This is a genomic window from Leptothrix sp. (in: b-proteobacteria), assembly GCF_965250675.1.
GTDB lineage: Bacteria > Pseudomonadota > Gammaproteobacteria > Burkholderiales > Burkholderiaceae_C > Sphaerotilus.
Genome location: NZ_CBDFPH010000001.1, coordinates 613,538 through 668,271 on the forward strand (window position 1 = coordinate 613,538; position 54,734 = coordinate 668,271).

Here is a 54,734-nt window from a genome sequence, read left to right on the forward strand (position 1 = left end):
AAATTCGCCGGCTACGGTTTCAACAAGTCGCACGCCGCCGCTTATTCACTGCTGGCGTATCACACCGCCTGGATCAAGGTTCATTACGCCGCCGAGTTCTTCGCGGCCAACATGACCATTGAAATGGATGACACCGACAAGCTCAAGGTGTTGCGGGACGATGCGCTGAAGTTCGGCATCCAGTTCGACCCGCCGGACGTGAACGTCGGCATCTACCGCTTCGAGCCGGCCCCCGGCCCGGCCGGCCGCAAGCTGATCCGCTACGGCCTGAGCGCGATCAAGGGCACCGGGCGCGGCGCCATTGACGCCATCGTGGCGGCGCGCACCGAGGGCGGGCCGTTCAAGTCGCTGTTCGACTTTGCCGCGCGCATCGACCGCAAGAGCATCAACAAGCGGGCGGTCGACGCGCTGATCAAGGCCGGCGCCTTCGACAAGCTGCATCCGCTCGGCCTGGACGGCCGCGCCCAGCTGCTGGCGAGCATCACGCTGGCATTCGACTACGCCGACACCCAGGTCGCGCACGCCGACCAGGGCGGGCTGTTCGACTTCGGCGGCGCCGACGACCACGGCAGCTCGACCCGCGAGCCCGACTACCCGAACGTGCCGACCTGGGACGTCAAGCAGCGCCTGGTGCAGGAAAAGCTTGCGCTGGGCTACTACCTCAGCGGCCACCTGTTCGATCAGGTCGAGGCCGAGGTGCGCCAGTTCGCGCGCCGCCGCATCGAAGACCTGGGCGACAGCCGCGACCCGCAGATGCTGGCGGGCATCGTCACCGACCTGCGCATCGTCAACGGCCACCGCGGCAAGGTGGCGATCTTCAAGCTCGATGACAAGACGGCGGCGGTCGAGGCCGTGGTGGCCGAGGAACTGCTCAACGCCAACAGCCTGCTGCTCAAGGACGACGAGCTGCTGCTGATGCAGGGCAAGGCGCAGCCGGACCGCTTCAGCGGTGGCATTCGTTTCAACGTGCAACAGATCTGGGATCTGCCGACGGCGCGCTGCCGCCATGGCCGTTATCTGCGCCTGCCAGTGCCCGCACAGCTGGGCGTGATCGACCAGCTGCTGCGCGACCACCCGGCGCGGCGCCAGCAGACCGACGAAGGCGAGACCACGCTGGGCGTGTCGCTGCGGCTGACGGTGGAGCGCGAGGGCGCGGTGGCCGAGGTGGAGCTTGGCGACGCTGCGCGTTTCTACCCGAGCGATGAGGCGCTCAAGCTCTGGCAGCAGGCGACCGACGGTCAGGCGCGGCTGGTGTATGTGGAAGAAAGCGCCTGAAACAGCTCGATACCCCTGCGTGTCAGCGCATCGACAGACTCCCCCGTTGTTGGACAGCACGGGGCCGTTTGGAGTTCCAGGAGCAGTAGGTATGAATCGATTGATGAAGGCCGTTCTGGCTGTCACAGGTGGCTTGGTGATGGGCGCCGCCGTGGCGGGTGGGCCGGATGTGGGCGTGTCCATCGAGATCAGCCAGCCGGGCGTGTTTGGCCGCATCGATCTGGGTCGGTTTCCGCAGCCTCAGGTGATCGTGCAGCGCCCGATCGTGATCGCACCCGCGCCGCGCATGGCGCAGCCCGAGCCGGTCTACCTGTGGGTGCCGCCGGGCCATCAGCGCAACTGGCGCCGCTACTGTGACCGCTACAACGCCTGCGGCGTACCGGTTTATTTTGTGCGGGACGGCTGGTATCGCGAGCATGTCTCGCGCGACGAAGGCCGGTATCGAGATGACCGGAGAGATGACCGCCGTGATGATCGACGCGACTGGCGCGAAGACGGTCGCCGCGATCATGGACAAGGTCACGGCCATGGCCACGGCAGAGGGCGCGGTGAGGACTGAGTCCCCTCGACGCCACCGGGCGGCCGTGGCTAGACTGGCCCCATGGAGCCACGACCCCTCTTCGACACATCAAGCCCCCCTTTGACGGGCCTGCTGCTGACCGGTGGGGGTGCCCGCGCCGCCTATCAGGTGGGCGTGCTGCAGGAACTGGCCTTGATCGGGCGTGAAGCGGGCGCTGGCACGGCCTGTCCGTTCCAGGTGATCGCCGGCACGTCGGCAGGCGCCATCAACGCAGCGGCGCTGGCTTGCCAGGCCGACCGTTATGGCGCAGCGATCGATGAGATCGTGCACGTCTGGCGCCACTTTCGCGCCGAGCAGGTCTACCGGGCCGATTCGCTGGCCGTGATCCGGACCGGTGCGCCGTGGTTGACGATGATGTCGTTCGGTTGGGCGCTGGCCCGCCTGCGCAGCATCAAGCCGCGCTCCTTGCTCGATAACAGTCCACTGCAGGATCTGCTGCAACGCATGGTGCGTTTCGATCGCCTGCCCGGGTTGATGGCGCAAGGGCATCTGCAGGCCCTGGCGGTCACGGCATCGAGCTACAGCAGCGGCCACCACGTGACTTTTTACGAAAGCAGCCGCGACCTGGTGCCCTGGACCCGCTCGCAACGCATAGCCGTGCGGGCCAAGTTGGGTGTGCCGCATTTGCTGGCCTCGGCGGCGATTCCTTTCGTTTTCCCGTCCGTGCAGCTGCAGGTGGAGGGACGTGCCGAATGGTTTGGCGACGGCTCGATGCGGCAGGCGGCGCCGATCTCGCCCGCGGTGCACCTGGGGGCACAGAAGATCCTCATCATTGGTGCAGGCCGCATGCACGAGCCGCCGGACCGGCCGGTCCGGGCCGACGGCTACCCCAGCGTAGCGCAGATTGCCGGGCACGCCTTGTCGAACATCTTTCTGGACGCCCTGGCGGTGGACGTGGAGCGGATGCAGCGCATCAACGCCACGCTGGCGCTGATGCCGCCCGAGTCGCGCGCCCACACCAGCCTGCGCCCGATCGAGTCGCTGGTGATTGCGCCCAGCCAGCGTCTTGACGATCTGGCTGGGCGACACCTTGATGCCTTGCCCCGCACCATTCGCGCCTTGTTGCGCGGCGTGGGGGTGTCAGGCCAGGGCAGCAGCGCACGGGGTGCGGCGCTGGCCAGTTACCTGCTGTTCGAGTCGGCCTACACCTGCGACCTGATGGCACTGGGTCGTGCCGACACCCAGGCCCGGCGTGACGAGGTGCTGCGCTTCTTCGGCTGGGCACCGCGTTCTGGCTGAGCCGCGTCGGACTCACTTCTTCTTGTCGATGGGTTTGGCGGCGGCTGGCGCTGCACCTGCTGCAAAAGCGCTGCTGTTGACCGTCAGGCCGGCTTCGGAGAACTTGGCGGCGTTGGCTGGCCCGACGCCCTTGATGCGCTCGATCAGGTCGTTCCAGTCCTTGAAGTTGGCCTTCTTGCGTTCGTCAAGAATCTTGCCCGACATGGCCGGACCGATCCCCTTGACCGACTCCAACTCGGCCTGCGTGGCCTTGTTGACGTCGACGGCCGCCCACAGCAAGGGCGAGTACAACGCGCTCGAACACAGCACCAGCAAGCCCATGATCAGTTTTTTCAACATGATGGAGTCCTCAGAACTTTGGATTGAGCACGCGCTGCGGAGCGCGTGGACCTTGCACCGCTGCAGCGGTGTGAAGTGAAGATAAGCGCGAGCCGACGGCCTGGGTATCGCTCTGAAGGGGGATGGCAAAATCCCTGCGGATTGCAGTAATTTCGTGCTGCTGCAAATGCTCAATGAACGACGATGGCCCTGAACGACCTTGAATGGCCCTGACACGCGCGGACTGCTTTGGATATCTCTTCCCCACCTGATTCTTCCCTGCGCGTGACCGTGCTGATCGTCACGTTCAACAGCAGCCATTGCTTGCCGGCGCTGGGTCACAGCCTGGCGACGATGCCCAAGGTGATCGTGGTGGACAACGCCAGCGGGGACGACACCGTGGCGCAGGTTGCGCATCACCTGCCGCAGGCGCGCGTGCTGGCGCAGGCGGCCAATCTGGGCTTTGGCGCTGCCAACAACCTGGGCTGGCGCGCTGCGGACACCGAGTTCGTGCTGTTGCTCAATCCGGACTGCATCACCAGCGCCGATCAGATCGCCCGCCTGGTCGAGGCGGCGGACGCCTATCCGCAAGCCAGCGTCATGGCACCCCAGCTGCTGGGGCGGCGTGGAGAGCTCGACATCAGCTATCGCTGGCGCGCCGATGGCTGGGCCTCGCGCGGGCCGGGTGCGGACGGTCCCTGCTGCGTGGGCTTCGTGTCCGGCGCCGTCATGCTGATCCGGCGCAGCGCGTTGCAGCAGGTGGCCGGTTTCGACGAAGGCTTCTTCCTGTACTACGAAGACGAAGACCTTTGCCTGCGCCTGCAGGACGAGTGCGGCCCGATCGTGGTGGCGCCCGAGTCGCAGGTTCAGCACCTGTCGCGTGGCTCGGTGGGAGGGCGGCAGTTGCTGCGCTCCGAGTTCACGCGCGGGTTTCACCATATCCAGTCCAAGTTCCGTTTCTGGCGCAAGCACCTGCAGCGCACGGTGAGCCTGCCGCGTCGTCTGGGCTATGGCCTGACCGCGGTGCTGGAAGCCTTGCTGCGCCTGCTGGTGCTCGATACCCGCCGCGCTGCCCGTTGTATCGGGCGGGTGGCCGGGGTGCTGGCTTACCGTGCCTGATCCGCTCTGCTCGTCGCCGTACCCACCGGGTCGGGCCAACCAGAACTCATTGCATGACTGACATCGTCTGGCCTTCCGCCCTGACCCGCGCCGGTGCGCGCATCAAGCAAGTGCTGAGAGGCCTCAACCGGCGACGCCTGCGCCGCCGCCGCGAGGCCCGCCGTGCGGCGTACGCTGACTGGATTGCCCGCTACGACACCCTCGGCCCGGTGGAGCGCACGCAGCTGTCGGCCCGCATGGCGCACATCGAGCGGCCGCCCACGATCTCGATCCTGATGCCCACCTACAAGCCGGACCTGCGCTGGCTGGGCGCGGCCGTGGCCTCGGTGCAGCGCCAGATCTACCCGCATTGGGAGCTGTGCATTGCCGACGATGCCTCCGGCAGCCCGGCGCTGGATCAGTTCCTTGCAGATCTGGCGCGTCAGGATGCGCGCATCCGCATCGTGCGGCGCGAGCGCAACGGCCACATCTGCGAGGCCTCCAACTCTGCGCTGGCGCTGGCCGGTGGCGAATGGGTCGCGCTGCTCGACCACGACGACGAACTGGCCGACCACGCGCTGCTGCTGATGGCCGAGGCGGCCCGCGCCTTTCCCGCTGCCGGGCTGATCTATTCGGACGAAGACAAGCTCGGCCCCGAAGGCCAGCGCGAGAACCCCTATTTCAAGCCCGACTGGAACCACGACCTGTGCCTGTCACAGAACCTGGTGTGCCATTTCACGGCCATCCGCACCGACCTGATGCGGGAGCTGGGCGGCTTCCGCGCCGGTCTGGAGGGTGCGCAGGACCACGATCTGGTGCTGCGTTGCGCCGAGAAGCTGGCGCCCGCGCAGATCGTCCATGTGCCGCATGTGCTCTACCACTGGCGCATGCACGAGCAAAGCACCGCCGGTGGCGCCGAGGCCAAGCCCTACGCGCAGATCGCTGGCCGCCGCGCCATCACCGAGCACCTGCACCGGCTGGGCCATGCGGTCACGGTGGAGGACATCAGTGCCGGCCGTTTCCGGGTGCGCTGGCCGCTGCCGGAGCCCGCGCCGCTGGTCAGCCTGCTGATCCCGACGCGCAACCAGCTCGGCCTGCTCAAGCAGTGCATCGACACGCTGACCCGCATCACCGATTACCCGCGCTACGAGGTCATCGTCATCGACAACGGCTCTGACGAGCCCGAGGCCCTGCGCTACCTGGAATCGCTGCAAGCGCGGCCCGGCTTCAAGGTGCTGCGGGATGCGCGGCCGTTCAACTACTCCGCACTCAACAACCTGGCCGCGCGCGCAGCGCAGGGCGAGTACCTGGCGCTGCTCAACAACGACATCGAGATCATCCACGCCGACTGGCTGCGCGAAATGGTCAGCCACGCGGCCCGGCCCGAGGTGGGCGCGGTGGGCGCCAAGCTGCTCTACCCGGACGCCACCATCCAGCACGGCGGTGTGATTCTGGGCATCGACCGGGGCGACGGTTTTGGCGGCGTCGCCGGCCCGGCGCAAAAGGGTCTGGCGCGCAACGCCGGCGGCTACGCCGGTCGCGCCGGCCTGACCCAATCGTTCAGCGCCGTGACCGCCGCGTGCCTCGTGGTGCAGCGCAGCCGCTTCGAGCAGGTCGGCGGCCTCGACGAAGCGCATCTGGCCGTGGCCTACAACGATGTCGACCTCTGCCTGCGCCTGCGCGAGGCGGGCTACATCAACGTCTGGACGCCGTTTGCCGAACTGATTCATCACGAATCCGTCTCGCGTGGCCGGGATCTGGCGCCCAAGAGCCTGGAGCGCTTCAAGGGCGAGCGCGCCTACATGCTGCAACGCTGGGGCCGCACGCTGCAGCATGATCCCGCCAACAACCTCAACCTCAGCCAGGCCCATGGCGATTTCTCGCTGGCGACGCCACCGCGCCATGAGTGGGCGGTGCCCTGGTTTGTGGCGCTGCGGGCGGACGCTGCTGGCCCAGTCGAACCATGAAGATTCTTGCCGTCGCCAGCGACATCACACAGACGCTGGCCGAGATACGGCTGGGCATTCCGCTGCGTGCCCTGGCCCAAGAGCAAGGCTGGCCCTTGCGTCTGAAATCATCTTTCCAGTGCACCCGGGCTGACTGGCGCTGGGCGGATGTGGTCATCCTGCAGCGTCTGCTGGGGCCGGCTCAGCACCAGCGGCTCCTGTGGCTGAAGGCGCAGGGCGTGCCGGTCATCTATGAGATCGATGATTTACTGATCGAACCGGCTGGGCACCTGCTCGGCTCTGAGGAACTGCAACGCAGTGCCGACGATATTCGGGACATGTTGCGACATGCCACCTGCATCTCCACCACCACGTCGCGACTGGCGCAGCGGTTGTCCGTGTTCGGCCCGCCGGTGCATCTGGTGCCCAACTACAGCCCGGGTGCCGACTTGCCCCGCGCGTCGCATGACGACACGAGGCCCGTGACGATTCTTGTCGCGGCCTCAGACCTTCAGCAAGTGCGTTCCCTGGCCGTCGCGCTGAAGCAATTGACGGCGACCCCCACGTCACCGTTGACGGTCGTGGCCATCGGCCCGATTGCGGATTGCCTTCAGGAGCAGGGTGTCGCGCTGCAGCGGTTGCCGCTGCTGCAGCGCGATGAATTCCTGCACACGATTGCGGCGCTGCCCAACCCGATCGGCGCGCTGCCGCTGGACGATTCGGCCTTCAGCAGTTGCAAGACGGCGGTCAAGTACTTCGACTACGCCTGCGCTGGCATCCCGTGCGTTTGCGCCAACGTGGCGCCATACGCTGACGTCGTCACGCCAGGCCGGACCGGCTTGCTGTGCGATGACGAGCCCGCAGCCTGGTACGCAGCGCTGAGCGGTTTGATCGCTTCGGCCCATCAGCGCCAGATGCTGAGTGATGCGGCCCGTGCCTGCGTCGTGAGCGAGCACGCGCTGGCAAACACCGTGGCGGCTTACCGGACGATGCTGCTGGACATTTATCAGCTTCGGGTGCAGCCTTCGGTGCTGCGCGTGATGCTGGACTGGCTGATTGACCGTTTGGAGCAGTGGGCCATGCCTCTGCGGAAATTCAATCGCCGTCGCCTGAACCGTCGCCGTCGGTGTCCGTGACCTGCACGTCTTTGCTCAATCCGCCTTCTGCGCACTGACCATCGCCGCATACCGTCCGCCACGCGCCATCAGTTCAGCATGCGCACCCGACTCCGCCACGCGGCCGTCTTCCATCACGTAGATCGCATCCGCATCGCGGATCGTGCTGAGCCGGTGGGCGATGACGATCATGGTCTTCTGGCCATGCCACTGCTCCAGCGCCTGCTGGATGGCGCGTTCGGACTCGGTGTCGAGCGCGGAGGTGGCTTCGTCCAACACCCAGATCGGCGCGTCCTTGTACAGCGCGCGGGCAATCGCCAGGCGCTGGCGCTGGCCGCCGGAGAGTTTGCTGCCGTTGACGCCGATGGGCGTGTTCATGCCCTCGGGCAGGCTGGCGACGTGATTCCAGAGTGCGGCGGCGCGCAGGCAGCTTTCGACCCGGGCGAGGTCGGGCGGGGCGGCGTAGATGACGTTGTCGGCAATCGACGCGTCGAACAGCACGATGTCCTGCGACACCACGGCGAACTGGCGGCGCAGGTCGGTCTTGCGCAGGTCGGCGATCGGCACGTCGTCGAGCGTGAGGCGGCCGCTGTCGGGCGCGGTAAAGCCCAGCAGCGTGCTGACCACGGTGGTCTTGCCGGCACCTGAACTGCCGATCAGCGCGACCGTGCTGCCCGGCGCCACGCGCAGCGTCAGCTGGTCCAACGCGGGCCGGTCGGCGCCGGGGTAGGCGAGGGTGACGTTGTCGAAGACGATCTCGCCGCGGGCGCGCTCCAGCGTGCGCTGGCCGAGGTCCGGCTCGGCTCGGGCGTCCATCAGCTCGAAGCAGGCGCGTGCGGTGATCAGCGCGCCGATGATGGGCTGCGACACATCGGTCAGATGCCGGGTCTTGGACACCAGCAACAGCAGCGCGGTCACGTAGCCGGCGAATTCGCCCACGCTGTTGCCCTGGGTCTGCGCCTGGTAGAGCGCCAGCGTCACGATCGATGCCACGCCGAAGCTGGCGGCCAGCTGCGACATCGGCGTCATCAGCGCCGAGGCGGCCACGCTCTTCATGCCCATGCGCTGGACCTGCTGCGCCTCGCGGTCGAAGCGGCCACGCTCGAAGGCGCCGGCGTCGAAAGTGCGGATCACGCGCCAGGCGCGTGCCAGATCGTCGACCACCGACACCAGCCGCAATTGCGCCTGGTAGGCGGCGCTGCCGACCTTCTGCACGCGCCGGTGCACGAAGCGCACGCCCAGCGACAGCAGCGGCACCGTGACCAGCGACAGCAGGGTGAGCTGCCAGTTCTGATAGAACAGATAAGCCAGCAGCGCGATGGCGGTGGTGCCGTCGCGCAGCAGCGTGATCATGGCGCCGCCCATCATGCTGGCAATGTTCTGCGGGTCGTTGATGACCTTGCTCACCACCACGCCCGGTGTGATGTGGCCGAAGACGCTCGCATCGGCACGCAGCACCGCGCTGGCCAGATCCTGCCGCAGCCCCAGCACGGCCCGCGATGTGCTGCGGTTGAGCATGTAGGTGCCGACAAAGCCGAACAGCCCGCGCAGCGTGAACAGCCCGATCAGGCTGACCGGCACCATCCACAGCGGAAAGGCGGGCTTCTCCAGAAAACCCTTGTCGAGCGCGATCTGCAGCAGGCGCGGAATCAGCGGCTCGGTCGACGAGGCCAGCAGAAACGCCACGATCGACACGAACACGCCGTTGCGATGGGGCCAGAAGTAGCGGTTCAGGCGCTTGGCGACGTCCCGGTTGCTGGTCGGGGTGTCGCTCATGCCGAGTGGCGGCCGAGGTGCCGCTGTGGTTGTGCATTCATAAGGTGCGTGATGCTAGCGAAGTTCAGCGGCGACGATAATTCATGCCTTGAGTCTTGCCGCCGGTCGGTCCGCCCGTCCGAGATGCCCCATGAGTTCTTCCCTCCTGACCTCCCGCGCCGTGATCGATTTGCACGACAGCCTGCTGGCCCGCGCCGACTGGCCCGCCAGCGCGGCCGCCGTGCCCACCGAGCCGTTGTGGCACTGGGTGGCCACCAACCACCGCAACAACAGCCTGCTGTGGGCCGAGGAAGACCTGGCCCGCCGCACCCGCGTCAGCGACACCGACATCGCGCTCAACAAGCGCGCCATCGACCGCTACAACCAGGCCCGCAACGACGCCACCGAACGCGTCGATGAAATCCTGCTGATCGCTTTGGGCCTGGTCGACGCCGAATCGGCCCGCAGCGATGCGCCGCTCAGCACCGCACCCGCCAGCGCCCGGCTCAACAGCGAGACGGCCGGCGCGATGATCGACCGCCTGTCCATCATGGCGCTCAAGGCCAACGCCATGCGCCAGCAGACGCGGCGTCTGGACGCAGACGCCGAGCACATTGCCGCCAGCCACATCAAGCTCGACCGCCTGGAACAGCAGCGCGCCGATCTGGCTGGCTGCCTGGATGCGCTGCTGGCCGATTGCGCCGCCGGTCGCGCCTGCTTCAAGGTCTACCGCCAGTTCAAGATGTACAACGATGCCCGCTTCAACCCGGTGCTGGTGGCCGAGGCGCAGGCCGCACGTGGCTGAGGTGGGCCGCCCCTTGCAGCACCCGCAGCCCCTGCGGGTGCTGGTGGTCAAGACCACGTCGATGGGCGACGTGGTGCACGCGCTGCCGGCCATCACCGACATGGCGCGGGCGCATCCTGGCATCGTGATCGACTGGCTGGTCGAGGCGCCGTTTGCAGCCATTCCCGCGCTGCATCCCGCCGTGCGCCGGGTGTTGCCGATCGCCTGGCGCAAGTGGCGCAAGTCGCTGCGCGATCCGGCGACGCGGGCGGCGATCCGCAAGCTGCGCCATGAACTCCAGGCCGAGCGCTACGACCTGATCCTCGATTTCCAGGGCCTGCTCAAGAGTGTGATGTGGGCCGTGCAGGCGCATGGCCCGCGCGCAGGCTACGACCGCCACAGCATCCGTGAGCCGCTGGCCGCGTTGTTCTACCAGCGCCGCGCGGCGGTTTCGCGCGAATTGCATGCGGTCGAGCGTTGTCGGCGCCTGGCCGCCGCCCATCTGGGCTACGCCATGCCGGCCAGCGGGCCGGACTTTGGGCTGCGCGCGCCGGCGTCGGTCTGGCAGCCGCCCGCGCCCTACGCGGTGCTGATTCCCTGTGCCAGCCGGCCCGAGAAGCTCTGGCCCGAAGAGCGCTGGCGTGTGCTGCTGGGCCACATCGAGGCTCAGGGGTGGACGCCGGTGATCCTGTGGGGCAGCCCGCAGGAACAGGAGCGCGCGCAGCGCATCGCTGCTGGCACCACCGCCGTGGTGCCGCCCTTCCTGAGCGTGGGTGACACGGCTGCGGTGCTGGCCGGGGCGCGCCTGCTGGTGGGGTTGGACACCGGCTTCACGCACCTGGGCGCCGCGTTTGCACGGCCGGCGGTGAGCATCCATTGCGACCATGAACCGGGCCTGTCCGGCGTCACAGGCGCCAATTTCGTGCGCAGCCTGGGTGGCAAGGGGCAGGTGCCGGTGCTGGCGGATGTGGAAGCGGCCTTGCGCGAGGCGCTTCCGCACGTCGGGCGGCACGTCGGCGCCTGAGCGGGACTGTCTTACAGGTCTTCCTGCCGCCGAGGCGGATAGGTGTCCCAGCCGTGGCAGCCGGGGCATTGCCAGAAGTAGTTCTGGGCCTCGAAGCCGCAGGCCGCGCAGCGGTAGCGGCGCAGCGGGCGCAGCGTCTGGGTCAGCGTCTGCTGCAGCGCCTGGGCTTCTTCGGCGTCCACCGGCGGCGCTTCGGGCTCCTGCAGCAGCTTGAGCGCGGCGCTCAGGCTGTGCTGGTTCTTGAGTTGCTGCAGCAGCAGGCGACGGCGTTCCGGCGCGTCGCTGGGCAGCGGCAGCAGGCTCAGGGCGGCCGCCAGCAGGTCAGATGAGGGTGCGGTGGCATGCAGCGCTTTCAGGCGCGCCAACGCCTCGGCACCTTGGCCGCAGGCCTGGGCACTGACGGCGTAGTCATGCGCAATGACCGAGAACGCTTCCGGGTGCACCGCTGCCAGCGGCGTCCACAGCGCCAGCGCCTGGGCGTGCTGGCCGGCGCGGGCCAGTCGCTGGCCGGCCAGGATCAGCGGGCGGGGCGATTGCGGCGCCACTTCGCGGGCGCGCTGCAGCGCGGTGTCGGCAGCGGCGGGGTCGTTGTGGGCGTCGGCTTCCAGCGCCAGTTCGCACCAGTAGTGGGCAATGCGCTGGGCAAAGCTGCCGGCGGCGACCGATTCCAGGCCGCGGGCAACATCGATGGCCGCTTTCCAGTCGCGGGCGCGTTCGTGCAGCGTCAGCAGCGCCAGGCGCGCGTCAGTGGCAAAACGGGTGCCTTCGAGCGCGTGATAGGCGGCCTCGGCACGGTCGAACAGGCCGGCCTTGAGGAAGTCCTGCGCCAGCGCGTACTGGGCGCGGTCGCGCTCGTCGCTGCTCAAGTCGGCGCGGCCGAGCAGATGCTGGTGCACGCGCACGGCGCGCTCGTACTCGCCCCGACGGCGGAACAGGTTGCCGAGCGCGAAGTGCAGGTCCGAGCTGCCCGGATCGTGCTGCACCGCCTCGATGAAGGCGTCGATGGCCTTGTCCTGCTGTTCGTTGAGCAGCAGGTTCAGGCCCTTGAAATAGGCGCGCGGCGAGGCCTCGATGTCGCGCTTCCACTGGCGGCGGTCCAGACGCGAAGCCAGCCAGCCGATGGCAAACGCCGCCGGCAGAGCCAGCAGCAGCCACTGCAGATCAAAGTCCATCACGGGGAATCAGCTCGACGTCGGCAGGTGGAGGCGTCACGGCGGCCGCTGGTGCGGTGGTCGCTGGCGTGACAGCGCGCAGCGCTCGGGCCCGGCGGCGTTGGCGCCACCAGTTGGGCAGCATGGCCAGCACGCCCACGCCGCAGCCGGCGGCGAACGTCACCAGCACGACCATCACCATGGGCGCGCGCGATTCCAGGCCGAAAAACCATTTCAGGTGGACTTCATGCTGGTTGTTGATCGCGAAGGCGAACAGCACGAAAAAGAGGGCAGCTCGGAGGAGCCAGGTAAGAAGTCGCATGGCGCACGGATTCTAGTGCGCGGACTCCGGGGTGGAGTCGAAGCGGCCCGTCAAGGCGTGGCGTCGGGAGTGACGCTGGCGACCGATTCGCCTAAGGGCGCGTCCAGGTCGGCGCGCTGGTCCACGGCTTCGCGCAGGGCCTTGCCCGGCTTGAAGTGCGGTACGCGTTTTTCAGGAATGACCACCTGCGCGCCGGAACGGGGATTGCGCCCCATTCGCGGCGGCCGGCGGTTGATCGCGAAGCTGCCGAAGCCCCGGATCTCGATGCGATGACCTCGCCCCATCGCGTCGCTCATGGCGTCGAGCATCGTCTTGACGGCGAACTCGGCATCACGATGCGTCAGCTGGCTGAAGCGTTCAGCCAGCAGCGCGACGAGGTCGGAGCGGGTCATGCTCTCGCGGTCTTAGTTGCCTTGTTCCATCTTGGCCTTGAGCAGGGCGCCCAGGCTGGTGGTACCGGCGTTTTCACGGCTGTCGGCCGACAGGCGTTGCAGCGCTTCTTGCTGCTCGACGTTGTCCTTGGCCTTGATCGACAGCTGGATCGAGCGCAGCTTGCGGTCGACGTTGATCACCAGCGCGGTGACTTCATCGCCTTCCTTGAGCATGTTGCGGGCATCTTCGACGCGCTCGCGGGCGATCTCGGAAGCACGCAGGTAGCCGGTCACGTCAGCGTTGAGTTCGATCTCGGCGCCGCGGGCGTCCACCGTCTTGACCTTGCCGACCACCGTGGCGCCACGGTCATTGAGCGTGGTGTAGTTGGTGAACGGGTCGGTGTCGAGCTGCTTGATGCCCAGCGAGATGCGCTCGCGCTCGACGTCGATGGCCAGCACCAGGGCTTCGACTTCCTGGCCCTTCTTGAAGTTGCGCACGGCCGCTTCGCCGGTTTCGTTCCACGACAGGTCCGACAGGTGAACCAGGCCGTCGATGCCGGCAGCCAGACCCACGAACACGCCGAAGTCGGTGATCGACTTGACCGGGCCCTTGACCTTGTCGCCGCGCTTGAAGTTCTGCGCGAACTCGTCCCACGGGTTCTGCTTGCACTGCTTCATGCCCAGGCTGATGCGGCGCTTGTCTTCGTCGATCTCGAGGACCATGACTTCGACTTCGTCGCCCAGCGTGACGATCTTGGAAGGAGCCACGTTCTTGTTGGTCCAGTCCATTTCGGAGACGTGCACCAGGCCTTCGATGCCCGGTTCGATCTCGACGAATGCACCGTAGTCAGCAATGTTGGTGACCTTGCCGAACAGGCGCGTGCCCGACGGGTAGCGGCGCGAAACGCCGAACCACGGGTCGTCGCCCATCTGCTTGAGGCCCAGCGAGACGCGGTTCTTCTCGGCGTCGAACTTCAGGACCTTGGCGGTCAGTTCCTGGCCCACCGTCACGACTTCGGACGGGTGACGGACACGGCGCCATGCCATGTCGGTGATGTGCAGCAGGCCATCGATGCCGCCGAGGTCCACGAACGCACCGTATTCGGTGATGTTCTTGACCACGCCGTCGACGATCGCGCCTTCGCGCAGCGTCTCGAGCAGCTTGGCGCGCTCTTCGCCCATCGAAGCTTCCACCACAGCGCGACGTGACAGCACGACGTTGTTGCGCTTGCGGTCGAGCTTGATGACCTTGAACTCCATGGTCTTGCCTTCGAACGGCGACATGTCTTTGACAGGACGCGTATCGAGCAGCGAGCCCGGCAGGAAGGCGCGGATGCCGTTGACCAGAACGGTCAGGCCGCCCTTGACCTTGCCCGACACGGTACCGGTGACGAAGTCGCCCGATTCCAGTGCCGTTTCCAGCGACAGCCACGACGCCAGGCGCTTGGCCTTGTCGCGCGACAGGATGGTGTCGCCGTAGCCGTTTTCGATCGCGTCGATGGCGACGGACACGAAGTCACCGACTTGAACTTCCAGTTCGCCCTGGTCGTTCTTGAATTCTTCGAGAGGCACATAGGCCTCGGACTTCAGGCCGGCGTTGACGACCACGAAGTTGTGCTCGACGCGGACCACTTCGGCGGAGATGACCTCGCCGGCGCGCATGTCGGACTTCTGCAGCGACTCTTCGAACAGGGCGGCGAAGGAGTCCATGCCTTCGTAGGCAGGAGTAGCTTGGGACATTGTTGACTTTCTGCGCCGGGCAGCCGGCGACTGGGACCACTTCCGTGGCGGGTTAGGTTACTGAACCGGCAACTCGACGTGCAGGACGCACAAGGAGGGAAGTTGCCGGACCCAGGGCGCCGTCAGCGCTCAGGCGGAGTGCCCGGGCTCGAACGGCTGTCGCGCTTCCCACCAGGCGGTCACTTGTTGCACCGAAGCCTCGATGCCGAGCTGTGAGTTGTCCAGCAGTAGCGCGTCTTCGGCGGGCTTCAAAGGGGCGACGGAGCGGTTTTTGTCCCGTTCGTCGCGCGCTTCCAAGTCTGCGCGAAGGCCGTGTAATGTAGTGGAAAAGCCCTTGGCAATCAATTGCTGGTAGCGCCGCTCGGCTCGCGCCGCCGCCGTGGCCGTGAGAAAAACCTTCAGGCCGGCGGTGGGGAAAATCACTGTGCCCATGTCGCGTCCGTCGGCGACCAGGCCTGGCAGTTGACGGAAGTCACACTGCAGCGCGAACAGCGCCGCGCGCACTGCCGGCCAGACCGAAATCTGCGAGGCCATGGCGCCCACGGCCTCGTGGCGCAGCTGCTCGGTCACGTCGGTGCCCTCGAGCAGCACGTCGGTGCCCTCGAAGCGCAGGTGCAGGGCCCGGGCGATGCCGGCCAGGCCGGCTTCGTCATCCGCAGCCACGCCTGCACGCTGGGCGGCCAGGGCGGTGACGCGGTAGAGCGAGCCCGAATCCAGCGTGTGATAGCCCAGCCGCGCCGCCACGCCGGCCGCCAGCGTGCCCTTGCCGGAGGCGGTCGGGCCGTCAATGGTGATGACCGGAATGTGCTCGGCCTCGGCGTGCACCACGCTGAAGAGCGCCTCGAAATAGTCCGGGAAGGTCTTGGCCACGCACTTGGGGTCGAGGATGCGCAGCGGCACCGGCGCCGCACCCTTGAGCGGGTGGAAGGCCGCCAGCGACAGGCACATGGCCATGCGGTGGTCGTCGTAGGTGTGGATGGCCGCGCTCTGGAACTGCTCCAGCGGCCAGACGCGCAGGTAGTCGGCGCCTTCCTCGACCCGCGCGCCGAGCTTGTTCAGCTCGGCGGCCATGGCGGCGATGCGGTCGGTTTCCTTGACGCGCCAGCTGGCGATGTTGGTGAGCGTGCTCGGGCCGTCGGCGTAGAGCGCCATCACCGCCAGCGTCATGGCGGCGTCGGGAATGTGGTTGCAGTCCAGCGTGATGGCTTTGAGCGGCCAGGCGCCGCGCCGCACTTCCAGCGCGTTGGGCTCGGCCACCACCACGGCGCCCATGGCCTGCGCGGCCTCGACGAAGCGGATGTCGCCCTGGATGGAGGCACTGCCCACGCCTTCGATGCGCACTGGCGCGGCCACGCCGGCCAGCGCACCCAGCGCGATGAAGTACGACGCCGACGACGCATCGGCCTCCACGTGTACCTCGCCCGGCGTGACGTAGCGGCTGCCGGCCGGAATCGTGAAACGCTGCCAGCCTTCGCGTTGCACCGCGATACCGAAACGCTGCAGCAGGTTGAGCGTGATCTCGATGTAGGGCTTGGAGATCAGCTCGCCAACCACCTCAATGGTCACGTCACGGATCTGTGCCGCGAGGGGCAGAGCCAGCAGCAGCGCGGTCAGGAACTGGCTGGAGACATCGCCGCGCACGCGCACCGGCTCATCCAGATGCAGGCAGCCACCGGCCAGCGTCAGCGGCGGGTAGCCGGGGTTGGCCAGGCATTCGACCGTGACGCCCAGGCCGCGCAGCGCGTCGACCAGGTCGCCGATCGGGCGCTCGTGCATGCGCGGCACGCCGCTGAGTGTGTAGCGCCCGCCGTTCTGCGTCGCGATGACGGCCAGCGCGGCGGTCAGCGGCCGCATGGCGGTGCCGGCGTTGCCCAGGAACAGCGCGGCCTGCTGAACAGCGGGCCGGCCGGCAAAGCCGGTGATGCGGGTGTGGCGGCCGTCCTGCTCGATGGTGCAGCCCAGCGTGCGCAGCGCGTCGAGCATGACGCGGGTGTCGTCCGAGTCGAGCAGATCCACCAGCGTGGTCACGCCCTGGCTCAGGCCGGCCAGCAGCAGCAGGCGGTTGGAAATGCTCTTGGAGCCGGGCAGGCGAACCGTGCCGGCTGCGGCGCCCAGCGGCGGCAGGTCGAGGTGGGGAATGGCGTACATGGGCTTCGGGTTGGGAGCGCGGTTCAGCGCGCGGTGCCGGGTCGTGCGTTCATCTGCCAGCCGGCGCGGCCGTCGGAGGCGGTGCGGATCAGGTCTTCCAGCGCTTCCTGGTTGCCCGAGCGCATGACGTGCTCGAAGGCGTCCAGCGCGTGGCGGGTGCGTTGCAGCTGCTTGAGCACTTCCTCGCGGTTGCTCTGCAGGATGTCGCGCCAGACGGTCGAGTCGCTGGCGGCAATGCGGGTGAAGTCGCGGAAGCCGGGTCCGGCCAGCGACAGGAACTCGCGCCCGGCCGGCTGCGACATCACCGCGTTGAAATAGGCAAACGCCAGCAGGTGCGGCAGGTGGCTGACGGCCGCGAAGGCGGTGTCGTGGTTCTCGGGCGTCATGCGCAAGACCTGGCAGCCGATGGCGGCCCAGACGTCGGTGGCCTTCTGCACCAGCACCGGGTCGGTCTGCGGCAGCGGCGTCAGGATGACTTGCTTGCCCTGGTAGAGCGTGGCGTCGGCATGCTCGACACCGGCGACTTCCTTGCCCGCGATCGGGTGCGCTGGCACGAAGCTGGGCAGCCGGTCCTTGAGCACGCGGCGGGCGGCGTCGACCACGTCGCGCTTGGTGCTGCCCACGTCCATCACCAGCACGCCCGGCTCGACCAGGTTGCGGATGGCCTTGAAGGTGGCCTCGCTGGCCGCCACCGGCACCGAGATCAGCACGATGTCCGAGCCCGAGACCGCCAGCAGCGCCGACTCGGCCGCGATGTCGACCACGCCCAGGCGCATGGCGCGTTCGATGGTCGAGGGCGACTTGCTGTAGCCCACCACCCGCTGCACCAGCCCGGCACGCTTGAGCGCCAGCGCGAAACTGCCGCCCATCAGGCCGCAGCCGATCACTCCCAGTTGCTTGAACATGGGTCAGGCCTCCCGCCGGGCCGTCCCAAGGAAGGCCTGCGCCCCCCCGGGGGGCAGAGAACGAAGTGAACGTGGGGGCATCATGTTCATTTCATGTCGATCGGGTAGGTGCCCAGCACCTTGAAGTAGGCGCACACGCTGCGCAATTCCTGCAGCGCGGTGGCCACGGCGGGCGTGTTCGGGTGGCCCTGGATGTCGATGTAGAAGTAGTACTCCCACTGGTCGGAGCGCGCCGGGCGCGACTCGAAACGCGTCATTGACACGCCGTGCACCTTGAGTGGCACGAGGATGTCATGCACCGCGCCCGGCCGGTTCACCACCGACACCACCAGGCTGGTGCAGTCGTGGCCCGAGGCCTGCGGCGCGGGGTGGCGCTCCGGGTGCGTGACGATGGCGAAGCGGGTGCGGTTGTTGGCGTCGTCCTGGATCGCTGGCGACACCACGTGCAGGCCCCATTCGCTGGCGGCGCGTTCGCTGGCAATCGCGGCCAGCGTCGGGTCCAGGCCGGCCAGCCGTGCGCCTTCGGCGTTGCTGGAGACCGGGCGGCGTTCCACGTCCGGCAGGTGGTAGCTCAACCAGCCGTGGCACTGGGCCAGCGCCTGCGGGTGCGCGCAGACGGCCTTGATGTCGGCCAGCGTGTCGGTCTTGCGCAGCAGGTTGTGGCGCACGAACAGGCTGGTCTCGCCGATGATGAACAGCGGCGTGGTCAGGAACAGGTCGAGCGAGCGGGCCACCACGCCTTCGGTCGAGTTCTCGACCGGCACCACGCCGAAGTCGGCCGCGCCGCCGCTGGTGGCGCGGAACACCTCGTCGATGCTGCCGCAGGGCACGCGCACGATCGAGCTGCCGAAGAAACCGAGCGCCGCCTGTTCACTGAAGGTGCCGGCGGGGCCGAGGTAGGCGACGCGGGTAGGGGTTTCGAGCGAGCGGCAGGCGCTCATGATCTCGCGCCAGATCGGCGCGACGCTGTCGTTCTTCAGCGGGCCGGGGTTGGTCGCCTTCAGGCCGTCGATCACCTGCGCCTCGCGCTCGGGGCGGAACACCACCGAGCCTTCCTTCTTCTTGAGCTCGCCCACTTCCTGCGCCAGCGTGGCGCGGCGGTTGAGCATGGCGAGCAGTTCACGGTCGAGCGCGTCGATCTGCGTGCGCAGCACCAGCAGCGCCGGATCGATGGCGGGGGAGGGGTTTGAAGGTTCAGCCATGTTGGTCTGCAAACTCGTTCAGGTAAGCCACCAGGGCCTGGACGCCCGCCAGCGGCATGGCGTTGTAGATCGAGGCGCGCAGCCCGCCCACGCTCTTGTGGCCCTTCAACTGCAACAGGCCGCGCGCCTTGGCACCGGCCAGGAAGGCGTCGTAGAGCGACTCGTCGCGCAGGAAGAAGGGCACGTTCATGCGCGAGCGCACTTCATGCGCCACATGGGTGACGTAGAAATCGTTGCCGTCGAGCGCGCTGTACAGCAGCGCCGATTTCTCGATGGCCAGCCGCTCCATCGCCGCCACGCCGCCCTGGGCCTTGAGCCACTGGAACACCAGCCCGGCGATGTAGATGCCGTAGGTCGGCGGCGTGTTGTACATCGAGCCGTTGTCCGCCACCCGCTGGTAGTCGAACGCCGACGGGCAGATCGACAGCGCGTGGCCGAGCAAGTCGTCACGCACGATCACGATGGTCACGCCGGCCGGGCCGATGTTCTTCTGCGCGCCGGCAAACAGCAGGCCCACGCGTGACCAGTCGACCGCGCGCGACAGGATGTGCGATGACGCATCGACCACCAGTGGCGCCGTGCTGCCGAGCGCAGCCAGGTCCGGCAGCTGCTGAAACTCCACGCCGTGGATGGTCTCGTTGCTGCACAGGTGCACGTAGGCCGCGTCGGCGCTGAGCTGCCAGCCGGCGGCGTCCGGGATCTGCGTGAAGTGGCTGGCCTGGGCGGTGGCCGCGACGCGGGCGCTGCAGTAACGCGCCGCTTCCTTGGCCGATTTGTCGGACCAGCTGCCGGTGACGATGAAGTCCGCCGCGCCGCCGCGCGACAGGTTCATTGGCACGATGGCGTTCTCGGCCAGCCCGCCGCCCTGCATGAACAGGATGCGGAAGTTCGCCGGCACCGCCAGCAGTTCGCGCAAGTCCGATTCGGCCTGCTCGTAGATGCTGATGAACTCGCGGCCGCGGTGGCTCATCTCCATCACGCTCATGCCGCTGCCATTCCAGTCGAGCATTTCGGCGGCGGCCTGCTGCAGCACCGCTTCGGGCAGCACGGCGGGGCCGGCGGAGAAGTTGTAGGGGCGAGCCATCATCGTTCGGTGCAACCGGTTGGGGGGGTGTCAGGTCAGGTCGGCAGGTCGAATCAACGGCTGGCAGCCGCTGCCGGTGCGCCCACGGCAGCACGCACGCGCTTCTCCAGCGCCTGCAGCTTGGGCTCGATCTGCGCCCTGGACTCGTTGGCCAGGCGCTGGGCCATGCTGTTCTGCATCTCGGGCGCCAGTTGCTGGTACTTCTTGTTCACGGGCGATTCGAGCCAGGCGATCAGCTGCTTCAACTCGTCTTCGCTGAATTTCTCTTCCAGCGTCGGGCCCAGCACGGCGGGTGCGAGCTTGACGGCGCGCTCGCGCAGCAGCGGTGCCGCCTCGTCGACGAATTTCTTGATGTCGGCCTCGACCGCCTTGCCGACGGATTCGCGCTTGTCGGCGGGCACCTGGGTCTGCAGCGCCATGCCGGCGGCCTGCAGCATCTGCAGCGCCGGGCGCTCGGCCAGGCTGCGCGCCATGGCCTCGATGCCGGGTTGCTGCAGCTTCAGCACCTTCTGCACCAGTTCCTTCTTGGCCGCCGATGCCGGCTCAGCCGCGATCGCGCCGGAGGTGGCCATGAGGCCGGCCACAGCCAGTGCCGAGGCACGTCGGGTCAATGCACGCAACATCATCATTCCTCTGCGGGGGTTTCGGTGCCGGCGTCCAGATCGGGCGCGTCGGTGTTGGCCTCGGTATTGGTGTCGGTATTGGTGTCGGTATTGGCGTCGTTCTCGACGATGCGCTGCAGGCCCGAGAGCTTGGAGCCCTCGTCCAGCCCGATCAGCGTCACGCCTTGCGTGGCACGGCCCATTTCGCGGATCTCGGACACGCGGGTGCGCACCAGCACGCCACGGTCGGTGATCAGCATGATCTCGTCGTTGGCGTGCACCAGCGTGGCGGCCACGACACGGCCGTTGCGCTCGGTCTGCTGGATGGCGATCATGCCCTTGGTGCCGCGGCCATGGCGGGTGTACTCAGCGATGCTGGTGCGCTTGCCGTAGCCGTTTTCGGTGGCGGTCAGCACGCTGGTGCGGGCGTTGGGGTTGGCGCTGGTGATGATGGCATCGCCTTCCGCGGTGTCACCTTCAGCGGCGACGCTGTCCTGCTCGGCCACCAGCATGGCGATCACGCTCTGGCCTTCTTCGAGCGCCATGCCGCGCACGCCGCGTGCCTGGCGGCCCAGCGGACGCACGTCGTTCTCGTCGAAGCGCACGGCCTTGCCGCCGTCGCTGAACAGCATCACGTCGTGCTGGCCATCGGTCAGTGCCGCGCCGATCAGGAAGTCGCCTTCATCGAGGTCGACCGAAATGATGCCGGCCTTGCGCGGGTTGCTGAACTCGTTCAGCGCGGTCTTCTTGACCGTGCCGCGCGCGGTGCACATGAAGATGAAGTGGTCGGCCGGGAAGACGCGGTTGTCGCCCGTCAGCGGCAGCACGACGTTGATCTTCTCGTCGGGCAGCAGCGGGAACATGTTGACGATCGGCTTGCCGCGCGAAGCCCGGCCGCCTTGCGGCACTTCCCACACCTTCAGCCAGTAGACCCGGCCGCGGTTGCTGAAGCACAGCATCCAGTCGTGGGTGTTGGCGATGAAGAGCTGGTCGACCCAGTCGTCGTCCTTGGTCGCGGTGGCCTGCTTGCCGCGTCCGCCGCGCTTCTGCGCGCGGTATTCGGCCAGCGGCTGGCTCTTGATGTAGCCGGTGTGGCTGAGCGTGACGACCATGTCGGTCGGCGTGATCAGGTCCTCGGTGCCGAGTTCCTGCACGTTGTGCTCGACCACCGAGCGGCGCGCGCCGAGCTTGGTCTGGCCGAACTCCTGGCGCACGGCGGTCAGCTCTTCGCCGATGATGAAGGTCACGCGCTCGGGCTTGGACAGGATGTCGAGCAGGTCGGCAATCTGCGCCATGACCTCCTTGTACTCGCCGACGATCTTGTCCTGCTCCAGGCCGGTGAGACGCTGCAGGCGCATCTGCAGGATCTCGCCGGCCTGGTCGTCCGACAGGCGGTAGAGGCCGTCGGCCTGCATGCCGAACTGCGGCGCCAGATCGTCGGGGCGGTAGGCCTCGCGGCCGCCGGCGGTGTCGGTTTCGGCGCGGGTGAGCATCTCCCGCACCACCGACGAATCCCAGCTCTTGCTCATCAGTGCCAGCTTGGCCACCGGCGGCGTCGGGCTGGTCTTGATGGTTTCGATGAACTCGTCGATGTTGGCCAGCGCCACGGCCAGGCCTTCGAGCACGTGGCCACGGTCGCGTGCCTTGCGCAGCTCGAACACGGTGCGACGGGTGATGACCTCGCGGCGGTGCTCCAGGAACACTTCCAGCAGCAGCTTGAGGTTGCACAGGCGCGGCTGACCGTCGATCAGCGCCACCATGTTGATGCCGAAGGTGTCCTGCAGCTGGGTCTGCTTGTAGAGGTTGTTGAGCACGACCTCGGGCACTTCGCCGCGCTTCAACTCGATCACCAGCCGCATGCCCGACTTGTCGGACTCGTCCTGGATGTGGCTGATGCCGTCGATCTTCTTCTCATGCACCAGCTCGGCCATGCGCTCCTGCAGCGTCTTCTTGTTGACCTGGTAGGGCAACTCGTCAACGATGATGGCCTGGCGCTGGCCGCGGTCGATGTCCTCGAAGTGGACGCGGGCGCGCATCAGCACCTTGCCACGGCCGGTGCGGTAGCCCTCGCGCACGCCGTTGATGCCGTAGATGATGCCGGCGGTCGGGAAGTCCGGCGCCGGGATGATTTCCATCAACTCGTCGATGCTGGCGTCGGGGTTCTTGAGCAGGTGCAGGCAGGCGTCGACCACCTCGTTGAGGTTGTGCGGCGGGATGTTGGTCGCCATGCCGACCGCGATGCCGGCCGAGCCGTTGATCAGCAGGTTGGGCAGGCGGCTGGGCAGCACCAGCGGCTCTTTCTCGGAGCCGTCGTAGTTGGGGCCGAAGTTGACCGTGTCCTTGTCGATGTCGGCCAGCATCTCGTGGGCAATCTTCGACAGGCGGATTTCGGTGTACCGCATCGCCGCAGCGCTGTCGCCGTCGACCGAGCCGAAGTTGCCCTGGCCGTCGACCAGCATGTGGCGCAGGCTGAAGTCCTGCGCCATGCGCACGATGGTGTCGTACACGGCGGTGTCGCCGTGCGGGTGATATTTACCGATCACGTCACCGACGATACGGGCCGATTTCTTGTACGGCCGGTTCCAGTCGTTGTTGAGTTCGTGCATGGCGAAGAGCACGCGCCGGTGCACAGGCTTCAGGCCATCGCGTGCGTCCGGCAGGGCCCGACCGACGATCACGCTCATCGCGTAATCCAGATACGAACGCCGCATCTCCTCTTCGAGGCTGATGGGCAGAGTTTCTTTGGCGAATGAGGTCATGCGGTTCCAGGCGGGGCAGGCGGTCGGCTACGCGCTCTGCGGTGCTCCGGGCACTGGTCAGGACAGTGCGAAATACTTTGGCCTGTCACAGTCAGGCCGCAATACGCGGAACACGCAGGCGCGAACGATCAAACCGTAGATTCTACGAGGGCCAGGATTGTCGCCTGTGTGCAACACCTGTGGCCCGCTCAGACGGGTCGGCCGGCAATTGATTGCTGCAAAGAAGCCCTATGGCACAATGATTTCGCGGTTTCCGGCGTCTTCTCTCACAGGATGCCCGGGTCGCTTTAACTGGTTTTACAGCCCGTTGGCGGCTGATATCTAGAGGACAACCATGAACAAATTGAACAAGGTCGCCCTGCTGTTTGCATCGGCTGCGCTGGCTGCATGTGCAACGGGCGGTGGCACGGGTGCTGTGGACAACTGGCGCTCCGGCGACGGCACGGTCTGGAAAAACGGCAGCAACGAACACTGCTGGCGTGATGCCAGCTTCACCCCCGCGACGGGCGTGCAAGGCTGCGACGGTGTCCCGGCACCGGCTGTGGCGGCTGCACCGGCTCCTGCGCCCGCACCGGCCCCTGCTCCGGCACCGGCTCCTGCGCCCGCACCGGCCCCTGTGCCTGTCCCGGTTCCCGTTCCCGCACCGGTCGTCGTTCCTGCCGCTCCTGTGAGCGAGAAGGTCACCTTCGCTGCCGACGCATTCTTCGACACCGGCAAGTCGGTGCTGAAGAAGGACGCAGCTGCCAAGCTTGACGACCTGGTCGCCAAGGTCAAGGGCATCAATCTGGAAGTCATCATCGCCGTGGGTCACACCGACTCGGTCGGCTCCGATGCTTCGAACCAGAAGCTGTCGGTGGCACGTGCTGAAGCGGTCAAGAAGTACCTGACCAGCAAGGGCATCGAGCAGAACCGCGTCTACACCGAAGGCAAGGGCGAGAAGCAGCCCGTGGCCGACAACGCCACCAAGGAAGGCAAGGCCAAGAACCGCCGCGTCGAAATCGAAGTGGTCGGCACGCGCGCCAAGCAATAAGTCTCTCGACTTGTTCTACGCAAACCCCGCTTCGGCGGGGTTTTTTGTTTTCCGTCTTACGATCCGTCCATGCAAAACGCCGATCCCCAGGAACTTGCCAAGTTCAGCGAACTCGCCCACAAATGGTGGGACCCCGAGAGTGAATTCCGTCCCCTGCACCAGATCAATCCGCTGCGGCTGGGCTGGATCGAGCAGTGCGTGGGCAGCCTGTCGGGCCAGAAGATTCTCGATGTCGGCTGCGGTGGCGGCATCCTGACCGAAGCGATGGCGCGCAAGGGCGCCCAGGTGCTGGGCATTGACCTGGCCGAGCGCTCGCTCAAGGTCGCGCAGCTGCACGCGATGGAGTCCGGCGTGGCCGTCGACTACCGCGAGCAGGCCGTCGAGGCCCTGGCTGCCGGGCAGCCCGCCTCGTTCGACGTCGTCACCTGCATGGAAATGCTCGAGCACGTGCCCGACCCCGAATCCATCGTGCGGGCCTGCAGCGAACTGGTCAAGCCGGGCGGCTGGGTGTTCTTCTCGACCCTCAACCGCAACCCGAAGTCCTTCCTGTTTGCCATCGTCGGTGCGGAATACCTGCTCAAGCTGCTGCCGGCTGGCACGCACGAGTACGCCAAGTTCATCCGCCCGAGCGAGTTGACCCGCTGGGCGCGCGACGCTGACCTCAACCTGCAGCAGACGCGCGGCATGGAATACAACCCCTTCACGCGCCGCTACTGGCTCAGTGGCGACACCAGCGTCAACTACCTGCTGGCCTGCCGCAGGTCTGGCGGCTGAAGGACGTGATGAATCACCCCCGCGTTCAGGCCGTCCTGTTTGATTTGGACGGCACGCTCATCGACAGCGCCCCTGACCTCGGCGCTGCCGGCAACGTGCTGCGCGCGCGCCGTGGCTTGGCGCCCCTGCCGCTGTCGCACTATCGCCCCATGACGGGCACCGGCGCGCGCGGCATGGTGGGCGTGGCACTGCAGATCGGCATGGATCATCCGGACTTCGAGGCCGCCAAGCACGAGTTCCTGCAGGCCTACGAGGCCGACATGACGGCCGCCACCTGCGTCTTCGCCGCCATGGCGCCGGTGCTGGATCAACTGGACGCGCGTTGCATCCCCTGGGGCATCGTCACCAACAAGCACAGCCGCTACGCCGAACCCATCGTGCAGGCGCTGAACCTGGCCGAGCGCAGTCGCGTGCTGATCTGCGGTGACACCACGCCCCACGCCAAGCCCCACCCTGAGCCGTTGTTCGAGGCCGCGCGTCGGCTGTCGATGGCGCCGCAGGCCTGCTTCTATGTCGGTGACGATCTGCGCGACATCCAGGCTGGGCGTGCTGCCGGCATGTCCACCGTGGCCGCTGCCTGGGGCTACCTGGGGCAGGGCGATGCGGTTGATCAATGGGGCGCGGATTTTTTGATCGACAGTCCCGAGCAACTCTTGAACCTCGCGCCATTGGCCTAAACTACGTGTCTCTGGGGCCGACCTGGTTTCGACGTGGGTGCGGAATTGGAGTAGGGCATGCCGAGCACCAGTCCGCTCGTAAAACCACTGGAAACAAAGTAACTGCAAACGACTCTACGTTCGCTCTCGCCGCTTAACACCGGTGAGCCTCTCAACGGTTGGCCGATGGGCCGGGTCCGCAAGGGCTGAGAGGTAATACACATTGGCTGGTATCAGGTGGGGTCACTCAGCCGGGTACGAGAAATAGTGACTGGCGTTGACTGAAGGGTGTTCCTGCCCGTCAGCAGCGTGAGATCCAAATCAGAGAACTACGCATGTAGAACTACCTGAGGATGGCTTGCGGACGGGGGTTCGATCCCCCCCGGCTCCACCATTACAACGTCCGCGAAGGTTCGCGGAAGACCGGAAAGCCCTAGAGAATCAACGCTCTAGGGCTTTTTTCTTGTCTTGTTTGATCCCAACGACTGCATCCGACCATGAAGCTGGCCCTCATTACCGACATTCACGCCAACCGCGAGGCCTTCGAGGCCTGCCTGGAGCAGGCGCACCTGCATGGCGCCGAGAGGCTGGCGCTGCTGGGGGACTTTGTCGGCTATGGCGCCGATCCGGGCTGGGTGGTCGAGCGGGTGATGGACCTGGTCGCCCAGGGCGCGATTGCCGTGCGGGGCAACCACGACGAGAGCGTGGTGCAGGGCCCCAGCCCGCATCTGGTGGAGGACGCTCGCCGGGTGATTGCCTGGACGCGCGAGCAGCTCACGCCAGCGCAGCTGGAGTTCCTGGGCCACTTGCCCTACACCAGCCAGGATGGCGGCAGCCTGTTCGTGCACGCCAACGCCTGGGCGCCCAAGGGCTGGGAGTACATCCTGAGCCGGGCGGAGGCGGTGCGCAGCATGTACGCCACCGACTGCCGCCACACCTTCTGCGGCCATGTGCACCAGCCGGCGCTGTACCACCTCTCCAGCACGGGCAAGATTGCCGATTTCACGCCCGTGCCGGGTGTGGCGGTGCCGGTGCCGGCGCATCGCCAGTGGCTGGCGCTGCCGGGGTCGTGCGGTCAGCCGCGTGATGGCAATCCGGCGGCCTGCTGGGCGATGTTCGACACCGCGCGTGCCACGCTGACCTTCCACCGCGTGCCCTACAACCACGACGCCACGGCGGCCAAGATCATCGCGGCCGGCCTGCCGCGCAGCTTGGGCGAGCGCCTGAACGCCGGTCTCTGAAGCCTGCCCCGCCGAACCGGAGTCGCTCATGACCCTCAACCCGTCCCCGGCGTCTGCCGTTCTGCTGCCGCCGCTGGGCGCCGGCATGGTCTGCGATGGTTTCCGCCTTGAAGAGCGCCTGCACCAGGGCGGCATGGCGGTGCTGTGGCGCGTGACGCACCCGGATCACGCCGATGTGCCGATGATCATGAAGGTGCCGCGCATCAAGGGTGGCGAGGACCCGGCGACCATCGTCGGCTTCGAGGTCGAGCAGATGCTGCTGCCGCTGCTCAAGGGTCCGCACGTGCCGCGCTTCATCGCGCGCGGTGACTTCACCACGCGGCCCTACATCGTGATGGAGCACATTCCGGGCGACTCGCTGCGCCCGCTGCTCGACCTGGCGCCGCTGCCGGTGGCCGAGGTCGCCGTCATCGGCGCCAAGGTCGCCATCGCGCTGCACGACCTGCACCGCCAGCACGTGATCCACCTCGACATCAAGCCCAGCAACATCATGCTGCGCACTGCGCCGGGTGGCGGGCTGGGCGACGCGGTGCTGGTCGACTTCGGCCTGAGTCGCCACGACCAGCTGCCCGACCTGCTCGACGAGGAATTCAACCTGCCGATGGGCACCGGCCCCTACATGTCGCCCGAGCAGGTGCAGTTCGTGCGCAGCGAGCCGCGCAGCGACCTGTTCGCGCTGGGCGTGATGCTCTATCACCTGACCACCGGCCAGCGCCCGTTCGGCTCGCCCAGCACGGTGCGCGGCCTGCGCGAGCGGCTCTACCGGCAGCCGATTCCGCCGCGCGTGCACCGCCCCGACTGCCCGCCGTGGTTGCAGGAGCTGATCCTGCGCTGCCTGGAGGTCGACGCCGAGCAGCGCCACCCGAGCGCGGCGCATCTGGCGCAGGATCTGCAGAACCCCGCGCAGGTCAAGCTCACGGCACGGGCCGAGCGCGGCGAGTCCGGTGGCGGTCTGGCCGCACACTGGGGCAATTTCCGGCGCTGGTTCCGGGCGCTGGGAGCCGAGCCCAGCCAGCGTGGCAGCGTCAACGAACAGCTCAAGCGCGCGCCCATCATCCTGGCGGCGGTGGACGTGGGCAATGCCACCGACGAGTTGCTCGACCTGCTGCGCGAGACCGTGCGGCGAATCGTCTCGACCGAGCCGGGCGCGCGCCTGGCCTGCGTGGGCGTGATGAAGACCAACCGCATCGGCATGGACGAGCTGACCGATGCCGACGGCAACAGCCTGCATGTCAAGCAGCTGGTGGGCCTCAAGCACTGGGCGCGACCGATCTCGCAGCTGCTCAAGCTGGAGGACAGCCGGTTGACTTTTCATGTGCTGGAGGCGCCCGATGCGGCGGACGCGATCGTCGAATTCGCCGCCAAGAACCAGATCGACCACATCGTGATGGGCGCGCGCGGCACCTCGGCGCTGCGGCGCTATCTGGGCAGTGTGTCGTCGCAGGTGGTGGCGCAGGCCGACTGCAGCGTCACGGTGGTGCGGGTGCCGAGCGCGGCGGACTCTTAGAATTTCGGGTTTCCGTCTTCTCCACGTGCCCCCGAAGGATTGATTCATGAGCGTTCCCCAGATTCCCGTCGTCAGCGTGTCGCCGCAGGCCAGCGTCTACTTCGACGGCAAGTGCGTCTCGCACGCCATCACCCTGGCCGATGGCAGCAAGAAGAGCGTGGGCGTGATCCTGCCCGCCTCGCTGACCTTCAATACCGGTGCGCCCGAGATCATGGAAACCGTGGCCGGCGCCTGCCACGTGCTGCTGCCGGGCCGCAACGACTGGCAGACCTTCGGCCCCGGCCAGAAGTTCGACGTGCCCGGCAACGCCAGCTTCCAGATCCGCGTGGAAGGCGAGCCATACCACTACATCTGCCACTTCGGCTGAGGGTGGGGCTGACCTCTGGCGGGTGACATCCGGGCTGGAGGCGGTTCAAGTTTGGTGTGCAGCGGTCGAAATTGCTGAAGTGTTCAGTTTCGGCCAGTCCAGTGTCTTCTCCATCAGGCGCAGAACTGGCATGGTGCCGCGCCACGCATTTCAATGCCGGCTCTCCTTGTCTCCACTTTTGTCTCTCCGGAGGTCTTCATGCTTCAACGTCGTCATCTCATCACCGGTCTGCTGGGTCTGGCCGTGCTGCCGCAAGTGCGCGCGCTGGATCGTTCCAAGTCACGCGTCGTGCTGAGCGTTACGGGCCGCATCAGCCAGCGCAATGCGGGCGAGCGCGCCGAATTCGACATGGACATGCTCGCGGCCCTGCCGCAGCACAGCTTCACCACCAACACGCCCTGGTACAAGGAGCCGCGCAAATTCACCGGCCCGCTGCTGCGCGACGTGCTGGCGGCCGTGGGCGCCCAGGGCAAGACGCTGCGCGCCGTGGCGCTCAATGATTACAAGGTCGAGTTGCCGGTCGAGGACAGCAAGCGCTTTGACGTGGTGATGGCCCGCCTCATGGACGACAAGCCAATGCCCGTGCGCGACAAGGGCCCGCTGTTCATCATCTACCCGTTCGACAGCAACGAGGCGCTGCGCTCCGAGCTGTACTACAGCCGCGCCGCCTGGCAGCTCAAGAGTCTGGAAGTCGAGTGATCGAAGCCGGTCGCGTCAGCCGCTCCAGTCGAACCGGGAACTGGGCGCTGTTGCTCATCGGCATCGTCTTGCTGTTGGCGTTTGCCGGGGTCGGGTGGCTGCAGGCGCAGTCCATTTCCCTGCTCAACGCCACTGTCCGCTACAAGGGCGACAACGCGGTCTGGAGCGTCTTCCAGCTCGAGACCGAACACCTGCGGCTGCGCCAGCTGGTGCAGCCCATGGCCCTCCACCCCGAGGCCGGGCGCCTGGACGCCATCCAGCAGCGCTACGAAATTTTCGTCAGCCGCGTCAATCTGGCCGAGCCGGAGCGTACCCGCGATGTGACGCCGCTGCTGCCGGTGCAGCACACCGTGCGCGCGGCGCTGAATGAATTCGTCGCGTTTGCCGACCCGCTGCTGTCGCTGGGCGCGACGCCGCCGCTCGACACCCGCACCTGGGCCGAGATCGACACCCGGCTGGCCAGGCTGGAGGGGCTGATCCACGACCTCTCGCTGCAGATGCTGCACACCGTGGCCGACCAGACCAGCCAGCGCAACCAGGCCGTGCGCGACCAGAACCGCATGGCCATCGGGCTGACGGTGTTCCAGTGCCTGCTGACGCTGCTGTTCGCGGTGTTCGTGGTGCGGCAGCTGCGCATGCTGCAGAACCGGCGCCAGCGCCTCGAAGAGCTGGCCGTGAACCTGCAGGAAGCCCGCAACGACGCCGAGCAGGCCAGCCGCGCCAAGAGCGCGTTCCTGGCCAACATGAGCCACGAGCTGCGCACGCCCTTCAACGGCCTGCTGGGCATGCTGTCGCTGCTGCAGAGCTCGCGCCTGGACTTCGAGCAGATCGAGCACCTGCGCACCGCGCGCGAATCGGGCGAGCACCTGCTGACGATCCTGAACGACGTGCTCGACATCTCCAAGCTCGAATCCGGCCGCATCGAGATCGAGCCGCGCGTCACCGACCTGCACCGCCTGCTGGCCGACATCGACGCACTGATGGCGCCGCAGGCGCGCGCGCGTCACCTGCAATGGGCGGTCGAAGGTGCGGACCTGCTGCCGCGCTGGGTGCTGCTCGACGACATCCGCTTCAAGCAGGTGCTCTACAACCTGATCGGCAATGCGCTCAAGTTCACCGCGCAAGGCGGCGTGACGCTGCGCCTGGAGCGCGTGACGGCGGTGGCGGCCACGGCGCCTGACACCGCCGAGCTGGCCGCAGACCAGTCGCCACCGGCGCCGGACCGCTTCCGCCTGAGCATCTGCGACACCGGCATCGGCATGGATGCGCTGACGCTGCAGCGGCTGTTCCGCCGCTTCGCCCAGGGCGACGAAACCATCAACCGCCGCTACGGGGGCACGGGCCTGGGGCTGGAGATTTCCCGCACCCTGGCGCGCATGATGGGCGGCGACATTTCCGTGCGCAGCGCGCCCGGCCAGGGCAGCGTGTTCACCGTCGAGCTGCCGCTGCAGGCGCTGCCCGCGCCGGTGGACGCCGCCGTGCTGCCGGCGGCCGCGTCTCCTGCGCCGGCAGACGATGCGCAAGCCCGCTCGACCGAGCCGCTGGACGTGCTGGTGGTCGACGACCACCCCGTCAACCGCAAGCTGATGCAGGCGCTGCTGCGTCGCCTGGGCCACCGCGTCGGCCTGTGCGAGAACGGCGCCCAGGCCGTGGCCGAGGTGCAGCGCATGCGCTACGACATCGTGCTGATGGACGTGCACATGCCGGTGATGGACGGCCTGGCCGCCACGCTCGCCATCCGGCAGCTCGGTGGCGCGGCGTCGCGCCAGCGCATCGTCGCGCTGACGGCCGACGCCTTCAGCGATTCCCGCGAGCGTGTGCTGGCCGCCGGCATGGACGATTTCCTCGCCAAGCCGGTGCAACTGCATGACATCGAAGCCCTGCTGCGCCGCCACTTCGGTGCGCGGGCCGAGGTGCCTGCCGCGGCTGAAACGGCGCCCGCGCCGCTGGTGGCCGAGTCGCCCGATGCGGCGGCGCCTGCTGCCGAGGCGGCCGCTGTTCCGGCTCTTCCCAAGCCGCCCAAGCCCCCGCGCGTGCGCTTCAGGCGTGGCGACGCGGCGCGGCTGCTGGATCTGGAGTCGATTGCCGAGGTCTGCGTCGGCGTCTCGCTGGCGGGTTACCAGTCGCTGCTGGGCGGTTTCCTGGCCGATGAGTCCGGCAGCATCGCCGAGTTGCTGGCCGTGCTGCGCGAGCACGACGCGGCGCAGGTCCGGGCCGCCGCGCACAAGTTCAAGGGCGCCGCCGCCAGCCTGGGGCTGCGGCAACTGGCGGATACAGCGCGCGAGCTGGAGTCCCAGGGCGAAGCCCTGACGGCCGAGCAAGCCAGTGCCTCCGCCGTGCAACTGGACGCTGAACTGACGCAGGCCCGCGCGCTCTGCATGCGCATGGGCTTGCTGGCGCAGCCCGTCTCAGGCTGAGTCAGTCTGAATCAGGCGCCGGCTGCGGCAAGGCCGGGCCGGTCTCCGGCGCATCGGCCCGGGCGACTTCCCAGCGCACCACCACGCCCCGGCGCATCACCACCACGAGCTGATCGCCGCCGGCGTCGTGCCAGCTCCATTCGTCGCGTCCGTTCACGCGCACGCCCAGGCTGCCGGTGACGATCAGCACCTCGCTCAGGTCCATGCCGGGCGAGAGCCGGCTTTGCGTCATCACGACGCTGTCGACCAGGCCCTTGGGGCGCTGCGCGACGTTCTGCATCACCCGCGTGGCGCGCTTGAACTGCAGCACAGCCCAGAACACCACCACGGTCACGCCCAGCACGAGGCCGCGCCAGCCATACATCCAGGTGCCGACGATGAGGGCCGAGCCGGCCAGCAGGCCATTGAGTGGGGTGCGGAATTTCATGGGCGCCGATGTTAGAGCGTGGTTAAACAGCCGTGGCGCCGGCTCAGGCCAGCGAGCGCACCAGGTCGATGGCTTCCTCGATGCGCTCGACGGCGTGGATCTCCAGCCCCTCGATCGGCTTCTTGGGCGCATTGGCCTTGGGCACCACCGCGATGCTGAAGCCGAGCTTGGCCGCCTCCTTGAGCCGCTCCTGCCCGCGCGGCGCCGGGCGCACCTCGCCGGCCAGGCCGACCTCGCCAAAGGCGATGAAGCCGCGCGGCAGCGGCCGCCCGCGCAAGCTGCTCTGGATCGCCAGCAGCACGGCCAGGTCGGCGGCCGGCTCGCTGATGCGCACGCCGCCCACCGCGTTGACGAACACGTCCTGATCCGCGCAGGCCACGCCGGCATGGCGGTGCAGCACGGCCAGCAGCATGGCGAGGCGGTCACGGTCGAGGCCCACGCTCAGGCGCCGCGGGCTGGGGCCGCCGCTGTCGACCAAGGCTTGAATCTCCACCAGCAGCGGCCGCGTGCCTTCGAGCGTGACCAGCACGCAGGCGCCAGGCACCGGCTCGCCGTGGGTCGACAGGAACAGCGCGCTCGGGTTGGCCACACCCTTCAGGCCGCGCTCGGTCATGGCGAACACGCCGATCTCGTTGACCGCGCCAAAGCGGTTCTTGATGGCCCGCACCAGCCGGAAGCTGCTGTGGGTGTCGCCCTCGAAGTACAGCACCGTGTCGACGATGTGCTCCAGCACGCGCGGACCGGCCAGCGCGCCTTCCTTGGTGACGTGGCCGACCAGCACGATGGTGCAGCCGCTGGTCTTGGCCACGCGGGTGAGCTGGGCGGCGCACTCGCGCACCTGCGCCACCGAGCCGGGCGCGGAGCTGAGCTGGTCGGAATAGACCGTCTGGATCGAGTCGATGACGCAGAACGCCGGCCGCTCGGCGTCCAGCGTCGCCAGGATGCGCTCCAGCCCGATCTCGGCCTGCACGCGCAACTGCGCACCGGTCAGCCCGAGCCGCCGTGCCCGCAGCGCGACCTGTGCGCCGGACTCCTCGCCGGTGATGTAGAGCACCTTCATCTGCGCCGAGAGCGCCTCGGCCGCTTGCAGCAGCAGCGTGCTCTTGCCGATGCCGGGATCGCCGCCGATCAGCACCACGCCGCCTTCGACGATGCCGCCGCCCAGCACGCGGTCGAGTTCCTCCAGCCCGGTGGGGGTGCGGGCGATGTCGGTGGCATCAATGTCAGCCAGCGTGATCACCGGCAGGCTCTTTGCGAGTGCCTGGAAGCGGTTCTTGGTCGTCCCTGCGGCCGGCTCCACCAGGCCCTCATCCATCGTGTTCCAGGCGTTGCAGTGCGGGCACTTGCCCAGCCACTTGGCGTTGGTGCCACCGCATTCGCGGCAGGTGTATTGGGTTTTTTCGCGGGCCATGGGCGGGATTGTCTGTGCTCAGTCCGTCACGCGCCCGCGCAGCGCCTTGACGCCGGCGCGCACGCTCTTGCCTTCCAGCCGGCGCTGTTTCGATCCCCAGGTGGCGTGGGTCGGGCGGCGCACGGCGTCGACGTGGGCGGCCTCCTGCACCAGCGCCTGCAGGCGGGCGAGCGCGTCGGCGCGGTTCATGGGCAGGCTGCGGTGCTCCTGCGCCTTGATGACGACCACGCCGTCGGTGGTGATGCGCTGGTCGGGCCAGGCCAGCAGGCGCGTCTTGACCTCGTCGGCCAGGCTGCTAGCGCGGATGTCGAAGCGCAGGTGCACCGCGTTGGCCACCTTGTTGACGTTCTGGCCGCCGCTGCCCTGGGCACGGATGGCGGTCATGTGGACTTCGTGCGGGGCGATGTGGATGCGGTGCGGCGGTTTCATGGCGGGTGGGCTCGGCGGCGCGCCATGCTAAAACAGCGGCATGGAACTTCACACTTGGTTGGCATTCTTTGCGGCGTCCTGGGCCATCAGCCTCTCACCCGGCGCGGGCGCGGTGGCGGCAATGAGCTCGGGCATCAACCACGGCTTTGCGCGTGGCTACTTCATGACGATCGGGCTGGTGCTGGGCATCTGGACCCAGATCGTGGTGGTCGGGCTGGGCCTGGGGGCGCTGATTGCCGCGTCCAGCATGGGCTTTGCCCTCGTCAAATGGCTGGGCGTGGCCTACCTGGTCTGGCTGGGCATCAAGCAGTGGCGCGCACCGGCCGAGCCGCTGGTGGCCGCCAGTGGTGAGCCGGTGGCCGCCACGCGGCGACGCCATCTGGTGCTGCGCGGCTGGATGGTCAACACCGTCAACCCCAAGGGCACGGTGTTCCTGCTGGCGGTGGTGCCGCAGTTTCTGGAGTTGAGCCAGCCGCTGGCGCTGCAGTACGGCGTGATCGCACTGACGCTGGGCTTCACCGACCTGGTGGTGATGGCCGGCTACACCGCGCTGGCCGCGCGGGTGCTGAGCGCGCTGCGCGAGGTCCACCACATCCGCTTGCTCAACCGCTGCTTCGGCGCGCTGTTCGTGAGCGTGGGCGCCTTGCTGGCGACCTTCAAGCGTGCGGCCTGAGGCCGCACCGATTCAGGCCGGCGCCACGCCGTCCTGGCGGGTGGCGCGCAGCCGCTGCTCCATCTCCTGACGCAGCTGCTTGCGGATCTTGGCGGACTCGAAGCGGCGTAACTCGTCAGGGTTCTGCGGCTGGCGTGGCGGCACGGGTGTGGGCTTGCCGTGGTCGTCCACTGCCACCATCGTGAAGAAGCAGCTGTTGGCGTGGCGCACCACCTGGCCGCGGATGTCTTCAGTGATGACCTTGATGCCGACCTCTATCGACGACGTGCCGGTGTGGTTGACGCTGGCCAGAAACGTCACCAGCTCGCCCACGTGAATGGCCTGGCGGAACATCACCTGATCGACCGACAGCGTCACCACATAGCGGCCGGCGTAGCGGCTGGCGCAGGCGTAGGCGACCTGATCGAGCAGCTTCAGGATGGTGCCGCCGTGCACGTTGCCGGAGAAGTTGGCCATGTCGGGCGTCATCAGCACCGTCATGTTGAGTTGGTGGGCAGGCAGGTCCATGGGATGGGTTTCAGCGGGTGAAAGAAGAGGGTGTCGGCCTATGCACGATCCGTTCCATGACGCTCATTCCGGGGCCGAATCCTCCGCCACCACGCTGACCGGCACGCGTGCGGCCAGTGCGCACATCAGCTCGTAGCCGATGGTGCCGGCGGCGTGCGCGACCTCGTCGATCGGCAGCAGGCTGCCGTGCGGGCCACGGCCCCAGAGCGTGACCTCGCTGCCGATGTCGGCGTGCGGCACCGGGCTGAGGTCGACCGCCAGCATGTCCATCGACACCCGGCCGAGGGTGCGGGTGCGCACGCCGTCGACCAGCACGGGCGTGCCCGTGCCGGCATGGCGCGGGTAGCCGTCGGCATAGCCGCAGGCCACCACGCCGATGCGCAGCGGCGCGTCAGCCACGAAACTGCTGCCGTAGCCGACGCTGTCGCCGGCCTGCAGGTGCTGCACGCCGATCAGGCGCGAGCGCAGCGTCATGGCCGGTTGCAGGCCCCAGTGGGCGCTGTCGTGGGCGGGAAAGTCGGGCGCGCTGCCGTAGCTGAGGATGCCGCTGCGCACCCAGTCGGCACGCACGCCGGCTTGCGAGCCGTGGCGCAGGATGGCGGCGCTGTTGCTCAGCGTGCGCTCGCCGGGCAGGTCGCGCGTGGCGGCCTCGAACACCGCCATCTGCTGGGCGATGCCGTCGGCGCCGAAGCGGGTGCCGTCAGCGTCGGAGAAGTGCGTCATCAGCGAGATCTCGTCGACCTGCGGCAGCGCATTCAGCCGCGCCCAGGCGCTGCGGAAGGCCGCTGGCGTGAAGCCGAGCCGGTTCATGCCGCTGTTCATCTTGAGGAAGATGCGGTGCGGCTGGTGCGTCTTGTGCGCGGCCAGCCAGGCGATCTGCGCGTCGCAGTGCACGGCGTGCCAGAGGTTCAGGCGCGAGCACAGTTCCAGGTCGCGCGCCTCGAACGCGCCTTCGAGCAGCAGGATCGGCCCGCGCCAGCCGAGTGCGCGCACGCGCTGCGCCTCGGCCAGATCGAGCATCGCCAGACCGTCGGCACCCAGCACGCCGGGGTAGACGTGCTCGATGCCGTGGCCGTAGGCGTTGGCCTTGATCACGGCCCAGAGTCGGGCGTCGGGGGCCTGGGCGCGGGCGCGCCGCAGGTTGTGCGCGATGGCATCAGGGTCTATCAGGGCTTCGATCGGACGTGGCATGGTCCAATTTTGCCAGCGGCCACAAGCCGCGCGGCGGCGCCTGTGCCCTCCCGCAGGAAGGGGGGTTCCGGCTTCGACCGACAGGGTCGCGTGCTATAACCCGCCGCGTTTGTCTCGTCGCCCACACCCGCCATCTCACCTAAACACGACGTCCGAGGCCCCAGGCCCAGAGATGTCCAAACGACCCGCGCCGGATGAAAAAAGGCTTTCACACCATCATGTCAGCGCAGTTCTTCAGCTCGCTGGCTGACAACGCGCTGTTTGTGGCAGCGGTCGAACTGCTGCGCACCTCGGGTGCAGGCGAATGGCAACGCGCGGCGCTGGTGCCGATGTTTGCGCTGTTCTACGTGGTGCTCGCGCCGTTCGTGGGGGCGTTTGCCGACGCGGTGCCCAAGGGGCGGGTGATGTTCCTGTCCAACACCATCAAGGTGGTGGGCTGCCTGCTGATGCTGTTCGGCACCCACCCGCTGGCGGCCTACGCCATCGTCGGGCTGGGCGCGGCGGCTTATTCGCCGGCCAAGTACGGCATCCTGACCGAGCTGCTGCCGCCGTCGCAGCTGGTCAAGGCCAACGGCTGGATCGAGGGGCTGACGATTGCCTCGATCATCCTGGGCGTGCTGATGGGCGGGCAGTTGGTGGGTGCGCACATTTCGCCCTACCTGCTGGGCCTGGATCTGCCACTGATCGACACCGGCATCGACACGGCGCCCGAGGCGGCGATCGCCTCGCTGATCCTCTTCTACGTCATCGCCTCGGTCTTCAATCTCTACATTCCGCGCACCGGCGTGGAGCTGGTGCCGCTGCCGAACAAGCCCTTGGAACTGGTGCGCGACTTCTCGGTCTGCAACACCCGGCTGTGGACCGACAAGCTCGGCCAGATCTCGCTGGCCACCACGACGCTGTTCTGGGGCGTCTCGGGCAACCTGCGCTACATCGTGCTGGCCTGGGCGGCGGCGGCGCTGGGCTACAGCACCACGCAGGCCTCGTCGCTGGTGGGGGTGGTGGCCATCGGCACGGCGGTGGGCGCGGTGATCGCCTCCGTGGCGATGCGGCTGGAACACGCCCCCCGCGTCATTCCGCTGGGGGTGGCGATGGGGCTGCTGGTGGTGCTGATGAACTTCATCGACAACGTCTGGCTGGCGGCGCCCTTCCTGATCGTGCTGGGCGGGCTGGGCGGCTTCCTGGTCGTGCCCATGAATGCGCTGCTGCAGCACCGCGGCCACAACCTGATGGGCGCGGGCCGCTCGATTGCGGTGCAGAACTTCAACGAGCAGGCCTGCATCCTGGCGCTGGGTGCGTTCTATACCGGCATGACGCGTGGCGGCATGTCGGCGTTTGGCGCCATCACCATCTTCGGCCTGCTGGTGGCGGGCGTCATGGCGCTGATCGGCCGCTGGCACCGCCGCAACACGGTGCGTCACGCCGACGAACTGCAGCGCCTGCTGGCGCTGGCGCGCAGCGATGGCCACTGAGCCGCGCACATGAGCCGGCTGCTCACGGCCGGCACGCTGCCGGTGCTGGGCCTGCTGGTCAACGCCTTCGTCTGGGGCGTGTCGTGGTGGCCGCTGCGGCATCTGGAGTTGGCCGGCCTGCATCCGCTGTGGGCCACTACGCTGCTTTATGCGGTGGCGTCGGTCGTGATGATCGCGTGGCGCCCGTCCGGTCTGCGTGAGCTGTTCAACGCGCCCGCGCTGTGGGTGATCCTGCTGGCCTCGGGCGGCACCAACGCCTGCTTCAACTGGGCCGTGACCCTCGGCGAAGTCACCCGCGTGGTGCTGCTGTTCTATCTGGCGCCGCTGTGGATGGTGCTGCTGGCGCGCTGGCTGCTGGGCGAGCGCCTGCATGCCGGCGTGTGGCTGCGCGTGGCGCTGGCGCTGGCGGGCGCGGCCATCGTGCTGCTGGCCCAGCCGTCGCCGGACGCGGGCGCATCGGCCCGTCCCCCCAGCGCCCTGGCCGATGCGCTGGCGGTGCTGGGTGGCGTGATGTTCGCGCTGTTCAACGTGATGCTGCGGCGCGAGGCCGACCGGCCCGAGACCGGCCGCGCGCTGGCCATGTTCCTGGGCGGCGTGCTGGTGCCGGGCGCGGTGGCGCTGGTGGCCACGGCCTCAGGCGCAGAGGTGGCCTGGCCGCCGGTGCAGCACAGCGCCTGGCTGGGCTGGATCTGGCCGCTGCTGGCGCTGGCGGGCGCGTTTCTGCTGGCCAATCTGGCGCTGCAGTACGGTGCGGCACGGTTGCCGTCGCAGATCACGGCGGTGGTCATGCCCTCGGAGGTGGTGTTTGCCGCCGTTTCGGCCGCCTGGCTGGCGGGCGAAGTGTTGAGCGGTGCGGCGCTGCTGGGGGGCGCCTTGATCCTGGCGGCCACGCTGCTGGCGGCGCTGCCGCAGCGCCCGGTCAGTGCTGCAGGCTGAGTGCGGCTGACAAGGGAAACGGCGCAGTCGGCTCGAACACCCGCTCGAACGTGCGGTCGTGGCGCGCCAGCACCTTGAGCAGTTCGGTCTCGTCGAGCGGCATGCTCAGGTAGGCGTCGCAGCCGGCAAAGGTGGCGCGGATGCGGTCGATGGCGGCCAGCCGGTGCGCCAGCGCAATCACCACCGGCGCCACGCCGAGCAGCGTTGGGCGGCGCTTGATCAGGCGGCAGGCCTGGAAACCTTCCTGGCTGTTGTGCGCCAGGCCCAGAAAGACGAAGCCGTAGTCGTGCTGCCGCGTCAGGTGCAGCGCTTCCTTGACGTCGCGCGCCAGGTTGACGGGGTAGCCGTAGCGGTCGAGCAGGTCGCACAGCAGGCGGCGCTCGGCCGGGCTGCCGCTGACGACCAGCACTTCATCGAGCCGGGATTCGCCCTCGATCAGCACCGAGTTGCTGAAGCCCGAGCTGCGGTGAAAGTCCTGCACGTCCATCGCGTCCAGTGCCCACTGCTGCACCCTGCCGCTGGGCCGGTCCGGCCGGCGCGAGCCGGGCCGGTCGGTGCGGCGGCTGTTGTTGCGGCGCAGCGCCATGGCGTCCAGCGTGCGGCGCAACTGCAGCGCATCGATCGGGCGCGGCAGGCGCACGCCGCCGTTGCGCGGCGCATGCTTGCCGCCGATGAAGATGGTGTCGCGCACCCGGCCGGCGCGGCCGACGGCAAAGACCACGTCGGGCCGGTCGGCGTCGGCCACCACCAGGTCGCTGTGGCTCAGGTCGGCGCAGACCTGATAGGCGCTGGCGCTGCCGTCGCCCAGGCGGAAATAGCTCTCGAGCGTGGCGCGCTCGAAGCCGCTGAAACCGACGAAGGCCACCTGGTGCGGCGCGGGCATGAAAGACTCCAGAGAGTCCGGTGGGTGTCGGGTGACACGCGATGGCGGACAAGAAGGATTCTTCGATCCGGGCTGACCCCCGTCAAGGCAAGCACCCCCCTCAACACGGGTGGCTGGGGCCCAGGTTTTCGCGGGGGATGACGCCTCCGGCGCGCCGCCTTTGTCAGATCGGGCCGGGATCGTCCGCCTCGATAATCCGCCGCCTTGTCTTTGCGTTTCTGCGGACGTTTTTTGGAGTTTCAGATGTTCGAACATGTCGACGCCTATGCGGGCGATCCCATCCTCACGCTCAACGAGAATTTTCAGAAGGACGTGCGTCCGGGCAAGATCAACCTGTCGATCGGCATCTACTTCGACGACGCTGGCGCCCTGCCGGTGATGGGCGCGGTGCGCCGCGCCGAGGCGCAGATGCTGCAGCACATCGGCGCCAAGCCCTATCTGCCGATGGTGGGCGCCGCCAATTACCGCACCGAGGTGCAGAAGCTGCTGTTCGGCGCCGACCACGAGGCGCTGCGCAGCGGCCGCGTCGCCACCATCCAGACGCTGGGCGGCTCGGGCGGGCTGAAGGTGGGCGGCGATTTCCTGCGGCGCTACTTTCCGCAGTCGCAGGTCTGGGTCAGCGACCCCACCTGGGACAACCACCGCGCCATGTTCGAAGGCGCGGGTTTCGTGGTCAACACCTACCCGTACTACGACCCCGCCACCGGCGGCCTGCGCTTTGACGCCATGCTCGACGCCCTGCGCGGCCTGCCGCGCCACAGCATCGTGCTGCTGCACGCCTGCTGCCACAACCCGACCGGTGTCGATCTGACCGAGGCGCAATGGCGCGAGCTGATTCCGGTGTTGGCCGAGCGCGAGTTGCTGCCTTACCTGGACATCGCCTACCAGGGTTTTGGCGACGGCGTGGCGCAGGACGCGTTTGCCATCCGCGCGCTGGCCGATGCCGGCGTGGCGTTCTTCGTCGCCAACAGTTTCTCCAAGAGTTTTTCGCTCTACGGCGAGCGCTGCGGCGGCCTGAGCGTGGTCTGCCCGACGGCGGCCGAGGCGCAACTGGTGCTGGGCCAGCTGCAGGTGGCGATCCGCAAGAACTACTCCAGCCCGCCGACCCACGGCGGCCAGATCGTGGCGCGCGTGCTGGGCACACCGGAGTTGCGAGCCGAATGGGAGGCGGAGCTGGGCGCCATGCGCGAGCGCATCAAGGCCATGCGCCAGCAACTGCACGCGGTGCTGAGCGCCAAGCTGCCCGAGCGCGATTTCAGCTACTTCCTGACCCAGCGCGGCATGTTCAGCTACACCGGCCTGAGCGCGGAGCAGGTCGACCGCCTGCGGGAAGAGCAGGGCGTCTACCTGCTGCGCTCGGGCCGCATGTGCGTGGCCGGGCTCAACTCGGGCAACGTCGAGGCCACCGCGCAGGCGATGGCCCAGGTGCTGGCCGTCTGAGGCCGGCCGAGCCGGTCAGCGCTTGAGGGCGTCGCGGATCTCGCGCAGCAGCGTGATGTCCTCGGGCGTGGGGGCCGGCGCAGCAGGTGCGGCCGGTGCCGGCGCGCTCTTCATGCGGTTGATCTGCTTGACCATCATGAAGATGATGAACGCCAGGATCAGGAAGTTGAGCGCCACGGTGATGAAGTTGCCGTAGGCGAGCACCGCGCCTGCCTTCTTGGCTTCGACAAGCGTGGTGGCGGTCTGGCCGGCGAGCGGAATGAAGTAATTGCTGAAGTCCAGGCCGCCGAACACCTTGCTGACCAGCGGCATGATCACGTCGCCCACCAGCGAATCGACGATCTTGCCGAACGCGCCACCGATGATGACGCCCACGGCCAGATCGACCACATTGCCCTTGACGGCAAACTCCTTGAACTCGCTTGCGATGCCCATGCTGAAACTCCTGCGTGTTGGATGAAAAATCGGTCAGATTTTGCAATCTGACACCTGATGCGCAGTATTCACGCTCTGCCTTGGGTGTCAATGTCGAGGCGTGATGTTGTTTTTGGCGCAGTGCATGGCCCCGTTCCAGTATTGACGCGACAGTCAGGTCAGGGGAGGGACAGCCTCGGTCGACTAGAATCTCGGGTTGTCCCCATATCTGCCCCGGACCTTCTTTTCCCTGAGGATTCACATGAGTGACCAGCAAGTCGACCAGGCCAAGCGGACGTGGCTGATCGCGTCGGGCTGTGCCGGCGTTGTCGGCGGCGTTGCCACCGCGGTGCCTTTTGTCAGCACATTCACGCCCTCCGAGCGCGCCAAAGCAGCAGGCGCTGCCGTTGAAGTTGATATCAGCGGCATCAAGCCCGGCGAAAAGCTCACCGCCGAATGGCGTGGCAAGCCCGTGTGGATCGTGCGCCGCACGCCTGAACAACTGGCCGCGCTCCCGGCGCTCGACAGCCAGTTGGCGGACCCCAAGTCCGAGCGCAAGGCCTACCCGATCCCCGAGTACGCCAACAACCCTGCCCGGTCGATCAAGCCCGAGTACCTGGTGGTGGTCGGCATCTGCTCGCACCTGGGTTGCTCGCCGTCGGACAAGCTCCAGGCGGGTCCGCAGCCGTCGCTGCCCGATGATTGGCAAGGCGGTTTCCTCTGCCCGTGCCACGGTTCGACCTTCGACATGGCCGGCCGCGTCTTCAAGAACAAGCCGGCGCCAGACAACCTCGAAGTGCCGCCCCATATGTACCTGTCTGACGCCAAGCTGTTGATTGGCGAAGACAAGAAGGCCTAAGGAGCACGAGACACCATGGCTGAATTCAAGGAAGTCCCCGCGAACGCGCCCGCAGCAGCCAAGCTGCTGAACTGGGTCGACAACCGGTTCCCGGCAAGCAAGCTGTACAAGGAGCATCTCTCCGAGTATTACGCGCCGAAGAACTTCAACTTCTGGTATTTTTTCGGCTCGCTGGCACTCATGGTGCTGGTGATCCAGATCGTCACCGGCATTTTCCTGGTGATGCACTACAAGCCCGACGCCGCACTGGCGTTCGCCTCGGTCGAATACATCATGCGTGATGTGCCGTGGGGCTGGCTGATCCGCTACATGCACTCCACCGGCGCGTCGATGTTCTTCGTCGTGGTGTACCTGCACATGTTCCGCGGCCTGATCTACGGTTCCTACCGCAAGCCGCGCGAGCTGGTGTGGATCTTCGGCTGTGCGATCTTCCTGTGCCTGATGGCCGAAGCCTTCATGGGCTATCTGTTGCCCTGGGGTCAGATGTCGTACTGGGGCGCGCAGGTGATCGTGAACCTGTTCGCCGCAGTGCCTTTCGTTGGTGAAGACCTGGCGCTGCTGATCCGTGGTGATTACGTCGTCGGCGATGCCACCCTGAACCGCTTCTTCAGCTTCCACGTCATTGCCGTGCCGCTGGTGCTGCTGGGCCTGGTGGTTGCGCACATCATTGCGCTGCACGAAGTGGGTTCGAACAACCCCGATGGCGTCGAGATCAAGGGCCCGAAGGCGCCGAAGGATGCCGCCGGCCATCCCTTGGATGGCATTCCGTTCCACCCCTACTACTCGGTCCATGACCTGATGGGCGTGACGGTGTTCCTGATGGTCTTTACCGCGATCATCTTCTTTGCACCGGAGCTGGGTGGCTACTTCCTGGAGTACAACAACTTCATCCCGGCCGACCCGTTCAAGACGCCTGCGCACATCGCACCGGTCTGGTACTTCACGCCGTTCTACTCGATGCTGCGTGCGACCACCGACACGATGGTCAACGTGCTGTGCCTGATCGTCGGCCTCGGTGCGGTTGCGACCGTGCTCAAGGGTCGCCTGTCCGGCAAGGCCAAGCTGGCGGTGCTGGTGGGTGCCGTGGTGGCGGTGGCGCTGCTCAAGACTTTCGATGCCAAGTTCTGGGGTGTGGTGGTCATGGGTGGTGCAGTCGTCATCCTGTTCTTCCTGCCGTGGCTGGATCACAGCAAGGTCAAGTCCATCCGCTATCGCCCGGACTGGCACAAGTACATGTACGGCGTATTCGTGGTGTTCTTCATCGCGCTGGGCTACCTGGGCATTCAGCCGCCGTCAGACATCGGCACGCTGGTCGCACAGATCGGCACGCTGTTCTACTTCGGCTTCTTCCTGTTGATGCCCTGGTGGAGTCAGATCGGCACGTTCAAGCCGGTGCCTGACCGCGTGACCTTCGCCCCTCACTGAACCTCAGCGCACGGAGCAACAAGATCATGAAAAAGCGCATCGTCTCCCTGCTGGCGGCTCTGCTGACCGGCCTCGCCTTCATCACGCCAGGCGCATTTGCAGCCACCGGCGGCGCCCCCTGGGACAAGTTCCCCGAGGAAAAGCTGCACGACACCGCCGCGCTGCAAAACGGCGCCAAGCTGTTCGTCAACTACTGCCTCAACTGCCACTCCGCGGCCTACATGCGCTACAACCGCCTGCAGGACATCGGTCTGAGCAACGAGCAGATCAAGGCCAACCTGCTGTTTGCAGGCGACAAGGTCGGCGAGACCATGAAGGTTTCTCTCGACCCCAAGCAGGCCAAGGACTGGTTTGGTGCCACGCCGCCTGACCTGACCGTCATCGCACGCTCGCGTGCCGGCGCTCAGGGCAGCGGTGCAGACTACCTCTACACCTATCTGCGCACCTACTACCGCGACGACACCAAGGCCACCGGCTGGAACAACCTGGCTTTCCCCAGCGTTGCGATGCCGCACGTCCTGTGGGAACTGCAAGGCCAGCGCCGCGCGGTGTATGTCGAGGAAAAAGACGCTCACGACCCTGCCAAGATGGTTCATACCTTCAAGGGCTTCGAGCAGATCACGCCAGGCAAGCTGTCGGCGCAGGATTACGACAGCTCGGTCGGCGATCTGGTCGCGTATCTGCAATGGATGGGTGAGCCCGCACAGAGCCAGCGCGTCAAGCTTGGCGTCTGGGTGCTGATCTTCCTGTCCATCTTCACGCTGGTGGCATGGCGCCTGAACGCCGCCTACTGGAAAGACGTGAAGTGATTCCAGGCTGACCCGCGCGGGGCGATTCCCGCACGGCGTCCTTCGCGCAGGGTGCTTTCGGGCCTCTGCGCGCTTTGTTTTTTTGAGACTTGATCAGGAGCGACCCCCGCCATGATGGTGCTTTACTCCGGGACCACCTGCCCGTACTCACATCGCTGCCGTTTCGTGTTGTTCGAGAAGGGCATGGATTTCGAGATCCGCGACGTCGATCTCTACGCCAAGCCTGAAGACATCGCGCTGATGAACCCGTACAACGAGGTGCCCATCCTCGTCGAACGCGAACTCATCCTGTATGAATCGCACATCATCAACGAGTACATCGACGAGCGCTTCCCGCATCCGCAGCTGATGCCCGGCGATCCGGTGGCCCGTGCGCGCGTGCGCCTGTTCCTCTTCAACTTCGAGAAGGAACTCTTCACGCACGTCAACACCATCGAAGGCCGCGGCGTCGCCAAGGGTAACGAGAAGCAACTGGAGAAGGCCCGCGCCCACATTCGCGACCGCCTGACCCAGCTCGCGCCGATCTTCCTGAAGAACAAGTACATGCTGGGCGACGACTTCTCGATGCTCGACGTGGCCATCGCGCCGCTGCTGTGGCGCCTGGACTACTACGGCATCGACCTGTCCAAGAACGCGGCACCGCTGCTGAAGTACGCCGAGCGCATCTTCTCGCGCCCGGCTTACATCGAAGCGCTGACCCCGTCCGAAAAAGTCATGCGCAAGTAAGACGCCCGGACTCACGCCAGCGAGATCGCCATGTCCTTACCCGTTGGCCCTGATGCTCAGGGCACCTCGACCCGTCCTTACCTGATCCGTGCCCTGCACGAATGGTGCTCCGACAACGGCTACACGCCTTACCTGGCGGTGGCGGTGGACGCCAGCGTGCGGGTGCCCATGGAGTACGTCAAGAACGGCGAGATCGTGCTCAACGTCGCGTTCGACGCCACCAAGGGCCTGCGCCTGGGCAATGAATTCATCGAGTTCAGCGCCCGCTTCAGCGGCACCGCGCGTGAAATCGTGGTGCCGATCGATCACGTCATCGCGATCTACGCACGCGAAAACGGTCAAGGCATGGCGTTCCCGATGCCCAGTGAAACCGCAGACGAGCCAGAGACTGAAGAAGCGGCGCCCGCCGCGTCCAACGTCACCGGCTTGCGTCTGGCAGGTACGCCTGCACCCGAAGATCAGACCGAAGCCGGTTCGTCGGAAGACGGGGACGGCGATGAGCCCACGCCCCAACCCCCTTCGGGCCGGCCCTCGCTCAAGCGCATCAAATAGCGCGTTGACTCAGTACAATCGCAGCGTTTTCTGAAGGCTTGCCGGCTTAGCTCAGTTGGTAGAGCACCCGCCTTGTAAGCGGAAGGTCGTCCGTTCGATTCGGACAGCCGGCACCACCTCAAGCCTTCACGGGAGCATCTCACCTCTCCCGTATGCCCCACCGGATCCGTCCCACCCCATTCTCCAAGCGTCGCTGGATGCGTGCGCTCTGGATGCTGGCAGGGACGATCAGTCTGTTGCTCGGGGCCATCGGCATCTTCCTGCCGCTGTTGCCCACCACTCCCTTTGTCTTGCTGGCCGCTGCCTGTTTTTCGCGTGGCAGTGAGCGCTGGGACCGCTGGCTGCTGAATCACCCTCGTTTCGGCCCCATGGTGCGTGACTGGCGCGAGCAGCGTGCCGTGCCGCTGCGCGCCAAGCAGCTGGCCGTGACCATGATGACGTTGGGCTCTGCCGTGGCAGCGTGGCGTCTGCCGACGCTCAAGTGGCTGCCGGCCGTCTGCTGCGCGGCCGTGGCGATCTGGCTGTGGCGTTTGCCGACGCGTCAGGCCGAGGCCTCATCGGACTCGTCGTCAAACAGCGACAAGGTGTAGGGATCGGTCGTGTCTGAGGCTTCCTGAGGCCGGCTCAGGTTGCCGACCCTCACGCCGAGCAGGCGCAGGCGCTGCGTCAGCGGCACCCGCTTGAGGCACTGACTGGCGGCCTGCCGGATCACGCGGCCATCTGCCGTGGGGGATTCCAGCGTGTGGTCACGCGTGACGGTGCGAAAGTCGTCGAAGCGCAGCTTGATGCCGATGGTGCGCCCCACATAGCCCTTGCGCTGCAGGTCCTCGCCCACGCGCCGGCAAAGGTCGGTGAAAAGCTGGCCGAGCCGTTCGCGGTCGGCGCGGGGGTGCAGATCGCGCTCGAAGGTGGTTTCGCGGCTCATGGACACCGGCTCGCTTTCAGTCACCAGCGGGCGGTCGTCGCGCCCGTGCGCGGCCTCATGCAGCCAGCGGCCCTGGCTGCTGCCGAAGTGCTGCATCAGCCATTCCAATGGTCGCGCCGCCAACTCGCCGATGGTGTGCACGCCCAGCTCGTCGAGTCTGGCGCCTGCCTTGGGCCCCACGCCATGGATGCGCCGCACGGGCAGCGGCCAGATGCGCGCCGGCACGTCGCCGGCCATCACCACGGTCAGGCCATCGGGCTTGTCCAAGTCGCTGCAGATCTTGGCCAGCAGCTTGTTGGGCGCCAGGCCGATCGAGCAGCTCAGGCCCGTGAGGCGCCGTACGTTGTCCTTGATCTGTTGGGCCAGCGCGCGCGCGCCGCCGAGCGCGTCACCGCCGGCCACATCCCAGGCGCCAGCCACGGCGCCGAGGTCGATGTAGATCTCATCAATCCCCCGGTCTTCAATGCGCGGCGCCAATTCCGCCACGGCGCCCTTAAAAAGTCGCGACAGACGCCGATATTCATCAAAGTCTGCTGGCAGCAGGATGGCCTGCGGCGCCAGCGCGGCGGCTTTCATCAGGCCCATGCCGGAGTGGATGCCGTGCGCGCGCGCTTCGTAGGTGGCGGTGGTGACGACGCCGCGCCCGGTGTAGCTGCCCAGCCGGGGCCAGTCTTCGCCCGGTGTCCAGGCACTGGCTTGGCGTCCGCCGATCACCACGGGCAGCCCGCACAACGTCGGGCGGCGCAGCAACTCCACGGACGCATAAAACGCGTCCATGTCCAGATGCGCGATCAGTCGGCTGGGCAGGGGCGAGGGCATGCCGGAATTGTCCTCTGCGGGCGTGCACAGAAAGTGGGCAGCAAGGGCTTGCAAGTTCACCCAATAAATGGGATGATTTCCCATATGGAAGCAAGAGGCTTCCTCCGCACCGAAACCAACACCCTGTTTCAACCTCCACGCCAAGGAAGCCATCATGCAAAACGCCACTTCTCACCATCCCCTCCGTGCCCGTCCGGCGCTTCAACTGGTCGCAACGGTGCTTGCGGCTGCGGTTGTGGCCGCTTGCGGGGGTGGCGGCGGTGAGGTCGGTACCAACGGGTCGTCGGGCGTGACGCTGGTCTCCAGTGCATCGAAGAGCGTGGCCACCGGCACGGTGAGCGGGTTCGGTTCGATCATCGTCAACGGCGTGCGCTATGAAACCAGCGGCTCGAATCTGGTCCGTGACGATGACGGTGTCTCGGTCAGCTGTGGCGGCGATGACAACTGCGGTCTCAAGCTCGGCATGGAAGTCGAGATCGAGGCCGGCCAGATCACCCGCCGATCTGATGACAGCAGCGCCACGCCGTCGTCCACCGCCACGCGCATCAACTTTGGTTCATCGATCCTCGGTCTGGTCGACAGCATCGGCACCGACCAGTGGGTGGTTCTGGGCCAGACGATCAACCTCACCAGCACGACCATCGTGTCGGGCACGGCTGCGACCAATTCGGTGGTGGAAGTGCACGGTCTGCTGGACAAGGTCACGGGCGTGATCACCGCCACCCGCATCGAGGTCAAGAGCAGCAGCGTGCCGGCCTACCGCCTGCGCGGCCAGGTCACGGACATCGATACGGCAGCCGGCACGGCGCTGTTGGGCGGCCAGCTTGTTTCCTTTGCGGGGCTGACCAACGGCCTGACGGGCCTTGTCAACGGCCAATACATCCGCGTCAAGCTTGCGACCACCAAGAATGGCGCAGGAGCCTGGGTGGCGCAGTCGATCAAGTCGAACGAGCGCAAGCTCGGCAGCGATGACAACGGCAGTCACTCCGAACTGGAAGGCCTGATTGAAAGCCTGATCACCACGGCGGGTGTCACCACGGGCTTCGTGGTCAACGGCAGCACCGTGACGCTGCCCAGCGGCTTCAGCAACTATGAGCACGGCGGGGCTGCAGGCCTGGTGGTGGGTGCTCGTGTCGAGGTGGAAGGCAATGTGGTCGACGGCGCTCTGGTGCCCAGCAAGATCGAGTTCAAGAGCGCCAAGAAGCGCTCGGAGCGTGGCTCTGACGACAGCTCGAGTTCCAGCTCCAGTGCCAACGAGTTCGAGTTCCACGGCGCCATCACCAACCTGACCGCCACCACTTTTGTGCTGCGCGGGGTGACTTTCGATTTCAGCAACGCGGCTGCCGTGAGCTTCCCCAAGGGGGGCTCGCTCGCTGACTTGGCCGCCTGGGCGAGCAGCAGCATTCGTGTCGAAGCCAAGGGCTACCTGATGGCCGATGGCCCGACAGTCAAGCTGGTGCGCATCAAGCGCGATAACGACTGATGCCTGGACGCCGCTGCGGTGGCAGTGCCTGAGTTTCCTTTCGCGCCTGAAACCCCCTGATCGGCGCACACGACCCCCAGACTCTCTGCGGGGTCGTTTTTTTTCGTCGGCGCGGCAGCGGTCCGCCTGCCTAGAATCAGACTCATGATTTCGCGCGAACCCACCATCGAACGCCTGGCCACAGCCCGTCAACTTTTGCTGGAGCCGTATGGCCTGAGCGAGGCCACGCTTACCCAGGCGCTCAACCTGCTGTCAGCCCACAAGGTCGATGACGCGGACCTGTACTTCCAGTACACCCGCAGCGAGGGCTGGAGCCTAGAAGAGGGCATCGTCAAGAGCGGCAGCTTCAGCATCGACCAGGGCGTGGGTGTGCGGGCGGTGGCGGGCGAGAAAACGGCGTTCGCCTACTCGGACGACATTTCCGAGGCGGCGCTGATGGACGCGGCGCGCACGGTGCGCACCATCGCCGCCGCCGGCCAGAGCCGGCGCATCAAGATCGACACGCCGCAGGTGATTGCGCCCAGCCGCAACCTCTATGGCCAGTTCGACCCGATCGCCTCGCTCGACAGCACGCAGAAGGTCGCGCTGCTGGAGCGTGTGGAGAAGATGGCGCGCGCCAAGGACCCGCGCATCGTGCAGGTCATGGCCAGCGTGGCCGGCGAGTACGACGTGGTGCTGATCGCCCGCGCCGACGGCACGCTGGCCGCCGACGTGCGCCCGCTGGTGCGCCTGTCGGTGACGGTGATTGCCGAGCAGAACGGCCGGCGCGAGGTCGGCTCCTCCGGCGGCGGCGGTCGCTACGGGCTGGACTATTTCCATGACGGCCTGCTGCAGCGCTACGTCGACCAGGCCACCCACGCCGCGCTCACCAATCTGGAAAGCCGCCCTGCGCCTGCCGGTGAGATGACGGTGGTGCTGGGCTCGGGCTGGCCCGGCATCCTGCTGCACGAGGCGGTCGGCCACGGGCTGGAAGGCGACTTCAACCGCAAGAAGTCCAGCACCTTCTCGGGCCGCATCGGCCAGCGCGTGGCGGCCAAGGGCGTGACGGTGCTCGACGACGGCACGATTGCCGACCGGCGCGGCTCGCTCAACATCGACGATGAAGGCTGCCCGACCCAGCGCAACGTGCTGATCGAAGACGGCATCCTCAAGGGCTACATCCAGGACTCGATGAACGCGCGCCTCATGAAGACCGCGCCCACCGGTAACGGCCGGCGCGAGAGCTACGCGCACACGCCGATGCCGCGCATGACCAACACCTACATGCTGGCGGGCGACAAGCCGCCCGAGGAAATCATCGCCAGCATCGACCGTGGCCTGTACGCCACCAACTTCGGCGGCGGGCAGGTGGACATCACCAGCGGCAAGTTCGTTTTCTCTGCCAGTGAGGCCTACTGGGTCGAGAAGGGCAAGATCCTCTACCCGGTCAAGGGCGCCACGCTGATCGGCAATGGCCCCGACGCCATGACGCGCGTCAGCATGGTCGGCAATGACCTGGAACTGGACCCCGGCGTCGGCACCTGCGGCAAGGATGGCCAGAGCGTGCCAGTGGGCGTGGGCCAGCCGACGCTGCGCATTGACGGCCTGACGGTGGGCGGCACGGCTTGAAATAGGCCACAGGCCTGAATTGCTGCTCCGCACAAACCCGCAGCTGTTCTGTCAAACGCCCGTGCTACATTTTTCAGTGATGAGTCACGCAGCCGTTTTCTTCTTTAGCTACTTTTGGTTCTCGCACCGCACCGGCGGCGGAGAGGCACGAGCGTAGGCAAGAAGCAAGACGCACGAGACTCCCAGAGACCGCCGGTAGCCCCGGCGGTTTTTTTTCGCCCGATCACTTCCTTGTCTTACCTTCCTTCACGTTTCAACCCCAGATCAGGACTTCGAGCATGAACGCCAACACCAGCAGCGCCGCCAACGACAACTGGCCGTCACCCGTGGACAAGACCTCTCAGACCGACGATGAAAGGATCCGCGACGTGACCCCGCTGCCCCCACCCGAACACCTGATCCGCTTCTTCCCGATCCGGGGCACGGCGGTCGAAGCGCTGGTGGCGCAGACGCGCCACAACATCCGCCAGATCATGCAGGGCCAGGACGACCGCCTGCTGGTCATCATCGGCCCGTGCTCGATCCACGATCCGGCCGCCGCCGTCGACTACGCCCGCCGCCTGCTGCCGCTGCGCCAGAAGTACGCCGGCACGCTCGAGATCGTCATGCGCGTGTACTTCGAGAAGCCGCGCACCACCGTCGGCTGGAAGGGCCTGATCAACGACCCGTACCTGGACGAGAGCTACCGCATCGACGAGGGCCTGCGCATTGCGCGCCAGTTGCTGGTCGAGATCAACCGTCTGGGCATGCCTGCGGGCAGCGAGTTCCTCGACGTGATCTCGCCGCAGTACATCGGCGACCTGATCGCCTGGGGCGCCATCGGTGCGCGCACGACCGAGAGCCAGGTCCACCGTGAGTTGGCCAGCGGCATCAGCGCGCCGATCGGCTTCAAGAACGGCACCGACGGCAACATCCGCATCGCCACCGACGCCATCCAGGCCGCAGCGCGCCCGCACCATTTCCTGTCGGTGCACAAGAACGGCCAGGTCGCCATCGTCGAGACCAAGGGCAACCCGGACTGCCACGTCATCCTGCGCGGCGGCAAGGCGCCCAACTACGACGCCGCCAGCGTGGCTGCAGCGTGTGCTGATCTGGAGGCCTCCAAGCTGCCGCAGACCTTGATGGTCGACTGCAGCCACGCCAACAGCAGCAAGCAGCACGAGCGCCAGGTCGTGGTGGCCCGCGACGTGGCCGACCAGGTCGCCGCTGGCAGCCGCCATGTTTTCGGCCTGATGGTCGAGAGTCACCTGCACGCCGGTGCGCAGAAGTTCACGCCCGGCAAGGACGATCCGGCGCAGCTCGCCTACGGCAAGAGCATCACCGACGCCTGCATCGGCTGGGACGATTCGGAGCAGGTGCTCGACGTGCTGCACCACGCCGTCATTGCCCGGCGCGGCTGATTCATCCGCCCGAAGCCCACCCCAACGCCCTCTTCAGCGAGCGAGAACGCCATGCACAGCACCGTGACCCTGGTCTGGAATGCCAGCCAGGAACAGACTTTCAATGTGGACACCTCGCTCGCCCCGGACCAGGCGCGGGCCTGGCTGGACGAGCAGTTTCTGGCCTTCGAGTGCGAGCCGCTGCGTGCCTCGGGCAAGGTGCTGGTGGCCGACAAGCTGCTGGCGATTGCCGATGCTGCGGGACCGACTCAGTTCGCTGACGCCGCCTGGGCGCAGCACTATGCCGAGGCGGCGGCTGCGGCCACCGCCCGCCCGAGCGTTCGCGTCGACGTGTCGATGCGCACGCTGAGTTACTGACCCCGGCGCGTCAGTCCTCGCTGCGCGCCAGGCGCTCGCTGCGCCAGTAGACGTCGTCACCGCCCAGCCCGTCGAGGTTGGCGCGGTTGAGGACGCGTGCCAGCACGAACAGCAGGTCGGACAGGCGGTTCAGGTACAGGCGTGGCGCAGTGTTGACCGCGTCGTGCGCGGCCAGCGCTACCACCACGCGCTCGGCGCGGCGCGCCACCGTGCGGCACACATGCGCCAGCGCAGCGCTGCGCGTGCCGGCCGGCAGGATGAATTCCTGCAGCCGCGGCAGGTGGGCGTTGTAGTGCGCCAGCGCGGCGTCCAGGCCAGCCACGGCCTCGTCCTTGAGCAGGCTGTAGCCGGGGATCGACAGCTCGCCGCCCAGGTTGAACAGCTCGTGCTGGATGCGCACGATCAACTCGCGCACATCGTCGGGCAGCGGCTCGGCCAGCAGCACGCCCAGGTTGGAGTTGAGCTCGTCCACGTCGCCCATGGCCTGCACGCGCAGGTGGTCCTTGGCAATGCGGCTGCCGTCGCCCAGGCCGGTGCTGCCGTCGTCGCCCGTGCGGGTGCTGATTTGTGTAAGTCGATGTCCCATGGCCGCATCGTAGCGCCTGCACAATCCTGCTTTTGTGCAACCAACTGAGGCCCCGTGATGGCTGTTGACCTGAATGACGCCGAAATCGGCGAACTCGATGACCTGCTGGCCGCGATTCCCGCGCCGCTGGAGGCGCTGGATGTGGTGATGCTCGACGGCTACCTGTGCGGTGTGCTGGCCCAGCCTGTGGCCATGGCGCCCGAGCGCTGGCTGCCGTTCGCCTTCGACTGGAACCTGGGCGACCAGGACGAGCAGGGCAATGAACTCGGTCAGATCCTGACCTCCGAGACACCGGGCTGGCACCCTGCCAAGCAGGAGCGCCTGATCGCGCTGGTGCAGCGCCGCTACACCGAATTGCACCGCGCGCTGGTCGAAGACGGGGGCTTCAACCCCTTCATCATGCAGCCGCTCGATGAAAACGATCAGCCGCTGACCGGTGCCGCTGCCATCAGCGCGGCGTTGGCGCCCTGGGTGATCGGCTTCACGCACGCGCTCAATCACTTCCCGGCGCTGGAGGCCCTGCCTTCAACCGACCTGCCCGACCTGCTGGCGTGCCTGATGCGCCACCTGCCGGACCAGAGCGAGGACGAGCAGGCCTACACCAAGGCGCTCGACCAGGAGCATCCGCTCAAGAGCCTGGACGCGGCGATCGAGGACCTGGTGCACAACGTGGTCGAGATTGCCGACATCGCCCGCGCCGACCTGCTCAAGGTCGAAACCGTGCGCCGCACCGAACCGAAAGTGGGCCGTAACGACCCTTGCCCGTGCGGCAGCGGTCGCAAGTTCAAGCAATGCCACGGCAAGGACGACGCGGTCTGATCGCGGTTTGATGAATCTCAAGCCCGCAAGGGCTTGAGTGGCGACACTGAAGTTGTCCTTGAAAACCCCCCACGAGAGGTGATGACATGAAGATCCTGGTTGCCGTTGACGGCAGTGAATACACCAAGCGAATGATGGCCTACTGGGCAGCACATGATGAATGGCTGGGCGCGGCTCATGAGTTCACGGTGCTGACCGTCGTGCCCGCCGTGCCGTCGCGCGCGGCGACGGTGCTGGATCGTGAAGTGCTGGACTCGTACTACACCGATGAGGGCGAGAAAGTATTCAAGCCCCTGCGTATTTTTCTTGAGCAACAGCGCATCACGGCGACGTTCCTGCGCAAGACCGGACATGCGCCGGAAGTCATCGCCAAGACCGCCAGCGAAGGCGGGTTCGACCTGCTCATGATGGGCTCCCACGGCCACACCGAACTGGGCAACCTGGTGATGGGCTCGGTCGCGACGCGCGTGCTGG

53 protein-coding genes, 1 tRNA gene and 1 other RNA gene (2 of these 55 running past the window's edge) are annotated in these 54,734 nt (G+C 67.0%); 34 read left to right on the forward strand and 21 right to left on the reverse strand.

Annotation, left to right across the window (positions count from 1 at the left end):
• The 3 genes from dnaE to AC5IG3_RS02705 form a co-directional block, all read left to right on the forward strand.
• Window positions 1-1,275, forward strand: partial view of a DNA polymerase III subunit alpha gene (gene dnaE, locus AC5IG3_RS02695; protein WP_491904732.1) — the end only. The gene continues 2,292 nt to the left of window position 1, outside the view; 1,275 of the gene's 3,567 nt are visible here — the last part of the coding sequence; the start codon falls outside the window, past its left edge; its stop codon occupies window positions 1,273-1,275.
• Between the two features lie 91 nt (window positions 1,276-1,366).
• Window positions 1,367-1,834 (forward strand): hypothetical protein, encoded by a 468-nt coding sequence (locus AC5IG3_RS02700; RefSeq protein ID WP_491904733.1) that lies wholly within the window; start codon window positions 1,367-1,369, stop codon window positions 1,832-1,834.
• A 42-nt stretch (window positions 1,835-1,876) separates the two neighbouring features.
• Window positions 1,877-3,094 (forward strand): patatin-like phospholipase family protein, encoded by a 1,218-nt coding sequence (locus AC5IG3_RS02705; RefSeq protein WP_491904734.1) that lies wholly within the window; start codon window positions 1,877-1,879, stop codon window positions 3,092-3,094.
• Window positions 3,095-3,106: 12 nt separating this feature from the next.
• On the opposite strand, the gene AC5IG3_RS02710 is transcribed toward AC5IG3_RS02705, so the two are convergent.
• On the reverse strand, window positions 3,107-3,433 hold the full coding sequence (locus tag AC5IG3_RS02710; protein WP_491904735.1) for a ComEA family DNA-binding protein: 327 nt from the start codon (window positions 3,431-3,433) through the stop codon (window positions 3,107-3,109).
• Between the two features lie 228 nt (window positions 3,434-3,661).
• Between AC5IG3_RS02710 and AC5IG3_RS02715 the strand changes: the two genes are divergently transcribed.
• From AC5IG3_RS02715 to AC5IG3_RS02725, 3 genes are read left to right on the forward strand one after another with little or no spacing between them, the layout of a single operon-like run.
• Window positions 3,662-4,531 (forward strand): glycosyltransferase family 2 protein, encoded by an 870-nt coding sequence (locus tag AC5IG3_RS02715; RefSeq protein WP_491904736.1) that lies wholly within the window; start codon window positions 3,662-3,664, stop codon window positions 4,529-4,531.
• A gap of 53 nt (window positions 4,532-4,584) precedes the next feature.
• Window positions 4,585-6,477 carry a glycosyltransferase family 2 protein gene (locus AC5IG3_RS02720; RefSeq protein ID WP_491904737.1) on the forward strand — a complete coding sequence of 631 codons (1,893 nt, stop codon included), beginning with the start codon at window positions 4,585-4,587 and terminating at the stop codon, window positions 6,475-6,477.
• Window positions 6,474-7,592: a glycosyltransferase family protein gene (locus tag AC5IG3_RS02725; protein ID WP_491904738.1), complete on the forward strand. Its 1,119-nt coding sequence runs from the start codon at window positions 6,474-6,476 to the stop codon at window positions 7,590-7,592. Before AC5IG3_RS02720 ends, AC5IG3_RS02725 begins: the two co-directional genes overlap by 4 nt.
• Before the next feature lie 15 nt (window positions 7,593-7,607).
• On the opposite strand, the gene AC5IG3_RS02730 is transcribed toward AC5IG3_RS02725, so the two are convergent.
• Window positions 7,608-9,347 (reverse strand): ABC transporter transmembrane domain-containing protein, encoded by a 1,740-nt coding sequence (locus AC5IG3_RS02730; RefSeq protein ID WP_491904739.1) that lies wholly within the window; start codon window positions 9,345-9,347, stop codon window positions 7,608-7,610.
• A gap of 130 nt (window positions 9,348-9,477) precedes the next feature.
• On the opposite strand from AC5IG3_RS02730, the gene AC5IG3_RS02735 reads away from it, so the two are divergent.
• Together AC5IG3_RS02735 and waaC are read left to right on the forward strand one after the other, a co-directional pair.
• Window positions 9,478-10,131: a DUF4254 domain-containing protein gene (locus tag AC5IG3_RS02735; RefSeq protein WP_491904740.1), complete on the forward strand. Its 654-nt coding sequence runs from the start codon at window positions 9,478-9,480 to the stop codon at window positions 10,129-10,131.
• A 13-nt stretch (window positions 10,132-10,144) separates the two neighbouring features.
• Window positions 10,145-11,134: a lipopolysaccharide heptosyltransferase I gene (gene waaC / locus AC5IG3_RS02740; RefSeq protein WP_491904741.1), complete on the forward strand. Its 990-nt coding sequence runs from the start codon at window positions 10,145-10,147 to the stop codon at window positions 11,132-11,134.
• 11 nt (window positions 11,135-11,145) lie between these two features.
• On the opposite strand, the gene lapB is transcribed toward waaC, so the two are convergent.
• From lapB to gyrA, 10 genes are all read right to left on the reverse strand, one after another.
• On the reverse strand, window positions 11,146-12,306 hold the full coding sequence (gene lapB / locus AC5IG3_RS02745; protein WP_491904742.1) for a lipopolysaccharide assembly protein LapB: 1,161 nt from the start codon (window positions 12,304-12,306) through the stop codon (window positions 11,146-11,148).
• A complete protein-coding gene (locus tag AC5IG3_RS02750) occupies window positions 12,296-12,607 on the reverse strand; it encodes a LapA family protein (RefSeq protein WP_491904743.1) in 312 nt (103 codons plus the stop codon). The genes lapB and AC5IG3_RS02750 overlap by 11 nt, the downstream gene beginning before the upstream one ends.
• Window positions 12,608-12,657: 50 nt before the next feature.
• Window positions 12,658-12,999: an integration host factor subunit beta gene (locus AC5IG3_RS02755; protein WP_491904744.1), complete on the reverse strand. Its 342-nt coding sequence runs from the start codon at window positions 12,997-12,999 to the stop codon at window positions 12,658-12,660.
• Between the two features lie 12 nt (window positions 13,000-13,011).
• The gene (gene rpsA / locus AC5IG3_RS02760; protein WP_491904745.1) at window positions 13,012-14,718 is read right to left on the reverse strand and encodes a 30S ribosomal protein S1; all 1,707 of its coding nucleotides are present in this window, start codon (window positions 14,716-14,718) and stop codon (window positions 13,012-13,014) included.
• A gap of 129 nt (window positions 14,719-14,847) precedes the next feature.
• The gene (locus AC5IG3_RS02765; protein WP_491904746.1) at window positions 14,848-16,866 is read right to left on the reverse strand and encodes a bifunctional 3-phosphoshikimate 1-carboxyvinyltransferase/cytidylate kinase; all 2,019 of its coding nucleotides are present in this window, start codon (window positions 16,864-16,866) and stop codon (window positions 14,848-14,850) included.
• Between the two features lie 23 nt (window positions 16,867-16,889).
• Window positions 16,890-17,771, reverse strand: coding sequence for a prephenate dehydrogenase (locus tag AC5IG3_RS02770; protein ID WP_491904747.1), 882 nt, complete (start codon window positions 17,769-17,771; stop codon window positions 16,890-16,892).
• Between the two features lie 86 nt (window positions 17,772-17,857).
• Window positions 17,858-18,973 carry a prephenate dehydratase gene (gene pheA, locus AC5IG3_RS02775; RefSeq protein WP_491904748.1) on the reverse strand — a complete coding sequence of 372 codons (1,116 nt, stop codon included), beginning with the start codon at window positions 18,971-18,973 and terminating at the stop codon, window positions 17,858-17,860.
• On the reverse strand, window positions 18,966-20,057 hold the full coding sequence (serC, locus tag AC5IG3_RS02780) for a 3-phosphoserine/phosphohydroxythreonine transaminase (protein WP_491905037.1): 1,092 nt from the start codon (window positions 20,055-20,057) through the stop codon (window positions 18,966-18,968). Before serC ends, pheA begins: the two co-directional genes overlap by 8 nt.
• 53 nt (window positions 20,058-20,110) lie before the next feature.
• Window positions 20,111-20,680, reverse strand: coding sequence for a DUF2059 domain-containing protein (locus tag AC5IG3_RS02785; RefSeq protein ID WP_491904749.1), 570 nt, complete (start codon window positions 20,678-20,680; stop codon window positions 20,111-20,113).
• Between the two features lie 2 nt (window positions 20,681-20,682).
• Window positions 20,683-23,418, reverse strand: coding sequence for a DNA gyrase subunit A (gene gyrA / locus AC5IG3_RS02790; RefSeq protein WP_491904750.1), 2,736 nt, complete (start codon window positions 23,416-23,418; stop codon window positions 20,683-20,685).
• Between the two features lie 334 nt (window positions 23,419-23,752).
• Here gyrA and ompA point away from each other — a divergent pair, with 334 nt between their 5' ends.
• The 9 genes from ompA (at window position 23,753) to AC5IG3_RS02835 (ending at window position 32,109) form a co-directional block, all read left to right on the forward strand.
• A complete protein-coding gene (gene ompA / locus AC5IG3_RS02795) occupies window positions 23,753-24,448 on the forward strand; it encodes an outer membrane protein OmpA (protein ID WP_491904751.1) in 696 nt (231 codons plus the stop codon).
• Between the two features lie 69 nt (window positions 24,449-24,517).
• A complete protein-coding gene (gene ubiG / locus AC5IG3_RS02800) occupies window positions 24,518-25,222 on the forward strand; it encodes a bifunctional 2-polyprenyl-6-hydroxyphenol methylase/3-demethylubiquinol 3-O-methyltransferase UbiG (RefSeq protein ID WP_491904752.1) in 705 nt (234 codons plus the stop codon).
• 8 nt (window positions 25,223-25,230) lie between these two features.
• A complete protein-coding gene (gene gph / locus AC5IG3_RS02805) occupies window positions 25,231-25,899 on the forward strand; it encodes a phosphoglycolate phosphatase (protein WP_491904753.1) in 669 nt (222 codons plus the stop codon).
• 13 nt (window positions 25,900-25,912) lie between these two features.
• Window positions 25,913-26,272: a transfer-messenger RNA gene (gene ssrA / locus AC5IG3_RS02810) on the forward strand.
• A gap of 103 nt (window positions 26,273-26,375) precedes the next feature.
• Entirely contained in the window at window positions 26,376-27,119 is a 744-nt protein-coding gene (locus AC5IG3_RS02815; protein WP_491904754.1) for a metallophosphoesterase family protein, read from the forward strand.
• 28 nt (window positions 27,120-27,147) lie between these two features.
• Window positions 27,148-28,626 (forward strand): protein kinase domain-containing protein, encoded by a 1,479-nt coding sequence (locus tag AC5IG3_RS02820; RefSeq protein ID WP_491904755.1) that lies wholly within the window; start codon window positions 27,148-27,150, stop codon window positions 28,624-28,626.
• A 46-nt stretch (window positions 28,627-28,672) separates the two neighbouring features.
• A complete protein-coding gene (gene ppnP, locus AC5IG3_RS02825; protein WP_491904756.1) occupies window positions 28,673-28,993 on the forward strand; it encodes a pyrimidine/purine nucleoside phosphorylase in 321 nt (106 codons plus the stop codon).
• 198 nt (window positions 28,994-29,191) lie between these two features.
• Complete coding sequence (locus AC5IG3_RS02830) at window positions 29,192-29,692, forward strand: putative pterin-binding protein (RefSeq protein WP_491904757.1); 501 nt, start codon at window positions 29,192-29,194, stop codon at window positions 29,690-29,692.
• On the forward strand, window positions 29,689-32,109 hold the full coding sequence (locus AC5IG3_RS02835; RefSeq protein ID WP_491904758.1) for a response regulator: 2,421 nt from the start codon (window positions 29,689-29,691) through the stop codon (window positions 32,107-32,109). Before AC5IG3_RS02830 ends, AC5IG3_RS02835 begins: the two co-directional genes overlap by 4 nt.
• A gap of 1 nt (window position 32,110) precedes the next feature.
• Here the strand turns inward: AC5IG3_RS02835 and AC5IG3_RS02840 are convergent, their stop codons facing one another.
• From AC5IG3_RS02840 to arfB, 3 genes are read right to left on the reverse strand one after another with little or no spacing between them, the layout of a single operon-like run.
• Window positions 32,111-32,536 carry a hypothetical protein gene (locus tag AC5IG3_RS02840; RefSeq protein ID WP_491904759.1) on the reverse strand — a complete coding sequence of 142 codons (426 nt, stop codon included), beginning with the start codon at window positions 32,534-32,536 and terminating at the stop codon, window positions 32,111-32,113.
• Between the two features lie 43 nt (window positions 32,537-32,579).
• The gene (gene radA / locus AC5IG3_RS02845) at window positions 32,580-33,947 is read right to left on the reverse strand and encodes a DNA repair protein RadA (RefSeq protein ID WP_491904760.1); all 1,368 of its coding nucleotides are present in this window, start codon (window positions 33,945-33,947) and stop codon (window positions 32,580-32,582) included.
• An 18-nt stretch (window positions 33,948-33,965) separates the two neighbouring features.
• Window positions 33,966-34,376 carry an alternative ribosome rescue aminoacyl-tRNA hydrolase ArfB gene (gene arfB, locus AC5IG3_RS02850; RefSeq protein WP_491904761.1) on the reverse strand — a complete coding sequence of 137 codons (411 nt, stop codon included), beginning with the start codon at window positions 34,374-34,376 and terminating at the stop codon, window positions 33,966-33,968.
• Window positions 34,377-34,416: 40 nt separating this feature from the next.
• Here arfB and AC5IG3_RS02855 point away from each other — a divergent pair, with 40 nt between their 5' ends.
• Window positions 34,417-35,049 carry a LysE family transporter gene (locus tag AC5IG3_RS02855; RefSeq protein ID WP_491904762.1) on the forward strand — a complete coding sequence of 211 codons (633 nt, stop codon included), beginning with the start codon at window positions 34,417-34,419 and terminating at the stop codon, window positions 35,047-35,049.
• 12 nt (window positions 35,050-35,061) lie between these two features.
• On the opposite strand, the gene AC5IG3_RS02860 is transcribed toward AC5IG3_RS02855, so the two are convergent.
• Both AC5IG3_RS02860 and alr read right to left on the reverse strand, forming a co-directional pair.
• On the reverse strand, window positions 35,062-35,556 hold the full coding sequence (locus tag AC5IG3_RS02860) for an acyl-CoA thioesterase (protein WP_491904763.1): 495 nt from the start codon (window positions 35,554-35,556) through the stop codon (window positions 35,062-35,064).
• 63 nt (window positions 35,557-35,619) lie between these two features.
• Window positions 35,620-36,747 (reverse strand): alanine racemase, encoded by a 1,128-nt coding sequence (gene alr / locus AC5IG3_RS02865; protein WP_491904764.1) that lies wholly within the window; start codon window positions 36,745-36,747, stop codon window positions 35,620-35,622.
• Between the two features lie 194 nt (window positions 36,748-36,941).
• Between alr and lplT the strand changes: the two genes are divergently transcribed.
• Window positions 36,942-38,219 (forward strand): lysophospholipid transporter LplT, encoded by a 1,278-nt coding sequence (gene lplT, locus AC5IG3_RS02870; RefSeq protein ID WP_491904765.1) that lies wholly within the window; start codon window positions 36,942-36,944, stop codon window positions 38,217-38,219.
• A 9-nt stretch (window positions 38,220-38,228) separates the two neighbouring features.
• Window positions 38,229-39,155 (forward strand): DMT family transporter, encoded by a 927-nt coding sequence (locus tag AC5IG3_RS02875; protein ID WP_491904766.1) that lies wholly within the window; start codon window positions 38,229-38,231, stop codon window positions 39,153-39,155.
• On the opposite strand, the gene AC5IG3_RS02880 is transcribed toward AC5IG3_RS02875, so the two are convergent.
• Entirely contained in the window at window positions 39,139-40,038 is a 900-nt protein-coding gene (locus AC5IG3_RS02880; RefSeq protein ID WP_491904767.1) for a response regulator, read from the reverse strand. The two genes, AC5IG3_RS02875 and AC5IG3_RS02880, sit on opposite strands and share 17 nt — an antisense overlap.
• Before the next feature lie 243 nt (window positions 40,039-40,281).
• Between AC5IG3_RS02880 and AC5IG3_RS02885 the strand changes: the two genes are divergently transcribed.
• The gene (locus AC5IG3_RS02885; RefSeq protein ID WP_491904768.1) at window positions 40,282-41,478 is read left to right on the forward strand and encodes an amino acid aminotransferase; all 1,197 of its coding nucleotides are present in this window, start codon (window positions 40,282-40,284) and stop codon (window positions 41,476-41,478) included.
• 15 nt (window positions 41,479-41,493) lie between these two features.
• On the opposite strand, the gene mscL is transcribed toward AC5IG3_RS02885, so the two are convergent.
• Window positions 41,494-41,913: a large conductance mechanosensitive channel protein MscL gene (gene mscL, locus AC5IG3_RS02890; protein WP_491904769.1), complete on the reverse strand. Its 420-nt coding sequence runs from the start codon at window positions 41,911-41,913 to the stop codon at window positions 41,494-41,496.
• Between the two features lie 241 nt (window positions 41,914-42,154).
• Between mscL and petA the strand changes: the two genes are divergently transcribed.
• The 7 genes from petA to AC5IG3_RS02925 all read left to right on the forward strand — a co-directional run bounded on the left by petA (window position 42,155) and on the right by AC5IG3_RS02925 (window position 46,853).
• The gene (gene petA, locus AC5IG3_RS02895; protein WP_491904770.1) at window positions 42,155-42,751 is read left to right on the forward strand and encodes a ubiquinol-cytochrome c reductase iron-sulfur subunit; all 597 of its coding nucleotides are present in this window, start codon (window positions 42,155-42,157) and stop codon (window positions 42,749-42,751) included.
• 15 nt (window positions 42,752-42,766) lie between these two features.
• A complete protein-coding gene (locus AC5IG3_RS02900) occupies window positions 42,767-44,176 on the forward strand; it encodes a cytochrome b (protein ID WP_491904771.1) in 1,410 nt (469 codons plus the stop codon).
• 26 nt (window positions 44,177-44,202) lie between these two features.
• The gene (locus AC5IG3_RS02905) at window positions 44,203-44,985 is read left to right on the forward strand and encodes a cytochrome c1 (protein WP_491904772.1); all 783 of its coding nucleotides are present in this window, start codon (window positions 44,203-44,205) and stop codon (window positions 44,983-44,985) included.
• Window positions 44,986-45,096: 111 nt separating this feature from the next.
• Window positions 45,097-45,711: a glutathione S-transferase N-terminal domain-containing protein gene (locus AC5IG3_RS02910; RefSeq protein ID WP_491904773.1), complete on the forward strand. Its 615-nt coding sequence runs from the start codon at window positions 45,097-45,099 to the stop codon at window positions 45,709-45,711.
• A 30-nt stretch (window positions 45,712-45,741) separates the two neighbouring features.
• The gene (locus tag AC5IG3_RS02915; protein ID WP_491904774.1) at window positions 45,742-46,263 is read left to right on the forward strand and encodes a ClpXP protease specificity-enhancing factor; all 522 of its coding nucleotides are present in this window, start codon (window positions 45,742-45,744) and stop codon (window positions 46,261-46,263) included.
• Between the two features lie 40 nt (window positions 46,264-46,303).
• Window positions 46,304-46,379, forward strand: a tRNA-Thr gene (locus AC5IG3_RS02920).
• Between the two features lie 36 nt (window positions 46,380-46,415).
• Window positions 46,416-46,853, forward strand: coding sequence for a YbaN family protein (locus AC5IG3_RS02925; RefSeq protein ID WP_491904775.1), 438 nt, complete (start codon window positions 46,416-46,418; stop codon window positions 46,851-46,853).
• Here the strand turns inward: AC5IG3_RS02925 and dinB are convergent.
• Window positions 46,805-48,007 carry a DNA polymerase IV gene (dinB, locus tag AC5IG3_RS02930; RefSeq protein ID WP_491904776.1) on the reverse strand — a complete coding sequence of 401 codons (1,203 nt, stop codon included), beginning with the start codon at window positions 48,005-48,007 and terminating at the stop codon, window positions 46,805-46,807. The two genes, AC5IG3_RS02925 and dinB, sit on opposite strands and share 49 nt — an antisense overlap.
• Window positions 48,008-48,161: 154 nt before the next feature.
• Here dinB and AC5IG3_RS02935 point away from each other — a divergent pair, with 154 nt between their 5' ends.
• From AC5IG3_RS02935 to AC5IG3_RS02950, 4 genes are all read left to right on the forward strand, one after another.
• On the forward strand, window positions 48,162-49,490 hold the full coding sequence (locus AC5IG3_RS02935) for a DUF5666 domain-containing protein (RefSeq protein WP_491904777.1): 1,329 nt from the start codon (window positions 48,162-48,164) through the stop codon (window positions 49,488-49,490).
• A gap of 144 nt (window positions 49,491-49,634) precedes the next feature.
• Window positions 49,635-51,098, forward strand: coding sequence for a metalloprotease TldD (gene tldD, locus AC5IG3_RS02940; protein ID WP_491904778.1), 1,464 nt, complete (start codon window positions 49,635-49,637; stop codon window positions 51,096-51,098).
• 278 nt (window positions 51,099-51,376) lie between these two features.
• Window positions 51,377-52,498: a 3-deoxy-7-phosphoheptulonate synthase gene (locus tag AC5IG3_RS02945; RefSeq protein ID WP_491904779.1), complete on the forward strand. Its 1,122-nt coding sequence runs from the start codon at window positions 51,377-51,379 to the stop codon at window positions 52,496-52,498.
• A 51-nt stretch (window positions 52,499-52,549) separates the two neighbouring features.
• Window positions 52,550-52,855 (forward strand): hypothetical protein, encoded by a 306-nt coding sequence (locus AC5IG3_RS02950; RefSeq protein WP_491904780.1) that lies wholly within the window; start codon window positions 52,550-52,552, stop codon window positions 52,853-52,855.
• A gap of 10 nt (window positions 52,856-52,865) precedes the next feature.
• Here the strand turns inward: AC5IG3_RS02950 and AC5IG3_RS02955 are convergent, their stop codons facing one another.
• Window positions 52,866-53,441, reverse strand: a complete 576-nt coding sequence (locus AC5IG3_RS02955; RefSeq protein ID WP_491904781.1) for a cob(I)yrinic acid a,c-diamide adenosyltransferase — start codon at window positions 53,439-53,441, stop codon at window positions 52,866-52,868.
• A gap of 57 nt (window positions 53,442-53,498) precedes the next feature.
• Here AC5IG3_RS02955 and AC5IG3_RS02960 point away from each other — a divergent pair, with 57 nt between their 5' ends.
• Together AC5IG3_RS02960 and AC5IG3_RS02965 are read left to right on the forward strand one after the other, a co-directional pair.
• Window positions 53,499-54,260, forward strand: a complete 762-nt coding sequence (locus tag AC5IG3_RS02960) for a UPF0149 family protein (RefSeq protein ID WP_491904782.1) — start codon at window positions 53,499-53,501, stop codon at window positions 54,258-54,260.
• Between the two features lie 86 nt (window positions 54,261-54,346).
• Window positions 54,347-54,734, forward strand: the 5' portion of a protein-coding gene (locus tag AC5IG3_RS02965; protein ID WP_491904783.1) for a universal stress protein. The gene runs 35 nt beyond the window's last position; 388 of the gene's 423 nt are visible here — the first part of the coding sequence; it begins with the start codon at window positions 54,347-54,349; the stop codon falls past the right edge of the window.

Coding starts and splice junctions, on each gene's coding strand:
- tldD (WP_491904778.1), top strand. CDS start 49,635: ATGATTTCGCGCGAACCCACCATCGAACGCCTGGCCACAGCCCGTCAA.
- lapB (WP_491904742.1), bottom strand. CDS start 12,306: ATGGACTTTGATCTGCAGTGGCTGCTGCTGGCTCTGCCGGCGGCGTTT.
- AC5IG3_RS02735 (WP_491904740.1), top strand. CDS start 9,478: ATGAGTTCTTCCCTCCTGACCTCCCGCGCCGTGATCGATTTGCACGAC.
- AC5IG3_RS02955 (WP_491904781.1), bottom strand. CDS start 53,441: ATGGGACATCGACTTACACAAATCAGCACCCGCACGGGCGACGACGGC.
- radA (WP_491904760.1), bottom strand. CDS start 33,947: ATGGCCCGCGAAAAAACCCAATACACCTGCCGCGAATGCGGTGGCACC.
- ompA (WP_491904751.1), top strand. CDS start 23,753: ATGAACAAATTGAACAAGGTCGCCCTGCTGTTTGCATCGGCTGCGCTG.
- serC (WP_491905037.1), bottom strand. CDS start 20,057: ATGGCTCGCCCCTACAACTTCTCCGCCGGCCCCGCCGTGCTGCCCGAA.
- AC5IG3_RS02860 (WP_491904763.1), bottom strand. CDS start 35,556: ATGGACCTGCCTGCCCACCAACTCAACATGACGGTGCTGATGACGCCC.
- AC5IG3_RS02900 (WP_491904771.1), top strand. CDS start 42,767: ATGGCTGAATTCAAGGAAGTCCCCGCGAACGCGCCCGCAGCAGCCAAG.
- AC5IG3_RS02770 (WP_491904747.1), bottom strand. CDS start 17,771: ATGTTCAAGCAACTGGGAGTGATCGGCTGCGGCCTGATGGGCGGCAGT.
- AC5IG3_RS02755 (WP_491904744.1), bottom strand. CDS start 12,999: ATGACCCGCTCCGACCTCGTCGCGCTGCTGGCTGAACGCTTCAGCCAG.
- pheA (WP_491904748.1), bottom strand. CDS start 18,973: ATGGCTGAACCTTCAAACCCCTCCCCCGCCATCGATCCGGCGCTGCTG.
- rpsA (WP_491904745.1), bottom strand. CDS start 14,718: ATGTCCCAAGCTACTCCTGCCTACGAAGGCATGGACTCCTTCGCCGCC.
- AC5IG3_RS02730 (WP_491904739.1), bottom strand. CDS start 9,347: ATGAGCGACACCCCGACCAGCAACCGGGACGTCGCCAAGCGCCTGAAC.
- AC5IG3_RS02785 (WP_491904749.1), bottom strand. CDS start 20,680: ATGTTGCGTGCATTGACCCGACGTGCCTCGGCACTGGCTGTGGCCGGC.
- AC5IG3_RS02950 (WP_491904780.1), top strand. CDS start 52,550: ATGCACAGCACCGTGACCCTGGTCTGGAATGCCAGCCAGGAACAGACT.
- AC5IG3_RS02705 (WP_491904734.1), top strand. CDS start 1,877: ATGGAGCCACGACCCCTCTTCGACACATCAAGCCCCCCTTTGACGGGC.
- dinB (WP_491904776.1), bottom strand. CDS start 48,007: ATGCCCTCGCCCCTGCCCAGCCGACTGATCGCGCATCTGGACATGGAC.
- AC5IG3_RS02820 (WP_491904755.1), top strand. CDS start 27,148: ATGACCCTCAACCCGTCCCCGGCGTCTGCCGTTCTGCTGCCGCCGCTG.
- AC5IG3_RS02915 (WP_491904774.1), top strand. CDS start 45,742: ATGTCCTTACCCGTTGGCCCTGATGCTCAGGGCACCTCGACCCGTCCT.
- alr (WP_491904764.1), bottom strand. CDS start 36,747: ATGCCACGTCCGATCGAAGCCCTGATAGACCCTGATGCCATCGCGCAC.
- mscL (WP_491904769.1), bottom strand. CDS start 41,913: ATGGGCATCGCAAGCGAGTTCAAGGAGTTTGCCGTCAAGGGCAATGTG.
- AC5IG3_RS02935 (WP_491904777.1), top strand. CDS start 48,162: ATGCAAAACGCCACTTCTCACCATCCCCTCCGTGCCCGTCCGGCGCTT.
- AC5IG3_RS02710 (WP_491904735.1), bottom strand. CDS start 3,433: ATGTTGAAAAAACTGATCATGGGCTTGCTGGTGCTGTGTTCGAGCGCG.
- lplT (WP_491904765.1), top strand. CDS start 36,942: ATGAAAAAAGGCTTTCACACCATCATGTCAGCGCAGTTCTTCAGCTCG.
- ubiG (WP_491904752.1), top strand. CDS start 24,518: ATGCAAAACGCCGATCCCCAGGAACTTGCCAAGTTCAGCGAACTCGCC.
- AC5IG3_RS02815 (WP_491904754.1), top strand. CDS start 26,376: ATGAAGCTGGCCCTCATTACCGACATTCACGCCAACCGCGAGGCCTTC.
- AC5IG3_RS02960 (WP_491904782.1), top strand. CDS start 53,499: ATGGCTGTTGACCTGAATGACGCCGAAATCGGCGAACTCGATGACCTG.
- ppnP (WP_491904756.1), top strand. CDS start 28,673: ATGAGCGTTCCCCAGATTCCCGTCGTCAGCGTGTCGCCGCAGGCCAGC.
- AC5IG3_RS02910 (WP_491904773.1), top strand. CDS start 45,097: ATGATGGTGCTTTACTCCGGGACCACCTGCCCGTACTCACATCGCTGC.
- AC5IG3_RS02880 (WP_491904767.1), bottom strand. CDS start 40,038: ATGCCCGCGCCGCACCAGGTGGCCTTCGTCGGTTTCAGCGGCTTCGAG.
- petA (WP_491904770.1), top strand. CDS start 42,155: ATGAGTGACCAGCAAGTCGACCAGGCCAAGCGGACGTGGCTGATCGCG.
- AC5IG3_RS02830 (WP_491904757.1), top strand. CDS start 29,192: ATGCTTCAACGTCGTCATCTCATCACCGGTCTGCTGGGTCTGGCCGTG.
- AC5IG3_RS02725 (WP_491904738.1), top strand. CDS start 6,474: ATGAAGATTCTTGCCGTCGCCAGCGACATCACACAGACGCTGGCCGAG.
- AC5IG3_RS02855 (WP_491904762.1), top strand. CDS start 34,417: ATGGAACTTCACACTTGGTTGGCATTCTTTGCGGCGTCCTGGGCCATC.
- AC5IG3_RS02765 (WP_491904746.1), bottom strand. CDS start 16,866: ATGTACGCCATTCCCCACCTCGACCTGCCGCCGCTGGGCGCCGCAGCC.
- arfB (WP_491904761.1), bottom strand. CDS start 34,376: ATGAAACCGCCGCACCGCATCCACATCGCCCCGCACGAAGTCCACATG.
- AC5IG3_RS02840 (WP_491904759.1), bottom strand. CDS start 32,536: ATGAAATTCCGCACCCCACTCAATGGCCTGCTGGCCGGCTCGGCCCTC.
- gyrA (WP_491904750.1), bottom strand. CDS start 23,418: ATGACCTCATTCGCCAAAGAAACTCTGCCCATCAGCCTCGAAGAGGAG.
- AC5IG3_RS02875 (WP_491904766.1), top strand. CDS start 38,229: ATGAGCCGGCTGCTCACGGCCGGCACGCTGCCGGTGCTGGGCCTGCTG.
- AC5IG3_RS02885 (WP_491904768.1), top strand. CDS start 40,282: ATGTTCGAACATGTCGACGCCTATGCGGGCGATCCCATCCTCACGCTC.
- gph (WP_491904753.1), top strand. CDS start 25,231: ATGAATCACCCCCGCGTTCAGGCCGTCCTGTTTGATTTGGACGGCACG.
- AC5IG3_RS02750 (WP_491904743.1), bottom strand. CDS start 12,607: ATGCGACTTCTTACCTGGCTCCTCCGAGCTGCCCTCTTTTTCGTGCTG.
- AC5IG3_RS02720 (WP_491904737.1), top strand. CDS start 4,585: ATGACTGACATCGTCTGGCCTTCCGCCCTGACCCGCGCCGGTGCGCGC.
- AC5IG3_RS02925 (WP_491904775.1), top strand. CDS start 46,416: ATGCCCCACCGGATCCGTCCCACCCCATTCTCCAAGCGTCGCTGGATG.
- AC5IG3_RS02700 (WP_491904733.1), top strand. CDS start 1,367: ATGAATCGATTGATGAAGGCCGTTCTGGCTGTCACAGGTGGCTTGGTG.
- AC5IG3_RS02945 (WP_491904779.1), top strand. CDS start 51,377: ATGAACGCCAACACCAGCAGCGCCGCCAACGACAACTGGCCGTCACCC.
- AC5IG3_RS02905 (WP_491904772.1), top strand. CDS start 44,203: ATGAAAAAGCGCATCGTCTCCCTGCTGGCGGCTCTGCTGACCGGCCTC.